Genomic DNA, 54,577 nt, shown 5'->3' on the forward strand with positions numbered 1-54,577 from the left:
GTCTGCGCGTTCGCCGGCGAACAGCCGAGCTTCCAGGCCACCAACGCCGGCACCGACCGCGCGCCCGTGGCCCCGCAGAGTTGGTCGCGATCCAGCTCGGCGACGATCTCCACGATGCGCCCATCAATCGCGTTGCGCTGACCGGCCAACTGCGCCAACTCCTCAAACAGCACCTCAACATGCCCGCTAGGACTCACCTTCACGGCGCCGGCTGATGCGTTCGAAGACACGACATCATCATCGCAGCCACCTACGACAAATCCCGGCCGCCCGATCCCCGCTCTGAATTTGGTGCACACTCCCAAGCGAGCAGGCGCAGAATTGCCTAATTTGCCGTCAAATTGGGCGATTCTGCGTCTACTGGCCGTGGAGGGCCCGCGTCAGAGCATCGCCCTGCAGCGCGAACAGCCGCTGGGAAACCGACCAATCCGGCAGCAACGAATCGAATCCGTGACAGACGCCCGCAAATACATGCAGCTCGGTGGAAACGCCGCACCGCAACAGCCGCAGCGCATATTCGACCGCTTCGTCACGAAACGGGTCGACCTCCGCGCAGGTGATCAAAGCCGGTGGCAGACCGCGTAATTCGCTTGACCTGGCCGGCACTGCAGCTGGTGACGGATCCTGACCGTTCAAATAGTGGCGCCACATCAGGTCGGCCGCCTCGCCGTCGAAGGCAGGCGTCCTCCGGAATTCCTTCCTGGATGCGGTTGGGCGGTCATCGAGCACGGGTTGATGCAGCAGCTGGAATACCAGCGGTGGCAACGAGCCGTCCGCCGTACGCTGGGCCAGGCATGCGGCCAGGGTTGCACCGGCGCTGCTACCCGCGACAGCCAGGCGCGCGGGATCGAACCCCAGTTTGGCCGCCTCGGCGGCGGTCCATTTCAGCACTGCCACGGCGTCGTCAAGCGCGGCCGGAGACGGGTGCTCGGGTGCCAGCCGATAGTCGACGGATACCACCGAGCAGCGTCCCCGGTGGGCGAGCTCCCAACACTGCCGATGGTCGGTGTCGAGATTACCCAACGCGAATCCTCCTGCGTGGCAGTAGATAACCACGGGTGACGGTGCGGTGGCAGCCCGGTAGATACGGACCGGGACTGAGCCGCCGGCGTGTAGGTGTTCGATAGTCACCGCGGCCGCGGTTTCCTGTTGGGCGGCAGTGCGGCGACGCTCATTCATCGACTGTCGGATCAGCGGGATCGCGTCTGTGGTGAAGAGGGTCCGGTCGATGGCGACTGCGCGCAGCACCGGGTCGAGTCGGTCGATTTCGTCCAATTCGGTCAGCGGATCTGCAGGCATTGTCCGCCGTCTACGACGAGTTCCGAACCGGTGATGAACGACGCTTCCGGGGAGACCAGAAACACTACAGCGTCGGCAATCTCGGTGGGCCGGCCGAGCCGTCCGAAGGTCGACGACTCGACCAGCCGCTGCTGGGTTGCGTCATCGAGCATCGGGGTCGCGATCGGCCCCGGAAATACGGCGTTGACGCGGATACCGAATGGCGCCAGCTCGGCCGCGGCGGTCTGGGTCAGGCCGCGCAGTGCCCATTTCGACGAGCCGTAGGCGCAGTGCTGCGGAAAGGGGCGGATCGCCCCGGTGCTGCAGATGTTCACGATGGCAGCGTTTTCCGCCGCACGCAGATGATCGAGCGTGGCGCGCATGCCGAGGAAGGCGCCCAGACAGTTGACCCGCCAAGCGTTTTCGAAGTCCTCGGCGGTCTCGTCGGCCAAGGACGCGCGGTGTAGTACACCGGCATTGTTGACCAGGGTGGTCAGCGATCCGAATCGGTCGACGACGGTTTCGGCGGCCGCTTCCCACTGTCGTGGCGAAGTCACGTCGAGTCCGATCCCGATCACCTCGTCGGCGCCCAGCCTGTCGACGGCGGCGAACAGCTCGTCGGAGCGCCGGTCGCAGGCAGCCACGCAATAGCCTTGGGCCTTAAGCCGTTCGGCGATCGCCCAGCCTTGGCCGCCGGCTGCTCCGGTCACCAATGCGACGCGGGTCATGGTCACGGAGCCTCGGGGTTGTCGGACAGGCCGTGCGTGGTGACGAACCGGCATCGGCGCCGCCGAAAGCGCCAGCAGCCGCCATCACGCACCAATTCGTCGTCGTACAGGGCTGGCCGCAGCTGCAGGGTCCCGGCCCGGACGAACAGTACCTGCGATCGAGCCGTCGCAGTGTCGCCGTCGACGTCGATCCGCGAGACTCCGGTCAGATGCAGCCCGCGGGGCGCCTCCCGGAACATGTCACCAATACCGTGGTGTCCTGCGAAAGACCGTCCGTAGACCAGGAATTCGGCATCGTCAGCGAACAATTCCACGCACTCGTCGATGTCGCCGGCGTCAAGGCTCAGCGCATAGCGGGCAATGAGGTCGCGGATTGCTGCGTGGTCACCGTTCATTGCGTTGTCGCCTCGCGCAGGTACTCGGCCGCGCCGCGGCGCAGCGCTTGCGATTCGGCGGCCAGGGTTACCATCCGAAAACCCAACTGGCGCATGGCACGTCCCGCCTCGCCGTCGCCCGCGTGGATGCCGGTGACCAGGCCCGCCGCCGTGGCGGTGCGATGGATGCGCACTATCGTGTCCAGCACTTCTGGCTTTTTGATTGCCCCGACGGCGTCGAAACCCATCGAGATGGCCAAATCGGCGGGGCCGACATAGATTCCGGCCAGGCCTTCGACGGCGCAGATTCGATCCAGGTCGGAGAGCGCGGCGGCCGTTTCGATCATCGCGAAGACGCCCGCGCGAGCGGCCAGGGCGGCGGCATCGAAGCCGAGGCTGGCGCGCAGCGGCCCAAAGCTGCGGATGCCCAGCGGCGGATAACGGGTGGCGGCCACCGCCGCGGCCGCCTGCTCAGCCGACTCGATCATCGCGACGACGACGGCATCGGCACCGGCGTCGAGCACCCGCCCGATCGGCGCCGGTGCGGCGTCGGGCAGTCGCACCACGGTACCGATTGGCAGGTGTTCGATGTGGCGGAGCGTCGCTGCGATTTCGGCATCGTCAAGGTACCCGTGCTGGGCGTCGAAACCGACGTAATCGTAACCGGCCCTGGCGAATTCGTCGGGACCGATCAGCGTCGGCCCGGTGATCCATCCACCCCAGAGAATAGATTTCTGGCTCAGCGCCTGCCGTAGGTTGCTGGTGAGTTTCTGAGCCATGTTCAGTCCGAGATCGCGATCTTGATGTGCTCGGGTTCCGGCCGACTGGCCAGCTCGAATGCTGCCTGCACGTCGTCGACACCGAACGTGTGCGTCAAATATGCACCGAGTAGCGCCGGATGCTGCGCGGCGAACTTCCCGGCGGCCTCCAGCACCCGCCGTCTGTCAAGTGTCACACCCGATTTCAGTGTCAAGTTGTTGCGCAGCATGGTGCGCATACTAATCGGGTAGGAATCGTCGTCGGCGACGCCGAAATAGAAGACCGTGCCGCCGGGGGCGGCCGCGGCGATGGCGTGACCCAGCGTGGCCACCTGATGGCCGACGGCTTCGATGACGATGTCCGCGCGGTCGCCGGGTGTCAGCTGGCTCACCCAGCGGTCGCTGGTTGCGCGGACCGCCTCGTCGACTCCGAATGCGGTGGACAGTTTTTCGCGGTCCACTGGATCGACCCCGGTGACACGCCTGGCCCCGGCCGCTTTGGCGACATAGGAGAACAGCAATCCGAGTGAACCTTGCCCGATTATCGCCACGTGACGGTCGGCAAGGTCCGGCAGCTGCTCACACGCGTAGAGGACGCAAGCCAGCGGTTGCAGCCCGACCGCCTGGGCCGGTGTCAGCGACGGATCGTAAGGCGCCAGCCCGTCGCCGTCGCTGATCACCCGCTCCATCAGGCCGTCGAATCCCGATGCCCAGCCCACTATCCGGTCGCCCGCGCGGTGTTGCGGATGCCGGCTCGCGATGACCTCGCCGGCAACTTCGTGGACTGGGAAGCCGTCCTTCTCCGCCGCGCTGCGGCCGTCGTCACCCGGAAGCCGGCCCCGCGCGCCGCGAAACGCGGGCAGGTCGCTACCGCACACGCCGGCCGCCAAGAACCGCAGTAGCACTTGACCATCGGCGAGGGATTCGGGGGTCTTGTCGGCGATCTGGTTCCGCTCGAACAAGTAGGGGGCGACGATCCGGTAAGACCACACGTCACACCGCCACCGGGATCTTGTTCCATCCCCATTGGAAACTGGACGGCAGCCGGGTGGCCTGCTCGGCGTGTATCGCGAAGTCCGGAACGCGGCGCAGCCATTCCTGCAGCAACACAGCAACTTCGAGCCTGGCCAAGTGGTATCCGATGCAGAAGTGCTGGCCGCGGCCGAATGCCAGGGAGCGACGGATCGGCCGGTTCCAGACGAACTCGTCGGGTTCGGGATATTCCCGCTCATCACGGTTGGCCGAGGCCAGCAGTGTGATCACCCGCTGGCCCGGCTCAATGGTGTGATCGTGAATTGCGAAGGGCTTGCGGGCCGTTCGGGCGAACCATTGCGCGGGCGCACAGTAGCGGATCATCTCCTCGCGCGCGACGGGCACATTGGCCGCCGGGTCCGAGCGCACCGCGGCCAACTGTTCGGGCCGCCGGCTGAGCTCCCACAAGCCATGGGCGACGATTTTGGGCACCGTTTCCGTCCCGCCGATGAAGATGCACAGCATCTGGGTGGCGACCTCGATGTCATCGAGGTCGCTGCCGTCGGGCAGCCGATAGCTCAGCAGTCCGTCGACTACGGGCAGCGCGCCGCCCTGGCGAGCGCGGCGCCGCTGGACCACGGGTACCAGGAATTCCAGATAGTTGGGCCGGGATTCCGCGGTATCGACGCCGACGCCGGGTTCGGCGAGGCTGCCGGCGTTGACGGCGGCCAGTACGTCGGGAGCGAGATCGGTTGGTATCCCCAGGAGTTCGCATACGATCGAGGCCACCACGACACCGCCGTAGTCCTGCGTCAGGTCGAATGAGCCTTGCGGCAACAGCAGATCGAGTCGCTGGTTCGCCAACTCGCGAATTCTCGCCTCCAGCCCGGCCACCGGCCGCGGCCGCAACGGCTGCGAATGTGCGCGACGGATCTGGCCGTACAGATCGGCGTCGAACACGGCGTGGAACGGCAGCGGATGCAGCGGCGGGTCGTCGACCGGCCCGGTGTTGTGGTCGGCCAGCACCGACGCGGCGGGCAAGGTTCCTTCGGACGCGACGAATGTCCCGTCGTTCATCTCCAGCACCCGCCAGATGTCGTCGAATCGGGACAGGGCGAAGGTGTCCCACTGCGGCATGTAGTACGCCGGATATTGGTCGCGCAGGATTTGGTAGTAGGGCAATGGGTTTGCCATTACTTCTGCGTCGAAAGGGTCGTAGCGGAAGTCCGACGGATTGTTCACTGCAGTGGTGAGGGTGGCAGGGCCTGCAGAATCGAGTCCTCCCAACCGTCGCGCAGGGCCGGAGCCACGCTCATCCAGGTGACGATTTCGGCGGGCGGGTTGTCCTTCCAGGACGGGTAGTGCTGCGCAAAACAATTCCAACCGCCGTCCAGTGCCCAGTAGTGGATGACCTCGTTGTAGCGGAACGTGGTGGTGAACGAGCCCAGCCATCGTTTGCCGGTGCGCTCAGACCATGGGACATAGAGGCGCTCCAGCTCGCGGATGTAGTCATCCTGACGACCCGGCTTGGTCTGCATGATCTCTTGAATCACAAGTGGCGCAGTGAAGTTGGCCTCGCGCAGCTGAGCCAGCGTTTTGTTGCTCGGCCCCGGGTACATGATGCGGCCCTCCCCCGACGCGCCGATGCCGGCCAGAAACGCCGACCACTTCCCGGCCGCGACCTCATGGCTGCCGCCGCGTGCCTGGGCCGCCCCGATCCGCGCGTAGTCGGCGAACCCGTCGATCTCCCAAATGATCGTCACCTGCGGCCAGTGACCGTTGTAGGGGGTGCATTCCCACATTGCGAACAGTCGTGCGCCGAGCTCGTCCATCATCGGCTGATAAATGTCGGTGAACAGCTCGGTGAATCGGTCACTTCGGCCCGACCCCAGCGCGATCGTCTCGTGCAGGTACAGCAGCGTGTGGCGGTAGTACTTCTTCATGTTGCTAGCCAAGCCGAATCAGCTCCGATTCGACCGGCAGGCAACTAGCCGCGTCACGCACCAGTGTTTCGGTGGAATCTACTGCGTCGCAGCCAATCCCGGCCGCGGCAAGGGCGTGGCTCTTGAACAACCGTGCCGCGCCGCTGAGCACGTGCTGCACCGTGGTCATCCCCCGGTTCACCTCGAGGGGCCAACCGTCACCCCAGAGGGCGACGTCGGTAGACCGGTGATTCAGCGCCTTGAGGACGCGGGCCTGAACGGTTGCATCCGCGGTGAACGCCTCGGCGCTGACCGCCAGCCCCTGGCCCGCCGAACGGGTGAACCACGACTCCAGATCCACCGCCGCCACCCCGAGAATGCGCAGGGGCCGGGTGTCCCAGCCCTGCGGCAACAGCACGGTCACCTCCCAACCAGCCGCCACCCGGTCGTACATCCACCCGCCTGCCGCGCACACCGCGTCGCGCGTGCTGACGGCCACCACGTCGAGTCGGTATCGCAGACTCTCTGCATCCGCGCGAGGTCGCCCCGCCGCACCTCGCTTTCGGTAGTCGTCTTTTCGGTAGTCGTCGATGTCGAAAGTTCCAGTGACCATCCATCCATTCCTCACCATTCCCATTGCCACGGATCGTGGTGCCGACGGCGTGGCCTGGGCGCTTGTCATGGGCTGTCACCGCCTCACCGTCTGGTCCGACCGGGTGACGCGGCTCACCGGACAGCGTGACACTTCAAGGCGATTTTGTAAAGGTCCGCGAGATGCGTCAGGGGTTGTGGCGGGCCCGAAGTTCGGCGAGCACTTCCGCGGTGTGCTGCCCGAGTTGCGGTGCGGCGGAACGCGGCGCCCACGGTGTGCCATGGAAATCCGCCGGGGTGGCGACCATCGGAATACCTGCTTCGCCGTCCGGCACGTCGACGATCCCGCCCGCCGCGTGGAACTGTTCGTCCGCCACGACGTCTTCCAGGGCGTTGACCGGTGACCAGAAGAAATCCGGTTCGTTTGCGAAGACCTCCGACCAGTCGTCAAGCGACTTCGTAGCGAAGATCTCGTCCAGGGCGGCGACGAGTTGACCGGCGTTGGCGGCCCGGGACCGCGCGTCGCCGTATCGCGGATCCGTCAGCCACTCCGGCTTGCCGACGGCGCGGCACAGCGCAGGCCAGTGCCGATCGGCCTCCAGCCCGACGATCCAGAAACGTCGACCGTCGCCGGCGGCGTAGTTGTTCATGCAGGGATTGCCCATCGACTCCCGCTGTCCGATGGCGATCGGTTGGCCGGTGAGCAGATAGGTGTTGAGGTCGAAGCTCACGGTGTAGGCGCCCTGGCGGTACAGCGACGTGGTCACCAGTTGTCCTTCGCCGGTGCGCTCGCGGGCCAGCAGCGCCGCGCACACGGCCGCGGCCAGGGTCATGCCCGCCGAATGGTCGCCCATGCCGCCACGCTGAAACGGCGGTGTGTCGCCGGGCCGGGTGAGCAGGTGGGCGACGCCGGCGCGCGACCAGAATGCCGCCACGTCGTACGCGGCGCGGTCGGCGTCGGGTCCGGTTTCGCCGTAGCCGGTGATCAGTCCGTAGACCAGCCGCGAGTTGCGATCGCGGACCGACTCGTAGTTCAGTCCGAGCCGCTGCAACGCTGCTGGACGCACATTGGTGACGAAAACATCTGCGTCGGAGAGCAATTCGAATGCGGTGTCGCGGCCGTCGGCGGTGGTGAGGTCCAGCACGATGCTGCGCTTGGAGCGGTTGTCCATCTCGAACGGCGGGTTGACCCCGAGGTCGCAGCCCAGCATCCGGCCGAACAGCCGTCCCGGATCGCCGGTCGGTGGTTCGATCTTGACGACGTCGGCGCCCCAATCCGCCAGGATGCCGCCGGTAGCCGGTCCGGCCACCCACACTCCGAGCTCGACGACTTTGATGCCTTCCACCGGTCCCGCCATGGCTTATTCCTACCGGTTCCTACCGGCGAATGTGGGGTTGTGTTACGGCGACCCCGATCTACGCGCACAATATGTCCACAGTCAGCGCGGAAGAAGGTGAGCATGAGTCTGGTCGCCGGACGCGGTCCGCTGGGCAAGGATCCCGCCGGGCGGTTTGCTCCCCCGGTACCCGCCGGCCTTGTCTATATCGAGCCACATCCGCGGCGGATACAGGCTTTTCGACAAAACCAACTGGTGATCGACACCGAACACGCGCTGATGGTGCACCGACCGGGCCGTCCACTCAGCTATGTCTTCCCGGCCGACGAGGTCGGTGAACTGCCAACCGAGCCCGAACCGGAGGCGCCCGGTTTTGTCCACGTCCCATGGGATTCCGTCGACGCTTGGCTGGAGGAGGGCCGCAAACTCGTCCACTACCCGCCGAATCCGTACCACCGGGTGGACTGCCGTCCCACGCAGCGCCGTCTGCGCGTGTCGGTGGACGACACCGTGCTGGTCGACACGCACGACACCGTCATTCTCTTCGAGACGGCGCTCGCCCCGCGGCTCTACGTGGACCCCGCGCATGTTCGCACCGACCTGCTGCGCCGGACCGCTACGACGAGCTACTGCAACTACAAGGGCGTGGCCACATATTGGTCCGCGCTAGTCAACGACACGATGATCGACGACGTCGCGTGGAGCTATCGGGATCCTCTTCCGGAAAGCCTGCCGATCAAGGGGTTTCTGAGCTTCGACGAAACCCGCGCCGACGTGCTGGCCGAGCTGCCCGGCTGACTCCGCGAAAGTGCAACTGCCAACGTATTTCCCGAGTACCGGCGTCGGCAGTTGCACTTTCGCGGCTACTGATAGCTAGGGCGCCCGAGGCCGAGCTCGTGTTGAGCGATCATATTGCGGAACACTTCGAGCGTGCCGCCGTAAATCCCCGTCGGTAACGACAGCCGGAAGAGGTATTCCGCTGCGCCGTCGCCGACGGCACCCGGAGCATCGGTCGGCAACGCCGATGCGCTGCCCAAGATGTCCATCAGATCGGGCGATATGTCGCGCATCGTCTGGGCAAGCGCGACGCGTCCGAACATGCCCGGCGTGGACAGCGCGGCTTCCATCCGCGCAAAGCTGCGGCCAAGGCGGTAGCGTACCGAATCGTCGTCCGCATCGGCACGGGCCGCGACCGCGTCCACCGCCTCGGCCATCACCATGCCGTGGCCGGACATCGCCGAAATGCTCTGCAAGCCATGGTCTTCGGGATCGACGATACCGTGCTCGGAGTCAAGTGCGGACCGCATCACCGTCCAGCCACCGTTGACTTCACCGATCCGGTACAGGTCGTCAACGCGCACGTCGCTGTAGTAGACGATGTTGGTGCGATCGCCGTCCAGCGTGCGGATGCCCTGAATCTCGATGCCCGGCGAATCCAGCGGCACCAGGAACATGGTCAGGTTCTTGTGTTTGGGCCCTTGCGGGTCGGTGTTGGTGAGCAGGAACACGTACTTGGCGTTCTGCGCGTTTGAGGTGAACATCTTCGAGCCGTTGATAACCCATTCGTCGCCGTCACGCACCGCGCGGGTCTTGCAGGTGGCGACGTCCGAGCCGCCGTCCGGCTCGGTGTAGCCCAGGCAGAGCCGGATCTGTCCAGAGAGAACCCCGGGCAACACCTGCGTGCCGAGCTCCGGCTTGCCGAACTGCTCCACCAACCGCGCGACGACGGACGTGGTTCCCCAGTGGTACCAAGGCGTGTGAGCCCTGGCGACCTCGAGTTCGAAGATCCGCCGGCGCACGGGGTCGAATCCACCTTCGGACTCGAGCTTCCAGTCCGCGGCCAGGTAACCCGCTTCACCGAGCGCCAAATGCACTTGCTCATCAAAGTTTTCGCCGAGCGCGCGATCGCGACGGCGTACCTCGTCGGTGACGTGTTCGGCCAGGAACGCCCGTGTCCTGTCGCGGAAAGCCTGGTCTTCAGCGCTGAGCGCGACCTGCGAGAAATCCATTCACATCACGTCGATGACAAGCGCCCGGAAGCGGTCGATGGTCTCCAGCGCGTGGGCCAGACTGTCACCGGGCAGGCCGACCTGCACCCAGGTAACACCCACTGCCGCAAGCTTTTCCAGACCACTCAGGTAGGCGTCGGAATGAAAATCTTCGCCGGCGGAGCTGCCACCTTCGAAGTTGGTGAAGGTGATGTCGATCGCGGACCAGTCCCGGCCGGCCGCATCGCATCGGCGCCGCAAGTCCTCGATGCCCTCGTTCAGACGCTGCACCGAGTCGATGACCGCGGTGCCTGCCGTCTGGGCCAGCTGCGCCGGTGCGGGAAATGGACACCAACCGTCACCGTACCGGGCGACTCGCTCGCGAGACGCGGCCGTGTTGCCACCGACCCATATCGGCGGCTGAGTACTCGGCCGGGGGTGCGCGGTGATGCCTCGGGCGCTGAAATGCTTTCCTTCGAAAGAAATATCGTCGCCGGACCAGACCGCCCGGATCACCTGCAGGGCTTCCTCGAACAGCTCGGCGCGCTCGTCGTAGTTCACACCCAGCGCCGCGAATTCCCGCTTGAGGTAACCCACCCCGACGGCGAGGGTGAAACGGTCCCCCGACAACAGGGCCAGCGTCGCACCGGACTTGGCCACAACGAATGGATTCCGGTACGGCAGCACCACGATATTGGGTACCAGGCGTATCCGCGTCGTCCGTGCGGCAGCGAAACCCAGTGCTACGAAAGGATCCAACGCGTCGTGTCCGCCCGCTTCCAGCCAGCGCTGGGAGGGCGCGGGGTGGTCGGTGAACCCGAATCCGTGAAACCCCGCGGCCTCGGCAGCCGCCGCCACCGCGGCAATGCTGTCGCCACTCAACAGCTCCGGGTTGTACGGATGGCTGTGCATCGGGTGAGTGATCGCGAATTGCATGGTCGTTGCAGCCGCTAGAAACGGGACCGCGAGTCGATTGCGGTGTCGGTGGTGCGCAGCGGACGGATCAGGGACTCCTGCGCGAAGGACGCCAACAGTTCGCCCTCCTCGGTGTGCACCGCGCCGCGCACGTAGGACATGCCCGCTCCGACCTGGGTGCTCTCGTGGGTGTACAACAGCCAGCCGTCCCAGTGCACCGGTTCATGGAAGGCGACCGAGATCGTCATCGGCGCGGTGGACACGGTCAGGTGTGCCTGGCTGGTTCCGATGCCCGGGTGCGCGCGCATGGTCGTGGAAATCCCCAGGTGGCCGGTGAAATATGCAAGCAGCGCTTTGGCTAGATCGTCCCGCTCCGGGATCGGGTCGTAACGCAGCCACGCATAGAGCTCCGGTGGCCCCACCTCATCCGGGCTGTTGACGTCCGTCACGTCGACCAGCCGCAGCTCGCGTCCGATCATCGGCATCTCGGAAGGGTTGGCCTCGGCAGGCCCGGCCACATCGGGCCGCGGCAAGTGGTGGCGGATGACGTCGTCAGTCGGGACGTCGGCCAGCACCGTCACGCTCATGCAGCGCCGGCCGTTCTGGTGCGCGGCGACGATCGCGGTGGCGGTGGACCGGCCCTCGGCAACCACATCGAGGACCAGTTCGACCGGCGGTCCGACCGTGACGGCACGAGAGAACACCGCGTGGGCAGAGCGCACCGATTTGTCCGGGAATCGTTTGGCCGCAGCGACAATCGCCTGGGCGAGCACCTGGGTGCCTTCCACCACCTGCCGACCGTCCTGACCTGAGAGTCCGGTGTCGCCGGTGAACCGATCGGACCCGTCCGCCGCTACGTCGAACAGATCGAGGAGGCCGCCAACCGACCACTGGGCTTGATCAGATTCTGTCGTCAACACGTTCACCTCTCGCTCCCGGAACTCACGGCTCAGCGTGACACTTTGCGCATTGCTTGTAAAGCTCGGACGCGTACCGCCCCACGTTGACAGCGACACCGTCGGTGCATGACACTTCTGCAGTGATTTGTAACGTCATGACGGAGCCCACCGCCCTGGCCCAGGGCTTTTGCTTCGGCGAAGGTCCGCGGTGGTTTGAGGGACTGCTGTGGTTCTCCGACATGCTGGGTGAGGCCGTACACACCTCGGACATGCGCGGCTCATTGACCACGCTGCCGCTGCCCGGCCACACACCGTCGGGTCTGGGTTTCCGGCCGGACGGCTCACTGCTGATCGTCTCGACCGAAGACCGGCAGGTGCTGCGCTACGACGGCGAAACCGTGGCAACCATCGCCGATCTGTCCGACGTGACGGCCGCCAACCTCGGCGACATGGTGGTCGACGACGCGGGCCGGGCGTACATCGGATCTCAGCAGCTCAGCAACGGCCTCATCGTGCGCCTCGATCCGGACGGCAGTGCCACCGTCGTTGCCGACGACCTGGACTTTCCCAACGGCATGGTCATCACACCGGACCGCACGACGCTGATTGTCGCCGAGTCGGTCGCCCGGCGACTGACCGCCTATACCATCGGCGACGGCGGCGCGCTCACCGACCGACGCCTCTTCGCCGACGGCCTCGACGGCCCGCCCGACGGCGTCGCGCTGGACGCCGAGGGCGGAGTGTGGACGTCCATGACGCTGGCGCATCAGTTCGAGCGGGTCGTCGAGGGCGGCGCCGTGACGGACCGAATCGACATGGGTGAGCGGGTAGCCATCGCCTGCGCGCTCGGCGGCCCCGAACGCCGCACGCTGTTCCTGCTGTCCAGCACCGACGCCTATCCCCAGCGCCTGGCCGGCACCCGGCTCTCTCGGCTCGACGCCGTCACGGTCGCCACGCCCGGCGCCGGTCTGCCCTGAAACCCCTGCAAAGGTGAATACATGTCCGATTCGTATTACGAGCTGATCGACGACACCGACGCTCTCGGAGAGAAGTTCAGGGCCACCGACCTGGCCCGGGGCACCTGGTCGGCGTCGATACAGCACGGCGCACCCGTGTCGGCGCTGCTGGTCCGCGCGCTGGAACGCTGCGAGCAGCGCGAGGACACCAGGCTCAGCCGGGTGGTCATAGACCTGCTCGGGCCGGTGCCGGCCGAAGGCGACCTGTGGGTCCGCCCCACGCTGGAACGCAGCGGCAAGCAGATCGAGCTCGTCGCCGCCGAGATGCTGGCCGAAGGCCCCGACGGCCCGCCGCGGCGCGTCGCCCGGGCCAGCGGCTGGCGATTGCAGCACCAGGACACCCAGGCCGTGGCGCATTCGGCAACGCCCCCTACGCGCCCGGTGAGCGAGGCGCACCCCCGCAACCTCGCGGCCCGGAAATGGGACCGCAACTACGTGCACAGCTTGGAGTGGCTCTGGTTGACCGAGCCGCTGACGCCCGGCCCGGGCGAATCCTGGATCAAGCCGACAGTCGACCTGGTCAAAGGCGAGGCCATGACCCAGTTGGAGCGATTGTTCGCGGTGGCCGACTGCGCCAACGGCATCGGCAGCAAACTCGACATCACCAAGTGGACATTCATCAACACCGATCTGGCCGTGCATGTGTTCCGGGTCCCCGACGGCGACTGGATCGGTATCCGGGCGAAAACCCATTACGGGCCGGACGGCATCGGGACCACGGTCGGCACGCTGTTCGACGGGCGGGGCGCGATCGGCGCCATTCAGCAGTCAGTATTGGTCCGCCGGCGCCCAGAGCGTCCGAGACGTCCGGAGACGGGAAAGTGACCAGTTCTCCGCCGACGCGGTTAGGGTCTCAACTATGAGCCAGGCGGCCCAGACGACGGATTTCGGCGAAACCGACACTTCTACTCGTCAACGGATTCTCGCAGCCACCGCCGAGGTACTCGGACGCAGCGGGACCACGAAGCTGAGTCTTTCCGAAGTCGCGGCCCAGGCCGGAGTATCCCGGCCCACTTTGTACCGCTGGTTCGCATCCAAACAGGAGTTGCTGTCGGCGTTTTCACGCTACGAGCGCCACAGCTTCGAAAGCGGACTGGCCAAGGCGACCGCGGGTCTGAAGGGCGTCGAAAGGCTGGACGCCGCATTGCGATTCATCGTCGAATGGCAGTACTCGTACTCCGGGGTGCGGATGGTCGACGTCGAACCCGAGCACGTCATCGGACAGGTCTCGCGGGTGATCCCGGAGATGCGCGAGGGTCTGCAAAGGCTGCTGCCCGGCCCGAACGCCGCGGTGAAGGCCGCAACGGTGATCCGGATCGCGATCTCGCACTACATAGTCCGCAGCGACGACGCCGACCAGTTCCTGGCCCAGTTGCGCCACGCCGTCGGCATCAAAAACACCAGCTAGTCCCCCCGCGAAAGTGCAACTGGGAACGCATTTCTCGAGTAGCACCGTCGGCAGTTGCACTTTCGCGGCAAAGGCGACTAGAACAACACGGCGGGATTCAGATAGCCGGTGGGATCCAACGCCACCTTGACCGTGCGCATCGCGGCGATGTCGGCGGCCTCCCGCGACATCGACAGATAGGCCCGCTTGCGGCTGCCGACACCGTGTTCGGAGCTGACGTTGCCACCGCACGCGGCAGTCAGGTCCATCATCGCGGCGAAGAGTTCGGCTTCGGCATCGACCGCGCAACGCAACACGTTGAAATGCAGGTTGCCCTCGCCGATGTGGCCGAACACGACCGGCAACGCCTCGGATACCCGTGACCTGACCAAATCGATTGCATCCCTTACAAACCCGCTGATCGACGACAACGGCAACGACACGTCGAACTTCAACGGTGGCCCGTACATGCCGAGCACCTCGGGAACAGATTCACGCACGCGCCACAAGCGTTGCTGCGCGGCGACATCCACGCCGACCGCGGGCTCACCGCACAACCGTGCGCTCTCGAGCAGGCCGGCCAGACGCTCGGTCTGGTCGTGGTCGGCGGCCAGCTCCACAAGGAGCATCCAGTCGCCGGCCACGGGTGCGCCGACCCCGAGGCGCTCACCGGTCAAAGGGGCCAGCCGGGCGTCGACCAACTCCAGCGCGGCGATGCCGTCCAGGTCCCGGAAGGTGCGGCCGGCGTCGACCAGTGCTTCGAGGTCGGCGAACCCGCAGATCGCCGTCACCCGGTGCGACGGCATCGGATGCAACCGCAGGTCCAGCCCGGTGATGACACCCAGAGTGCCTTCGGCTCCGACGAACAGCGCCGGCAGGTCGTAGCCGGTGTTGTCGCGGCGCACCCGGCTGTGGCGGCGCAGCACCGAACCGTCGGGCAGGGCGACGTCCAAACCGACGACCTGTTCGCCCATGTTGCCGTAGCGGACGGTTCGCAGCCCGCCCGCATTGGTCGACGCCATACCGCCGACCGTCGCTGTGTCCCGGGCCCCCAAGTCCACGCCGAACAGCAGCCCGGCCGCGCTCGCCGCGTGCTGCACCGCCGCCAGGGTGGCTCCGGCACCGGCCTGGATGCGTCGCTCGACAGGGTCGACATCGCTTACCGCGCAAAGTCTTTCGGTGGACAGCAGCACGTCGTCGTGCTCGGGCACGGTACCCGCCACCAGCGAGGTGCGGCCGCCCTGCACAGTGACGTAGGCACCCGCGTCGCGGCACACCCGCAGCACCTCGGCGACCTGGTCGGACGAACCGGGCCGTACCAGGGCACCGGCCCGGCCCCGATAGCGTCCGGTGTGGTCGACGCTTCGGGCGGCCAGCACGTCGGGGTCGGTGACGACGTGATTGGCACCGACCGCGCCCGCCAGGCTGCGCAGCAAGCTTGCGGTCATACCGCCATCAAAATTGTTTGTGCGGCACGTCGGTCACCAGGCCGCCGTCCATGATGAACTCGCTGCCCGTGGCGTACGACGACTCGTCGCTGGCCAGGAATACGACGAATGTCGACACTTCCCGCGACTCGGCCGGACGGCCGAGCGGGATGGTGACCATGTCGTCGGGCAGGTGAGCGGTCATCGGGGTGCGGATGAAGCCGGGGTGCAGCGAATTGACCCGAATGTTCAACGGCGCCAACTCCAAAGCCGCCGACTTCGTCACACCGCGTACCGCCCACTTGGACGCGACGTAGGGGTGCACAGCCGGGGCGCCGCGCAGTCCCTCGATCGACGAGACGTTGATGATCGAGCCGCCCCCGGCTTCCGTCATCGGGTCGACGGCTACCCGCATGCCCAGGAACGTCCCGGTGAGGTTGACGTCGATCACCTTCTGCCACTTGGCCATATCGAATTTCCGCACCTGGCCGAGCGCGACGATTCCGGCGTTGTTGACCAGCACGTCGAGCTTTCCGAATTCGCCGGTCGCGGTCGCGGCGGCGGCTTCCCACTGGTCGAGTTGCGTGACGTCGAGGTGTACATAACGTGCGGCCTCACCGATTTCGTCGGCAAGCGCCTTACCCTCCTCGTCGAGGATGTCGCCGATCACCACCTTTGCGCCTTCGTCCACCAGCATCCGTGCATGCGAAGCACCCATCCCGCGCGCACCACCGCTGATGAGCGCGACCTTGCCCGCTACCCGTCCCACGTTTCCCACAGATTGGTCCCTTCGGTTTAGTTGGTCACCAAAGCATTTGGCGTGTACAGGCCCTTACCGGTGACCAGCGGCAGGTCGAGTGTCGTCCTGATGCCCGGCGGCGCGGCGATCACCGCGGGGATGGCGTTGACGACTCGCCCGGCAGCGCCGAGGATCGCGGCGTAATTGTGGTCGCCGTTGCGACTGCTCGGCACGATGTCCACGGCATAGGACGGCTCGCCGGTGATCTCGATGCGATACGAGCCGCCGCCGGCGGCCGGTTGCCGCCAGTCGGGTCGCAGGTCGGGACGCAGTCGGGTGATGTGCTCGACGATAATTGCCGGGTGGCCGTCGACCATGCCGCGGATCTCGAACTGCAGCACGGCCTGGGTTCCCTTGGCCACGTGTCCCACCGCGATGTCGAAGTCCTCGGGTGCCGGCTCGCGCTGGTATGACTCGGTGATCTGGTCGACTCGGATGCCGAGGCCGGCTGCCAGCTGACGGATCGCGGTACCCCAGGCGATGCTGAGCACGCCCGGCTGCAGCAGCATCGGCACTTCGTCGAGTGGCCGCGCGAACCCCATGTAGTACATGACTTCCGCGCCGTCATAGCTGGCGTAGTCGTGGATTTCCATGCAGCGTACCTGCTCGATGCGCTGGCAGGTGCCGGCCAGCGCTAACGGCAACAGGTCGTTGACGAACCCCGGATCCACACCGCTGATGAAGATGCTTGAATTACCCTGCCGCGCAGCGTCTTCCACTCGGTTGATGTACTTGTCGGGCATGACACCCCAGGGGTATTGCAGCAGCCCGGGTGCGGATCCCACGACGTTGCAGCCGGCGGCCAGGATACGCATCACGTCGGCCATGGCGTCGGGCAGCCGGGTGTCGCCCATGGCGCAGTAGACGACACAGTCGGGCTCGGCCGCCAGCAGGGCGTCGAGGTCGGCGACGGCGGTGACACCCGTGTGGACATCGACGCCGGCGAGCACCCCGGCGTCACGGCCCACCTTCTCCGGCGACGACACGCACAACCCGGTCAGCTCGAACTGCGGATTGGTGATGAGCTCGGTCAATGCCATCCGGCCGACATTTCCGGTGCCGACATGGGCGACGCGGATCGCCATGAGAGTCCTTTCGTCCCCGGCCTGAACAGCCCCGAAAACTTTCTAGACAGTAGTCCACATTTTTTACGGCGCCTTACCGGGCTCGATTTATCACGCCGAGCCGTAACCGGGCACAATTGGAACCTTGATGGCACAGCGGGAGGATGTCCAGTTCACATCGGGTGGCGACCTGATCAGCGCCTGGCTGTACCGGCCCGCAGATCGCGAGGACAACGTGCCGCTGCTGGTGATGGCCCACGGCCTGGGCGCGGTGCGCACCATGCGCCTGGATGCCTACGCCGAACGCTTCAGCTCGGCCGGCTACGCCTGCCTGGTGTTCGACTACCGAAACTTCGGTGACAGCGGGGGTCGGACGCGCCAGCTGCTCGACATCGACATGCAGCTGGCGGACTGGGCTGCGGCCGTCTCGTATGCCCGCACCCTGGCCGGCGTCGACCACTCCCGGATCGGCTTGTGGGGTACGTCGTTCGTGGGCGGGCACGTGATCGCGTCGGCATCCCGGCTGCCGGGGATAGCCGCCGTTGTCGCGCAGTGCCCGTTTACCGACGGCATCGCGTCCATCCGCGCGGTGAATCCGCTGACCGCGGCTCGCATCACTGCGCGGGCGGTGCGCGACCTCGTCGCTGCGCGGCTGGGCAGACCTCCGGTCATGATCCCGACGGCGGGCGAACCCGGCGAGGTGGCATTGATGACCGCCCCCGACGCATACGCCGGCTACCTGAGGCTGGTCCCCGACGGTGTGGAGCTGCGCAACGAGGTCGCGGCGCGTATCGGCATCAAGATCCTCACATACCGCCCGGGCCGCAGCGCCAAGAAAATCGCCTGCCCGATCCTGTTCTGCGTGTGCGAAACCGATTCGGTGGCTCCGGCCGGGCCCACGCTGCGCTACGCCGCCAAGGCGCCCCGCGGCGAGGTGAAGACGTATCCCGAAGGGCACTTCGCCATCTATGTCGACGACGCGTTCGAACGAGCCGTCGCCGACCAGCTCGCCTTCCTCGACAGGCATTTGCAGCCCGCGAGCCGGTAGCCGGATCGAGTTGGGGGAAACGCCGAACTTCGCGTCAGCACCCCTTTATGCTCTGTCCGTACTTCGAGGGGTCCCGTACTTCGAGGGTCCGTACTGGGAAGGACAGGATGTCGTACGTGTTCACCGCCCCGGAGATGTTGGCGAAAACGGCTGGGGACGTAAAAGACATCGGTTCGGCGATAAGCACGGCCAGCGCGAACGCAGCGGTCCCGACCACCGCTTTAGTCCCGGCGGCCGAGGACGAAGTCTCGGCGGCTATCGCAAAGCTCTTCGGCGCGTACGGCGAGGAATACCAGGCACTCGTCGCACAGGCTGAGGCGTTCCACGCCCAGTTCACCCAGACGCTGGCCGCCGCGGGCACCGCCTATACAGAAGCGGAAGCCGGCAACGCCGCGCTGATGGCAGGGGCTTCCAGTGCCCAAACTGCCCCGAATGTCCTGAGCGCCCTCACCACGCCATTCCAGTCGCTGTTGGGGCCGACGTCCGTCGGCACCGGAGGGTCCAACGGGATCGTCGCGCTGAATTCGGTCGCCAAGGCGACGTCCGCAGACCCGCTGGTTGCGTTGATCATGGGCGGCACCTTCAACCCGACGCCCGATCCCGGTTATGTGACGAACGTTTTCAACTCGTACATTCAGCCCAACCCACTCTTCGCCGGCGCCACCCCGCAAGGCCTGTTCACGCCCGAGCAGTTCTGGCCATTTTCACCGAACCTCGGCAATCTCACATTCGGCCAGTCGGTCACCCAGGGCGTCACCCTGCTGGACGACGCGCTGAGAGGTCCCACCGGGGTGCTCACGCAAGGCAACAGCGCCGTCGTCTTCGGATACTCGCAAAGCGCCACCATCGCCACCAACGAGATCAGAGCCCTGATGGCGGCGGGCTCGCCGTATCAGGGCCAGCTGTCCTTCGTGATGATCGGCGATCCCAACAACCCCGTCGGCGGCATCCTCGAGCGTTTTCCCGGCTTCTACATCCCGTTCCTGGATGTGCCCTTCAACGGTGCCACCCCGCCGAATTCCCCGTACCCGACCAGCATTTACACGATCCAGTACGACGGCGTCGCCAACGCCCCGCAATACCCGCTCAATCCCGTGTCGGACCTCAACGCCGTCATGGGCTACTTCTATCTGCACCACACCTATCCCGATCTGACGGCCGCTCAGGTTGCCAACGCGGTGCAGTTGCCGACCTCGCCCGGTTACACCGGTAGCACCGACTACTACATGTTTCTGACGCAGGACCTGCCGCTGGTGCAGCCGATTCGTTCAATTCCCGTACTGGGCGACCCCATCGCCGACATCTTTCAGCCCGATCTGCGGGTGCTGGTCGACTTGGGCTACGGCGACTACGGGCCGGGCCTGAACTACGCCAACGTTCCGACGCCGGCCAGTTTGCTGTCGGTCCCCAACCCGTTCACTGTCCTCCCCGACCTCGCCATCGGAGCCGTGCAGGGGCCGCAAGCCGCCCTGGTCGATCTCGGGTTGTTGCCACAGTCGGCGTTGCCGACCGCGTACCCCTACCTCCCGTCGCTGGATCCGGGCCTGAACTTCTTCCTGGGCCAGCCGAGCGTGACGGGCCTATCGCTGCTCAGTGGCGCCGCAGGCGACGTATTGGAACTGATTCCGCCGATCACATGACCCGGCCTGGCGCCGATAGCGCCGGCGCCATCACATTTCAAACCGCAACATGCCCTGTTTCTCGGTACTGGAGTGGTTGGTGTGACGAGGCGCCACCGCCTTACCGCCCCAGCGGCGAATTTTTGCGGATCGACTCGTCGCGAATCAGCCCTCGCAGCAGTGCGGTGCTGAATTCGGCGGCGATTTCCTTGGCGGTGCGCCGTCCGCTCGGCCGCAGCCACCGGTAGCTGCCCAGCGTCATGCCGATGTAGCCCAGCGCTACCACATGCGAATCGCACTCGTAGAACTCGCCACTGGCGATCCCGCGGTCGATCAGGCCGTGCACGTGCTCGTAGACCTGAGCTTCCTTTTCCCGCACCTCGGCTACCTGTTCGGTGGTGAACCACTCGGTGATGTAGGGCTGTTCCTGGAAGTACACCGCGGCCCGTTCCGGATTAATGGCGATCCCGGTAAGCAGCCGGACGGTGTACTGGTAGAGCGCTTCGCGGGCCGACCAGGAGGGATCGTCGTGCACAGCGGCCAGGGTGCCCTCGGCGGCCTGCCGGTAGATGTCGAAGAGGATCAGCGACTTGCTGGCGTAGTAGTGGTAGACGGTCGCTTTGTTCAGTCCGATCACGTCGGCCACATCGTCCATCCGGGTGCCGTGATAGCCACGGGCCGCGAACAGCTTGGTGGCAACAGCCAGCAGCTCTTCGCGGCGCGTGAGCCCGTTCTCGGATGGCATCTCAACTCTCTTCGTCGCTGCCCGGGAGCGCCGGACGCAGGTCCGGTTAGGGAAAGTTATCAATCAACTGGTTGGACAGTCTAAGCAAGGCCACTATGCCTGTCGCACGGACACGCATGCGACTAGACTTCTGTCACGAGCTAGGTCGCGAGCCGATGGTGTGTGGATGCATGTGGGAGAGGTGGGGCTGAATGGATCCGAATCCGGACTACGACGTGAGCGACGAGATCGAGTTCTTCTTCAGGTACCTCACCTGGGGGCTGCGGGGGGTCGAAGACGGCAACGGATACCCGCCACCTGCGTACCCGCCCGTCTAACCAGCTGCGAGCACCCCGACCGACGCCCGACGGACGTCGGTCGGGTTTATAGCGCCTTGAGTTCCTCTGCCACCTCGGTCACCGATTTCTTGGCATCCCCGAACAGCATCGTCGTCCCGTCCGCGTAGAACAGCGGATTGTCGATGCCGGCGAATCCCGAGTTCATCGACCTTTTGAGCACGATCACCGACTTCGACTTGTCCACGTTGAGGATCGGCATGCCGTAGATCGGGCTGGACGCTTCGTTGCGGGCCGCCGGGTTGGTGACGTCGTTGGCGCCGATGACGATGGTGACGTCGGTGCGGGCGAACTCGTCGTTGATGTCGTCCATGTCCTTCATGGCGTCGTAGTCGACTTCGGCCTCGGCCAGCAGCACGTTCATGTGACCGGGCATCCGGCCGGCGACAGGGTGGATCGCGTATTTGACCGGGACGCCCTTGTCTTCCAGCAAGCCGGCCAGGTCTTTGACGGCGTGCTGGGCCTGCGCGACGGCCAAGCCGTAGCCCGGCACCACGATCACCTGGTTGGCGTAGGCCATCTGAATCGCGGCATCGGCGGCCGAGGTGGATTTGACGTGCTTGTCGCCGCCGCCATCGGCGCTGGGGGCCACGCCACCGCCGCCGAAACCGCCGGCGACGATCGCGGGGATGGACCGGTTCATCGCCTTGGCCATCAGGTTGGTCAGGATCGAACCCGACGCGCCGACGATCATGCCGGCCACGATCATCGCCGTGTTGTTCAGCGCCAGTCCCGCCGCTGCGGCCGACAACCCGGTCATCGCGTTGAGCAGCGAGATCACCACCGGCATGTCGGCACCGCCGATCGGCAGCACCACCATCAAACCCAGCACTCCGGCGGCAGCCAACAGGCCGATCATCCACCACAGTGATGCTCCGCCGCTACCGGGCTGGGCGTGCACTCCGACCACCACCGCGGCCGCGATCGCAGCGGCCAACAGGAGTAGGTTGACCGGCTGCTGTAGCTTGCCCAGGCCGATCGGCCGGCCGGAGATGATCTCCTGCAGCTTGCCGAAGGCGATGATCGATCCCCAGAACGAGATCGACCCGATGATCGCGGCGAACAACGACGCCACCACGATGTGCACCGTCGGCTCCTCGTGGTGCCGGAAGGCCGAAAACCCGTCAGTCTCCATGAATTCCGCAAGCGAGATGAGCGCGACGGTTCCACCGCCGACGCCGTTGAAGAACGCCACCAGCTGCGGCATGGCGGTCATCTTGGTCCACCGCGCCGGCGGCACGCCGAGCACGACCCCGAGCACCAGGCCGGCGATGATCAGCCACCACTGGCCGGTGTGCCGGATCTTGATCAGGGTCGCCGTCACGGCCAGGGCCATCCCCACCGCCGCGATCAAGTTGCCACGCACCGCAGTCTTGGGCCCGGTCAGGCCCATCAACCCGTAGATGAACAGCGCGAAGGAGATGACGTACAGCCCGATTACCAAGTAGTTCATTTGGCCACCGGCGCTTCCGCTTTCTCGGCCTCAACGGCCGGGGCCTTCTTTTTGCCCTTGAACATGCCCAGCATCCGGTCGGTCACTATGAACCCGCCGATCACGTTCAGGGTCCCGAACACCACCGCGACGAACAGGATGATCTGCACGGCCAGCGACGGGTGCTCCACCTCTCCGAACACCACCAGCGCCCCGAGCACGACGATGCCGTGGATGGCGTTGGTGCCCGACATCAGCGGGGTGTGCAGGGTGTTGGGGACCTTGGAGATCACCGCGAACCCGACGAACCCGGACAAGACCAGGATGGCCAGGTTGGACAGCAGTTCGTCATACATGCCGTGCATCAAGAGTCCTCTCGATCGCGCGTGACACACGATTCCGCGACGACTTCGTCGTCGAAATCGGGAGCCAGCTTGCCGTCCTTGATCAACAGGTCGAGCAGCGCGGTGATGTTCTTGCTGTAGAGCTCGCTGGCGTGCTCGGGCATCGTCGCCGGTAGGTTCAGTGGGGCGGCGATGGTTACGTCATGTTTGACGATCGTCTGCCCGGGCTCGGTGAGCTCGCAGTTGCCGCCGGTCTCGCCGGCCAGATCCACCACCACGCTGCCGGGCTTCATGGCCTGCACCGCGGCGGCGGTCACCAGCCGGGGCGCCGGGCGGCCCGGGACCAAAGCCGTGGTGATCACCACGTCGAACCCACTGATCGCTTCTTCCAGTGCCTTCTGCTGCTGCGCGCGTTCCTCGTCGGTCAGCTCACGGGCGTAGCCGCCCTCACCGGCAGCATCGATGCCGATATCCAGCCACTGTGCCCCCACCGAACGCACCTGGTCGGCCACCTCGGGGCGCACGTCGTAGCCGGTGGTTCGCGCACCCAGCCGTTTGGCCGTCGCCAGCGCCTGCAGGCCGGCGACACCGACCCCGAGCACCAGCACGGTGGCCGGCTTGACCGTGCCCGCCGCCGTGGTCAGCATCGGGAAGAACCGAGTCGACTCCGAGGCCGCGAGCAGCACGGCCTTGTATCCGGCCACGTTGGCTTGCGACGACAATGCATCCATCACCTGCGCGCGCGAAATCCGCGGGATGGCCTCGAGCGCAAATGCCTGCACACCGGCCTTCTTCAATGCACCGATCGAGTTCTCGGCGTCGCGCGGCGCCAGGAAGCCGATCAGCGTCTGACCGCTGCGCAACTTGCCGACCTCCTCGGCAGTCGGCGGCGCGACCTTCACCACCACATCGGCGCCCCACGCGTCGCCGATGCTGGCACCGGCCTGCGAGTAGAGCTCGTCGGGCAGCAGCGCGCGTTCTCCGGCGCCGGACTCGACCACCACCGCCACACCACTGTTCACCAGCGACGCGACCGCCTTTGGTACCAGCGCAACGCGCCGCTCGTCAGGTCCGGACTCGACGACCACCCCAACCTTCACGAGCCCTGTCTGCGCATCTGTCATGGCGCGTACATCTTCTTTCGTTACTCCAGCCCCGGTCTGATTGCTCAGCCACCCTACCGGGGGCGCGCTGCTGACCCGTTACCAGAGCGAGATCTCCCGGCCGTGCTCCGCTGCCCGGCGGGGCCCGAAGTATCGGCGCTCGGATTCGGCGATCAGCACGTCATTGATGCTGGCTTCTCGGCGTGACATTAACCCGGTCGGCGTGAATTCCCAAAGTTCGTTGCCGTAGCTGCGGTACCACTGATCGGCGCGGTCGTGGCACTCGTACTGGAACCGCACGGCAATTCGGTTGCCGGAAAAGCTCCACAGGCTCTTGCGTAGTGAATAGTCGAGCTCGCGCTGCCACTTGCGGGTCAAGAAGGCGACTATCTCGGCCCGGCCGACGAGGTGTTCGTCGCGGTTCCGCCACCGCGAGTCGATCGTGTAGGCCAGGCTGACCCGCTCGGGGTCGCAGGTGTTCCAGGCGTCCTCTGCGGCCTGCACCTTCTGGGTGGCGGTTTCCAGGGTGAACGGCGGGAATGGCGGGCGCGCCTCGTCAGTCATGCCCCGAAACTACGGCGAGCAGACAGAGAATCGCACAAATCGGTGCTCCCGCACGCGATTCTGCGTCTGCTCGCGGGCATTGAGCAGGCGTGTCATATCGTGGCCGTTATGGATTTCGCGATGTCGGACCAGGCCAGCGACTACCACAAGCGGTTGTCCGACTTCATGACGGAACACGTCTTTCCCGCCGAAGCCGAATACGACCGCTACCGCGAAGAGGCCGGCCCGAACGACCACACCGTGCCCCCGGTCATCGAAGAGCTGAAAGCCAAGGCCAAAGAGCGTGGCCTGTGGAACCTGTTCCTGCCGGCGGAGTCAGGCCTGACCAACCTGGACTACGCACCGCTGGCCGAGCTGACCGGCTGGAGCCTCGAGCTCGCGCCCGAAGCGCTCAACTGCGCGGCGCCCGATACCGGCAACATGGAGACACTGCATCTCTTCGCCACCGAAGAGCAGCGCACGCAGTGGCTGGAGCCGCTGCTGAACGGCGAGATCCGCAGCGCCTTCTCGATGACCGAGCCGGCGGTGGCCAGCAGCGACGCCCGCAACATCGAGACCTCCATCGTGCGCGACGGCGGCGACTACGTCATCAACGGCCGCAAGTGGTGGACGTCCGGTGCCGCCGACCCGCGCTGCAAGATCCTGATCGTCATGGGTCGCACCAATCCCGACGCGGCCAGCCACCAACAGCAGTCGATGGTGCTGGTGCCGATAGACACGCCGGGTGTGACGGTTGTCCGGTCGACGACGGTCTTCGGCTACCAGGACCAGCCCGGGCATTGCGAGATCATCTACGACAACGTCCGGGTGCCGGTCAGCAACCTGCTCGGCGAAGAGGGTGCCGGGTTCGCGATCGCTCAAGCCCGGCTGGGACCGGGCCGCATCCACCACTGCATGCGCGCGCTCGGCGGCGCGGAACGCGCGTTGGCTCTGATGGTGGACCGTGTCACCAACCGGGTCGCATTCGGGCGCCCGCTGGCCGAGCAGGGCGTGATACGAGAGGCAATTGCCAAGTCCCGCAACGAAATCGACCAGGCCAGGCTGCTGTGCCAGAAGGCGGCATGGACCATCGACCAGCACGGCAACAAGGCCGCCCATCTGCTCGTCTCGCAGATCAAGGCGGTGGCGCCGCGGGTGGCCTGCGACGTGATCGACCGTGCCATCCAGGTCCACGGCGCCGCCGGCGTAAGCGACGACACTCCGCTGGCCCGGATGTATGGCTGGCATCGCGCCATGCGAATCTTCGACGGTCCTGACGAGGTGCACATGCGATCCATCGCGCGCGCCGAAATCGGCCGGGAGAAGTCGGCGTTCGCCGCGGCGGTCACCTGACATGGCCGGGGAACTGTCGGGCGCGTGGAACTTCCGCGACGTCGCGGAAAGCACCGGGGCGCTGCGTCCGGGACGGCTGTTCCGGTCCAGCGAGCTGAGCCGTCTCGACGACGACGGCAGGGCAGAACTGCGCCGCTTGGGCATCACCGACGTCGCCGACCTGCGCGCGGCCCGGGAGGTTGCGCGCCGCGGTCCCGGGCGGGTTCCCGACAGTGTCGACATCCACCTGTTGCCGCTGCCCGATCTCGGCGACAAGGAGCCGACGGACGAGGCGGCGCCACACGAGCGGGCGTTCCAGCAACTGCTGACCGAAAGCCCCGACGACGAACCGCTCGGCGAAGCCGCCGCGCGCCACATGACCAACGAATACCGCGGATTTCCCACCCGCAACGGCGCCCAACGCGCCGTGCATCGCGTGATCACGCTGCTGGCTGACGGACGGCCGGTGCTCACGCACTGCTTTGCAGGCAAGGACCGCACCGGCTTCGTGGTTGCGACGGTGCTGGAAGCGATCGGCGTCGACCGTGCCGCGATTGCCGCCGACTACCTGCGCAGCAACGACGCCGTGCCGCAACTGCGTAGCCAGATCACCGAGATGATCCGGCAACGCTCAGACACCGAATTGACCCCCGAGGTGGTCAAGTTCACCGAGGCCCGGCTGTCCGACGAGGTCCTCGGGGTCCGCGAGGAGTACCTGCTCGCCGCACGGGAGACGATCGATCAGACCTACGGATCGCTGGACAACTACCTGCGCGACGCAGGCGTCAGCGAAGCCGACATAGACCGGCTTCGCCACGCCCTGCTCGCCTGAGCTCTACAGCTTGAAGCCCGCCTTCTCCGCTTTCGACAGGTCGGTGATCTCCGCCCAGTGCGCGGCGACGTCCGCCACCGACGGCGGCTTGTCGAAGTTCGCGCCCGGGTTCTGGAACAGCGCCACGCGCTGCACCTTGCCGCCACCTACGACGAAGACGGATCCGTTGTCGTCGGATTCCTCGGTGCACAGGTAGGCGACCACCGGCGCCACGAACTCCGGGGTCAGCTTCTCCAGCGCCTCGGGCGGAAGGATGTCCTCGGTCATCCTGGTGGCCGCGACGGGGGCGAGGGCATTGGCGTGGATGTTGTACTTGGCCCCCTCCAGCGCCAGGGTGTTGATCAGGCCGACCAGGCCGAGTTTCGCTGCGCCGTAGTTGGTTTGACCGAAGTTGCCGAACAGCCCGCTGGTGGAGGTAGCTACCACCACCCGGCCGAAACTCTGCTCCCGAAAGTGCGGCCAGGCCGCCCGGATGACGTTGTATCCGCCGTAGAGGTGCACCTTGAGCACCGCGTCCCAGTTCTCCGACGTCATCTTGTGGAAGGTGCCGTCACGCAGGATGCCGGCGTTGCTCACCACACCGTGTATCGCACCGAATTCGTCGAGCGCGGTCTTGATGATGTTGGCCGCGCCGTCTTCGGTGGCGACGTTGTCGTAGTTGGCCGCGGCACGGCCGCCCGCCTCGCGGATCTCGGACACGACGTGGTCGGCCATGGCCGAACCGGCGCCGGTGCCGTCGCGGGCCCCGCCGAGGTCGTTCACGACGACGCTGGCGCCCTCCCGGGCGAGGGTGAGGGCGTAGTCACGCCCCAGGCCCCCGCCGGCTCCGGTGACGACGACGACGCGATCCTGCACTCCGGGCATAGAGATTCCTTCCTGAATCGGGTTTGGAGAACTTGGAAAACAACCGCCTGCGCCGGCCTGAGCACAACTGGCCGGGCTGACGTCAGAACAGCCGGCGAGCCAGCTTCAGCGCGCGCTCGGTGTACGGCGGATAAAGCATGCTCGAGAAGTCGGGCCGGGTCGGTTTGGTCAGCACCGACTTGCGGTGGCTGAACTCGTCGAAGCCCCACTTGCCGTGGTAGGCGCCCATGCCCGACGGCCCGACGCCGCCGAACGGCAGCTTGGCCGTCGACACCTGGAACGCGAGATGGTTGACCAGCATGCCGCCCGCCGACACCTCTTTGATCACCCGCTCGCGGGTTTCCCGCGACTTGGTGAACACGTACGCCGACAACGGCTTTGGCCGCGCGTTGATGAAATCGATTGCCTCGTCCAGGGATTTGACGGTGAGCACCGGCAGGATCGGGCCGAAAATCTCGTTCTTCATCAGCGGACCCTCCGGGTCGGGGTCGACGACCACGGTCGGCTGGATGCGCAGACTCGACGCGTCGCACTTGCCGCCAACGGCGACCTTGCTCTTCCCGTCCTTCTCCGCCTCCGAGATATAGCTACTGAGCCGGTCGAACTGACGCTGGTTGACGATGCGCATCCCGCTCGGGTCGTCCTTGGACCGGAACTTGTTGAGCGCGGCGCCGATCTTGTCGACGAGCTCGTCGCGGATCGACGCGTCGGCCAGCACGTAGTCGGGTGCCACGCACGTCTGCCCGGCGTTCATGATTTTGATCCAGGCGATCCGCTTGGCCGCGACATCCACGTCGGCGTCGGCCGCCACGATCACCGGACTCTTGCCGCCGAGTTCGAGCGTGACTGGGGTCAGATGCGAAGCCGCGCCCTCGTAGACCTTGCGGCCGATCTCGGTGCCGCCGGTGAACATCACGCGGTCCAAGCCCTGCGCGATCAGCTCCTGGCTCACCATGCCGTCGCCCTCGACCACCGCAATGGCGTCTTTGTCGAGATAGCGGGGCACCAGCTCGGCCATCAGTCGTGACGACGCCGCGGCGATTTCGGACGGCTTGAGCACAACCGCATTTCCGGCGGCGATCGCCCCGACAGCCGGGCCCAGCGTCAGGTAGAACGGGTAATTCCAGGCGCCGATGATCAGCACGGTGCCGTAGGGCTCGTATTCGATCCAGCCACGACCGGGCAGTTGTGGCACTTCGAGCAGCAGGTACTTGCGACGCGTCCACTTGCGCAGCTTCTTGGCCGCGTACTTGGCTTCGGCAATGGTCCCGGCGACGTCGGCGATGAACGCCTCAGCCGCGTTGCGGTCCAGGTCTTCGGCGAGTGCCTTGGCGATCGCGTCCTCGTTCTCCTCCATCAGCTTCGCCAGCTGCAGCAACTGCTGCTTGCGCCACTCGATGTTGCGGGTCCGCCCGCTGGCAAAAGTCTTGCGGAGCCGAGCCACCGTTGCGGCGATCTCGCTCGTTTCAGGTGAACCGTTTGTGGCCGCAGCCTCGCCCTGGGCTTCCTGGGTCTTGGGTGTAACCGATTCGGTAGTCATCGTCGTCTTCCCTTCTCGGACCTCGCCGGAAGTGCCCGCGCTTGTTGGCGCCGTCACACATCGGTGATAACCGCGATCCTAACCATCCGGTTGGGAGTGCAGTAGGGAAGATCCGTCGCCCGCTTGCTCTCTACAAACGCTCAGCGGTGACAAAGTCAGAGAATGCGTCCTTGTCGTCGGCCAACGGGACGTTCTCGATCCAGCGGTCCAGCCGGCGCATCTCGTCCGGTGCGGGCTGCGCGTGCGCGAGCCAGCCGTGCTTGTTCAGCCAATCCGCGACGTCGGCCCGATGATCGTCTCGATACATCAGCTCCCCGACGTCGATGCTCTCCTCCAGACCGATCTCCTCGGCCACCTTCTTGAATCGCTCGCGCATCTGCTGACGCCGCTCGTCGGCGTGCATGGGTGCGGTTTCGGCCGCGACCCGGCTCCCCGCTGGACTCAGCTCGCCGATCAACGTGAACAACCGGTCCTGGGCCTCGGCGGGCAGGTACATCAACAGCCCTTCGGCCAGCCACGCGGAGCGTGCCGCCGGGTCGAAGCCAGCGGCGCGCAAGGCGGCGGGCCAGTCCTGGCGCAGGTCGATGGCGACCTCACGGCGATCGGCCTTGGGCGCCACACCGTTTTCGGCCAGCGTCGTCGATTTGTAATCAAGCACCTGAGGCTGGTCGATCTCATACACGGTGGTACCGGCCGGCCAGTCCAGGCGGTACGCGCGCGAGTCCAGGCCGGACGCCAGGATCACCACCTGCCGGATCCCGTCGGCGACGGCATCGTTGAAGAAGGTGTCGAAGAAGTTTGTCCGCACCGCCTGGTAGCCGCGCATGTGCCGGAGGTGGGCCGCGGATTCGGCGTCCAGCGCCTCAACCTTGGCCGCCACGTCCGGGTCCAGCATGGATTCCCACAGGACGCCGGCACCGGCGTTGGTGACCAGTAGCTTGGCGTAGGGATCGCGGATCAGCGCATCGGGCTGTTCGGTTTCAACCGCCCGGGCGGCGGCCACCATCACCGCCGTGGTGCCGACGCTGGTCTTGATATCCCAGGTGTCGTCATGGGTACGAAGTGAGCTCATCGGGTGCTCCAAGGGTTTGGTTTCGGCCGGCCGATACACCGCGCCGGCGATTGGCGACCATGCTACCCGAATAAGTTAGGTAAGCTATGTGCTTTAGGCAACAGTTCTCAGGTATCACGACGCCAGAGTTGGCCGGCCAGCAGCTCCTGCAGGGAGCGAGTGACGGCGTCCATCTCATGACGGGTGCGAAGAAAACCGGCATAGAACCCGACGCCGCAAAGCACCATGAGCAACGTCTCGGTCAACGTCGAGACATCGGTATCGGCAACAAGCTCGCCGCGCTCGATCGCGTCGTTCACCATCCACGTCAAAAACTCCCGGCTGATTCCCACCGGATCATTTCCGTCGCGGGTCAACTCCGGATGCCGTTGCGACTCCATTACGGAGGTGACCAAGAACGCCGACGTGGCCGGGAGTTTGGCTTCCGCGTGCAGGGTTTCGGAAAGAAACGCGGAAAGCCGGCCCATCATGGTGTTCGCATCACGTGCACGGTCGATTCCGGCCTTGACGACGAGTTCGTTCGTTTGGTTCACGACTTCTCGGTAGAGCACCCGCTTGCTGGAGAAGTAGTGGTTGATCGCCGGCCGGGTCAGGTCGGCACGCACCGCAATCGCCTGGAAGGTGGCGCCGTCGTAGCCGTGCTCGCTGAATACCTGGCGAGCCGCGTTCACAATGCGCTTTCGCGTCTCGTCCGCCTTGGCTGCGGGAGGACGACCGGGTCGGCGACTAGCCGTAGGCGGCATCAGTGACTACCCGCCGAAGGCGGCATTACCGACTCCTTGCCGGAGCCATCACTGACTTTTCGCCGGACGCGGCAACAACTGACTTCTCGCCGAAGGCGGCAACAACTGACTTTTCGCCGAAGGCGGCAACAACTGACTTCTCGCCGAAGGCGGCAACAACTGACTTTTCGCCGAAGGCGGCATTACTGAATTGTGCCACCGCCACGGTGCGGCATCAGGGCATTCGGCGGGACATGACCGAATTTGCCGGCTTGGTAGTCCTCGAGCGCCTCGATCACTTCGGTCCGGGAATTCATCACGAAAGGCCCGTAGTGGAATACCGGCTCCCGAATCGGCTGGCCACCGAGGATCAGCACATCGATGGCACTCGTGCGATAAGAATCCTGGGTCGGCTCGGCGGATACGGTAATCCGGTCCCCGGGGCCCAGAACAACCAACTGGCCCTGGTTGATCGGGTGCCCAACCGGGCCGACATGGCCGCGCCCGGACAAGACGTAAACCAGTGCGTTGAAGTCGCGGCGCCACGGAATGTTCAGCCGCGCCCCGTTTTGAATCGTGGCGTGCGCCAACGTGATCGGCGTGTGGGTGATCCCGGGTCCGCGATGGCCGTCGAGTTCACCGGCGATGATGCGTATCAGGGCGCCGCCGTCATCGGAGGAGAGCAGCTTGACGTCATTGCCTTCGATCGCCTGATACCGCGGGCTCGCGAACTTGTCCGCCTTGGGCAGGTTCACCCAGAGCTGGATGCCGTGGAAGACACCGCCGCTTTCGACCAGTTCGGCGGGCGGGGTCTCGATGTGCAGGATGCCCGACCCGGCCGTCATCCACTGCGTTGCGCCGTCGGTGATCAAGCCGCCGCCGCCGTGAGAGTCCTGGTGGGCGAACTTCCCGTCGATCATGTATGTCACGGTTTCGAAGCCACGGTGTGGATGCCAGTCCGTGCCCCGCGGCTCCCCCGGCTCGTACTCCACCTCACCCATCTGGTCCATGTGCACAAACGGGTCCAGTGCAGCCGTGCTGACTCCGGCGAATGCCCGGACGACCGGGAAGCCCTCGCCCTCGTAGCCACGTGGGCCGGTAGTCACAGATCGCACCGGTCGCTCGGTGTCGGCCGGGCCGGCCGCGCCGACCTTCGGCAATGTCAGGGTGTCCGCGGTAACTGCAGGCATTTCAATCTCCCGTTCCTAGAGTTACCGGTATAACCGGACCGCAGTCCGATTATTCCCGGCCTCTGGGGGTGCCTGCTGCGCCCCAGGTCAGGGCTCGACTAGCGAAGCTTGGTGGTTTACTTCGGGCCCAGCACTCGACGAATCCGGTGCCAATCCATCGAGTGTGAAGCCTGGGCTCTGGTTGTGAAGCCTGGGTTGAGCCCACGCGCGGATTCACGCCGCAGACTCACACCCAAAGCCCACAGTTCACACTGGACGCCGTCAGTTCACTTGGGATTCGGCAACAGCCCGGTGCAACCGGGATCGAGGCATGACGGCAACGAAATACGCCGACAGCCGGCTATGACCTGCGTCGCGCGGTTTTCGCGGTCTTCGCCGCACTGCGCTCGGTGGACTTGCCCGCATGGGCCAACTTTCCACCGGCACTCTCCAGATGCGCCCGGACGAACCATTGGAACTGCTCCAGATGCCCGGCGTGGTCGATCAGGATGTCCTGAGTGACCGGATCGAGTTCCTCGGTCTCCTCGATGGCCTTGCGGATGTCTTCGATGACGCCGGTGTAGACGAGGTCCAGCGCGGCCAGATGAGCCTCCACTGTGTCACGGCCGACGGAATAGTCGTCCCAGGCACGATCCTTGATGATCGCGCCGGGGGTGCCCTGTGGCGACGCACCCAGCGCAGCTATCCGCTCGGCGACCTCGTCGGCATACCCACGCACGGCTTCGACTTGCGGGTCGATCATCTCGTGCACTCCGATGAAGTTCGGACCCACCACGTTCCAGTGGATGTGCTTCAGCGTGAGATGCAGATCGTTGTATGTGCTCAGCTGCTTCTGCAACAGTTCGGCTAGCCGCGCTCCCTGCTTGTCGGTCAATCCCGGAATGGTGAACTGCGCCATCGATTCTCCTGAATTCGGATACGGTCACGTCTCCCGACGGGTTACCCGATGGACGAAACCAGAAACAACGACCGGCATTACAGGGAGTGGATGTGCTGCACCGGTAATCGGGCGCCACGGCGCGGTTCGTAGGCCAGACCACTGACTTCGAGCAACCGCACCACCCGGTGGCGATGCGGTCGCATCGGCTCCAGCAGCTCGAGCATGACGCCGTCGTCAACCGGACGGCCCAGCAGCGTCCAGCCGATCATCTTCGGAATGTGGTAGTCGCCCACCGACACAGCGTCGGCGTCGCCGAACGCCCGTTGCGCGGTCTCGGCCGCCGTCCACACCCCGACGCCCGGGAGTGACTGCAACGCGGCACGAGCTTGCTCGGCCGGCTGTGACACCAGCCGTTCCAGCGATGCCCCGCGACGCGCGCAGCTCACCACCGTCTGTGCCCGTCTGGGGTCGACATTGGCGCGATGGAACTCCCACGACGGAATGGTTCGCCAGACGTCGGCCGACGGTGGGACCCGCATCCCGTCCGGCGCCGGTCCGGGGGCGGGCGTCCCGTATTTGGTCACCAGCACCCGCCACGACCGGAACGCGTCGGCGCCCGGCACCCGCTGCTCGATGACGGCCGGGATAAGGGCTTCGAGCACCCGCCCGGTGCGGCCCAGCCGCAGGTGCGGAACCCGCCGGTGCGCGGCCGCGATCGTCGGCTCCCGCGGCACGAAATCCGAGGCGTCATCGTCGGCGCCCAGCAGCGCGGGCACCGTCTCCATGAATTCCTCGGCCCCGCCGCCCCACGCCTCGCAGTGGGCGGCGTTGGGGGCCGCGCGGCTGATCCGCGCGGCGACGGGCCCGCTGGGCAGCAAACTGGTTCGCCAGATTGTGCCGTCGCCGGGCAGCCGAAAGCACGGATCCCGGGGACCACGGCGCAGCGGCGCCAACGTATGACCGAAGCTGGCCACTCCCGGGAACGTGACGGTGCGCGTGCTCTGCACTCCAATGGCTCCCGTCCCGTTTGACCAGCAATAGCCACCCACGACAATATTGCGGTGTGACGACACCGTTCGATGACCCGCGGGCCGAGCTGGCCTGGATGTTCTTGCAGAGCTTATGCGAGGGCGGCGATCTCGACGAAGGCTTCGCGCTGCTCAGCGAGGACTTCACCTACTGGAGCATCGTCACCCGGGTTTGCTACGACAAGGTGACTTTGCGACGCGGGATCGCGAAACAACAGGAGACTCTTCTGGCGAAGATCGAGCTGGTGCGCTGCATCAACGCGGGCGAGACCGTGGTCGTCGAAGGGCTGGGTGAAGGAACAAGCACCGACGGCGTTTACTGGGAGAGCCCATTCGTCTATATCTTCGAGATCCGAGCCGGCCTGATCGTGTCGATGCGCGAATACACCGATCCCCGATCAATCGTCAAAGTGTTTCCCGAGCTGGGTTAGTCTGCGACGACGCTGATTTCGGCTTTGTCGGGGTAGAAAGCGACATGCCCGGCAATCGCCGCCACCGCTGGATACGGCTGCTCGTAAGTCCAGATGACGTCGTCGACGGTCTCGCCGCCCGAGGTGGTCACACTGTAATAGCTGGCCTCGCCCTTGAAGGGACAGTAGGTGCTGGTGTCGGTGCGGGCCAGCCGGTCTTGCACCACGTCGGCGAACGGAATGTATTGCACCGCAGGCAAAGTGGCTTCTCGTAGCACCAGCGCCGCGCTGCTGTCGGCAACCAGCTCTCCGTTGACACGAACCTGGACCCGACCGTTGGCCGGCTCGATGATGATCGGACGGCCGGCGCTGGGCACTTTGATCTCCGGATGGCTCATGGTTCACCTCTCTCTTTGACTAGGTCCGATTGTCCGGCTCCTCCTCGGGCCCAAAGCGCCCGCATCGTCGCCAGACTAGGTTCAACGCGACCAAACGATCGGCATTCCCATCAGAACGCATAACGGTGATACTGCGCCATCATCCGCAGAGCCGGCGCCACCGCCATCGCCCTGCCCAACCACCGAACCGCCGGAGACACCAGATCGAACGTGTCGCTGTCGAACACCGATTCCCACGCCAACAGCCGTACACCGGCAACGGCGTCGAGGATGTCGGCAGGTCGGTCAATCCCCCAGTGCAGCGTCGAACCCGAGCGCCGCACCACGCTGTTGATCACCTGCGTGCGAATCCCCAACGTGTTGAACGAGTCGAATTGCAGTTCCCCGGAAGGGAATCGGTCAACCACTCGGTGAAACAGCGCGAGCCCGTCGCCCTTGGTCAGGTACATCGTCAGGCCCTCGGCGAGAAACAGGGTAGGGCGATCGGCCGGTATCTCGGCCAGCCAGGACGGGTCTGTGACCGATGCGGGCAACATTTGATAGTCACGCCGCTCGGGATAGACCCGCTGACGCAGCCCGATGACGTCGGGGTAGTCGATGTCATACCACCGCACACCCGGACCTGGGTTCAGCCGATACACGCGAGCGTCCAGCCCGCAACCGACGTGCAGCACGACCGCTTCTTCGTGCACGGCCAGGAACTGGCGCGTCCAGTTGTCGAAATGGGCGGTTCGGACCGCGACCGAGGGCGCCCGCCGCGGCGTGATCGTCGTCTTGGACCAGTCGTAATCGATCTGTGCCACAGCGCTTTTCGCGTACTCGTCGGCCAGAATGGGCTTTTTCGCGTCGGCGTCGAGCGCCTTGGCGTACAGCGTCGCGAGCATGGTTTGGGGCGGTCCCTGGAGGGCAACCTGAACGCGTTCCACTGACGCGAGCCTAGGCACGATCAGTTGGCTTTGAAAAGATCGCGCGCCGCTTCCGGCTTGCGCATCGCGGCCCAGAATCGTGCCGCGGCACGTATCGACTCCTCCACCGGACTCGGTTGCCAGCCCAACTCCTGCACCGCTTTGGTGTGGTCGACGGGAGCCTCGGCGCGCATCATTCGCACCGACTCCAGGCTGAGTTCGGCGTCCTTGCCGGTGAGCCGCGCCCGCAGGCTGCCCAGCGCGCCCAGGGCGTAAAGCACGGGAATCGGGATCGAGCGTCGCGGCGGCGGCACACCCGCCTCCGCGGCCGCGATCCGCACGACCTCCTTGAGCGAGATCATGCGTTCTGAGATGAGGTAGCGCTCGCCGTTCCGGCCACGTTCGGCGGCCAGGATCATCGCCCTGGCGGCGTCGTCGACGCCGACCGCTTCCAGTTGGATGCCGTTCATCTGGAACGGGAGCTTGCCGAACACCGCGCCGGCGATGAAGGCACCGTGCGGGGTCCGGCCCCAGTCGCCGTCCCCATAGGTGGTCGAGACGCACATCGCGACGGCGGGCAGGCCGTGCTCCGCGACATACCGCAGCACCAAATCCTCGGCCTGCACCCGGGATTCGACGTACGGGGTGATTCGACGGTCACCGATCCGGTCTTCTTCGGTAGCAACGCGCCCATGGCGGCGCCTTACCGTCACATAGCTGCTGGTGAAGACGAACCTATGCAGGTCGGCATCTTTCGCGACGTCCAGAACGTTGCGCAGCCCTTCGACGTTGGTACGGAACAGCGGCGCGGGGTCCCGCAGCCAGGCGCGGGTGTCGACGACGCAGTAGTACAGGTCGTCGCAGCCGTCCATCGCCTCGCGCACGGTGTCGGTGTCGAAGACGTCGCCCTCGAATCGGGTGACGTGCAGGTCGTCGATGCTGCGGGTGTTGGCGGTGGGCCGCACCATCACCCGCACCTCGCCGTTCCGCAATTCGCCGTTCTCGACGAGCTGCCGGGTCACATGTGAGCCCAGGAAGCCGTTGGCGCCGATGACCAGTTTGGGTTTCCCTCGCGCGGTTTTCGCCATCAGGGGGTGCCGCCGTTCTGACGCAGCCAGCGCGCGGCGTCGTCGTCGAGGGTGCCCAGCTCCTGTGCCTTGAGGCACCATTTCAGCCCCGCCTTCAAGAAGCGCAGCGGGTTGTAGATGTCCTCCTGACGGCGCCAGAGATTGTCGCCGGCATAGGTGATGATCGAGATGTTCGTGGCGCTGATCACGCTGCCGTCGCCCGGGTCGCGCATCGGGTTGTCCAGCTCGAGGATGATCCGCCCGGTGGCATCGTCGATGACCGACCACAACGTCGGGAACGCGGTCATGTGGCTGCCCGGAAAGGTCGTCATCGAGCGCTGAATCCAGTCGCGGACCTGCTCGCGTCCGCGCATGGTGCCGGCCGCGTGTTCGATGTAGAGGACGTCGGTTGTGTACTGCTCCACCCAGGCGTCCCAGTCGCGGGTTTCGGCAGCCCGGGTGACCGTCTGCTCGAATTTGTCGAAGGCTGCCGCCAGTTCGCTGCGGGGGAATTCCGGGCTGCTCACAGGCGGTTACACCTCACCGCCGGAGTGTAGCCTGGGGCGTTATCGGATCCCGGCTCGGCTCAGGAGGACGACAATGACAAGCGCTCAGAAAGCCATCCTTGCCGGCGGCTGCTTCTGGGGGATGCAGGACTTGATTCGGAAGCAGCCCGGGGTGATCACCACCCGCGTCGGCTACAGCGGCGGAGACGTCCCCAACGCGACCTACCGCAATCACGGCACGCATGCCGAGGCGGTCGAGATCATCTTCGACCCGTCGGTCACCGACTACCGCGCGTTGCTTGAATTCTTCTTCCAGATCCACGATCCGACCACGAAGAACCGGCAGGGCAACGACCTGGGCCCCAGCTACCGGTCGGCGATCTTCTACCTCGACGAGGAGCAGAAGCGCATCGCGCTGGACACCATTGCCGACGTCGAGGCGTCGGGCTTGTGGCCGGGCAAAGTGGTGACCGAGGTGAGCCCGGCCGGGGACTTCTGGGAGGCCGAGCCCGAGCACCAGGACTACCTGCAGCGCTACCCCAACGGCTACACCTGCCACTATGTGCGGCCCGGCTGGAAGCTGCCGCGGCGGGCCCCCGTCAATTAAGCCGCTGAGCATTGCGGCCGAGCCTGCGCTGAGGGCTGGCGTTTCGCGTCGGCCACAGCCCTCACCGCAGGTTCGCCGCCGTCACCGCAGACTCGGTCGCCCGGCGAAAGCCGTTGCGGCTCAACGTCGGTGGACCACGACCTGTCCACCATCCTTCGGAGTGTAGGCAACGCCGCGGCAGTGCCATCGTTCCGCGGGGGCAGTAGTCGTCTCAAGGGTGAAGTGCCGCAACACTGTTCGAAGCACCACGTCCATTTCCATGTTGGCGAAGGCGGCTCCCACGCAACGGCGGGCGCCACCGCCGAACGGCAGCCACGCGAACGTGGCCGGCTTGCTTTCGATGTACCGCTGCGGGTCGAACCGCTCCGGGTCCGGGAAGACGTCGGGGTCCTCGTGGATCTGCGAGATGCTGATCAGGATCGAATCGCCGCGTGGCAGAACCCATTCGCCGAGTTGATAGACCGCTGGATACACATGGCGTCCGGCGAAATCGATGACGGTCCTGGCCCGCTGGACTTCCAGGATCGTCGCCTGCCGCAGCTGGGAGCCGTCGCTGTCGGCCTCCTCGACCAGCGCCGTCAACAGGTCCGGGTGGCGGGTTATCCGCTCGAATGCCCAGGCCAGCGTGGCCGCGGTGGTTTCATGCCCGGCGGCCAGCAGGGTGAGCAACTCGTCGCCAATGTCCTTGCGCGACATGACCGAACCGTCGTCGTAGGTACTGCGCAGCATCAGCGCCAGCACGTCCGTGCGCTCGGCGAAGTTCGGGTCCGACCGCTCGGCGTCGATCAGCCTGTCGACCAACAGGTCGTACTGCCGTCGATATTCGGCCAGCCGGCCCCAGGGGCTGAACCGGCCGTAGTTCCGTTCAGGTTTCGGCAATCCTGCCAGCCGCGAGCCCAGGGTGACCCAGGGCGGGATGATGCGGCGCAGTTCCTCGAGCTCGGCACCGTCGGCCCCGAAAATCGCGCGCAGGATGGCGTTGAGCGTGATCCGCATGGTCGACGGCAGCGTTGCGACCTGCCGGCCCTCCGGCCAGTTCGCGGTCTCCCGCAGGGTCTCTTCTTCGATGATGGTTTCGTATTGCTTCATGCTCTTGCCGTGGAACGGCGGAGCCAACAACCGCCGCCGGCGCCGGTGGTCGTCTCCGTCGAGGGCGAACACCGAGCCGGAACCGAACAACCGGCTCAAGTTGGGCTGAATGTTGCCGAGTTCCTCTGGGCTGGTGGTGAAGATCTGCTTGGCCAGCTGCGGGTCGGCGACCACGGTGACCCGACCGAAAATCGGGACGTTCAGCATGAAGACGTTGCCGTAGCGGCGTGCCAGCCACCGGAACATCCGTCGCCGCGACATCGAAAAGATGACGCCCTGGACGATCTTGGGCAGCCGGGTCGCGGGTGGCAACCGGACTGCGGGGGAAACCGATGGGGCGGTGACTACTTCGGTCATGACGCTGTTGCTCCCAATTGTCCGGTTGGTACGACGGTGTACCGCGAGCCTTTCCCGGTACGGTACTCTGTAGTACCAAACCTGACAAGCCTGAAAGGGCGCGGTCGATGACATCAGTGGCACCAGCGGCCGGCAGCGCCGATTTGAAGGCCGACGTGGCGGATCCCGTTGCCCCGTTTCGGCTTCGGCTGCTCGACGGCCTCGCCGCTTCCATCCGCGAGCGCGGGTATCGCGCCACCACCGTCGCCGACATCGTCCGCCACGCACGCACCTCGAAACGCACCTTCTACGACCACTTCGCCGGCAAGGAGCAATGCTTTCTGCAACTGCTCCAGGCAGAGATCGAGATCATGGCCGAAGACATCCGGGTGGCCGTCGATCCCGAGGCGGACTGGCATCTGCAGATTCGTCAGGCCGTGGAAGGCTACGTCGGCAACATCGAGTCGCGGCCGGCCATCACGCTGAGCTGGATTCGCGTGCTGCCCTCCCTGGGTGACGTGGCCCGGCCCTTCCAGCGTCATGGCTTGGAGTTGCTGACCAATCTGCTGATCGGCCTGAGCAGCAGCCCGGGTTTTCGGCGCGCCAACCTGCCACCACTGACGCCTCCGCTGGCGGTGATCCTGGTGGGCGGGCTGCGCGAACTCGTCGCACAGGCTGTCGAGGACGGACGATCCGTCCGCGAGATCGTCGAACCGGCGGTGGACGCATCTATCGCTCTGCTCGGCCCTCGACAGTAGGCTCGGTCTGCCGACCGTCGACCACTGGAGGACGCACGATGCGCCTATCAACCCGCAACCAGCTCAAGGGCACCATCACCGAGGTGGACCTGGGCAATGTCATGGCAATCGTCAAGGTTCAGCTCGACGGGGGCGATCAGGTCGTCACGTCCTCGCTCACCAAGGACGCCGCCCTGGACCTCGGCCTGGAGGTCGGCCAGCCCGCGACGGTGTTCATCAAATCGACCGAGGTGACCGTCGGCGTCGAGTAGCACGCCGGTCGCACGTCGTTGATGTGATGAAGGGGTGCGCCGGCACCGCATCAATGTCTTTGCCGCTCGGCACCAACTTCGCGGACCAGTTCGACGGCGCGGCCCAGGGTCCGCAGTTTGGTGTCAACGGTGTCGCCCGCGGGATACAGCCGCACGGTGTTCACGCCGGCGTCGCGCCACACCGCGAGCCGCGCGCGGACCATCTCCTCGGTCCCGATGAGCGTCGTGGCCAGCACCATGTCGTCGGTCACCAGCCCGGCCGCGCCGCCACGGTCACCACTTTGCCAGCGCTCCCGCACCTCGGCGGCGACGTCGGCCCAGCCCTGCCGGCTGTAGGCCTGGTTGTAGTAGTTCGTGTTCGCCGAGCCCATCCCGCCCAGGCTGAACGCGAGCTCCATTTTGCGGCCGGCGACCATGTCGCTCAGCTCGTCTTCGTCGGACGCGAACGCGACCTCGGCGCCCTGACAGATGTCGATGTCGGCGCGACGGCGACCGGCGGCGGCCAGCCCCTCGTCGAGGTGAGTGAAGTACGCGCGCTCGGCGCCTTCCGGAACGAAGCTGGTGCCCAGCCAGCCGTCGGCGACCTGCCCCGTCAACCGCAGCATCGCCGGCGAGAGCGCGGCCAGGTAGATCGGGATGGCGTGCTCTGGCCGCGTCGACAGCCGCATGGGCACCGCTTCGCCGCCCGGGCGAGGGATCTGAAACTCGTTGCCGGAGTAGGAGATTTTGTCGCCGGTGAACACTTGTCGCACGATGTCGACGGTCTCGCGGATCCGGGCCAGCGGACGCCTGAAGGGCACGCCGTGCAGACCCTCGATCACCTGCGGACCAGACGCACCCAAGCCGAGCAGGAAACGGCCGGACGACAGGTTGGACAGCGTGATCGCGGTCTGGGCCACCACTACCGGCGACCGGGTACCGACCTGCAGCACACCGGAGCCGAGCAGCATGCACTGCGTCCGGGCGGCGATATAGCCCAGCGCCGACGGTGCATCCGTGCCCCATGCCTCGGCGACCCAGCAGGCGTCCAGACCCAGCTTCTCGGCCTCGACGACGAACTCGACCACATCCTTGCCGGAACCGGAGAGTTCGACCGTCGTGGCGGTGCGCATCACCGCACCCCGTGTTCGGCCAGCCGCTTGATCGCCGCCAGCGTCTTGTCGATCGCGGCCTCGAACTCCCGCAACCGCACGAACACGATCTTCTGTTCCTTGTCCGGCATCGCGTCGATGGACACCGACAACCCGGAGCGGCCGGGTCCCATCTGCGCCTGGTAGCTCAGCCTCGTACCGCCGTCCCGGGGCGCCAGCCGGAACCGCCAAGTCGCCGAAGGATTGTCTGAATCACCGACGGCCCAGGCGAATTCGCGGGGCTCGTCGCAGACGACGATGTGCGAGGTGGTGCTCCATCGTCCGAACGCCTGGTGTTCGTTGTGGCCGATGAAGCGCGCGCCCACGCGCGGCCGGTCGGCGCCATCGGCCCACTCCACCGCCTGCAGCTCGCTGCTGAGGGTGGGCATCAACTCGATATCGGAGACCAGGCTCCAGACCCTGGCGGGGTCGGCGTCGATCCAGGTCGAGACCTCCACCGTCGGGTTGTCCGCATAACGCGCGCCGGTCCACTCCACGGCGCCCATTGTGCTCCCGTCGGGCCGATAAAGCGCCTCCGGCGTGGCTCGAGACTGCGGCACCAGGGTGCCCCCGTGAACTCATGTCGAGGAGACACACCCTGGACGCAGTCTCGGCGCCGTCAGTGCAGGCTCGGTGAGGCTAGGCCGCCACCAGTTCCTTTGCCGCCGGCACTGCGGCTTTCCGCCCCGACCCCAATTTCCAGGAGTCCGGGAAGGTGAGCCGGACGATCTTGCGGACGACGGTGCCGAACTGCTGCAGCAGCGGTCCCTTGTTGTAGGGGATGCCGTAGCGTTCGCAGATTTCCTGCACTTCGGGCGCGATCTCGGCGTACCGCCGGGCCGGCATGTCCGGGAACAGGTGGTGCTCGATCTGGTGCGACAGGTTGCCGGACAGCAGGTGAAAGACCTTGCCGCCGGTGAGGTTTGCCGACCCGAGCACCTGACGGAAGTACCACTGGCCGCGGGATTCGCCCTTGGTTTCCTCGACGCTGAATTCCTGAGTCCCGTCCGGGAAGTGGCCGCAGAAGATGATCATGTACGACCACACGTTGCGCATCAGGTTGGCCGTGAGGTTGCCGGTGAACACGAACGGCGCGAACGGTCCGGCCAGCAGCGGAAAGGCGACATAGTCCTTCAGCGTCTGCCGGCGGGTCTTCTTCCAGATCTCCCGCAGCGTCTCGCGCTTGTCGCGCAGCTTGATCTCACCGGAGCGGATCCGCTCGGTTTCCAGTTCGTGCAGTGCGACGCCGTACTGGAACAGCACCATCAGCAGGAACGCGTAGACCGGGTTGCCCAGGAAGTACGGTTCCCAGGGCTGGTCTTCGCTCATCCGGATGATGCCGTAGCCGATGTCGCGGTCCATCCCGACGATGTTGGTGTGGGTGTGGTGCATGTAGTTGTGCGAGTGGCGCCACTGGTCGGCCGGGCAGGCCGTGTCCCACTCGAATTCGCGGCCGGAGATCGTCGGGTCACGCATCCAGTCGTACTGGCCGTGCATGATGTTGTGCCCGATCTCCATGTTGTCCAGGATCTTCGCGACGCCCAGCATCGCGGTGCCCAGCAGCCAGGCCGGCGGCAGGAACAACAGCGCGCGGCCACCGACTTCCAGGGCCCGCTGCGTCTTGATGACCCGGCGGATGTATTCGGCGTCCTCTTCGCCGAGATCTGCCATCACGCGTTCCTTGATGGCGTCGAGCTCACGGCCGAAAGCATCGGCCTGCTCTTTGGTGAGGGTGATCTTGTTTGACATGGCTTTTCTCCTTTTGGGGCTTTCGTGGCGACGGGCTAAAGGGCGATATCGACGTCGCCGACGGGGACGGTCACGCAGATCTGCACGTCTTCGTCGGGTCCGGTCGAGACGGCACCGGTGGTCAGATTGCGCACCGCACCCGAGACCTTGCGCCGAGTGCAGGTGTGGCAGATGCCCATCCGGCATCCGTTTTGCGGTTTGAGGCCGGCCGATTCGGCTTGCTCCAGCAGCGAGCGTCCGTCGTCGACGATGTCAACCCCGCTGTCCGCGAAGGTGATTCGGCCGCCCGATGGATTCGCCGGCGGCTCGAACACCGGGGGCACGAAGCTCTCGGTGTACACGTTCTCGCAGTGTTCTTTGACCGCCTCGACCAAAGGCGTTGGCCCGCAGACGAACACCGCGTCGGGCGACGGCATCGCGGCAGCCAGATGCTCCGCTCCGAAGCGGCCGGCCAGGTCTCCGGCGTCCGATCGGGTGTACCCGTGCAACACCCGAACCCCGGCCAACGTGGCCAGCTCATCGCGGTAGCAGGCTTCCTGAGCCGCTCGGGCGTAGTGCACGAAGGCGATCTCGCTGCCCTCGTTCTTCAAATGGCCCTCGGCGACCAGCGTGCGAAGCATCGCCATGACGGGAGTGATGCCACTGCCGCCGGAGACGAACAGGATCCGCCGCGGACGTTGCTCTGGCAACACGAAGTCGCCGCCGACACCGTACAGGCCCACCACCATGCCGCGCCGGGCGCGCTCGTACAGGTAGTTCGACACCAGCCCGCCGTCGTGGTGGCCGATCGTCAGCTCGAGCTGCCCGCTGCCTTCCACGTTGGCCGGCGAGTAGCAGCGCGAGTGCATGCGGCCGTCGATCTCGACGGTCACGTTGACGAACTGGCCCGCCTTGACAGTGTTGCGGTCAGTGAACGCGGCGTTCGGAGCCAGCGTCAGGGTGACGCTGCGCGGGGTGGTGCGCCGCACGTCGATCACCTTGGCGCGGGCTTCCCCCGACGTCCACGTCGGCGTCACAAGCTCGGTGTACCGGTCGACGCCGTGTGGGCCGGTGAGCAGATCAACAAGGTCAGAACTCAGGACTCGCCGGGCGATCGTCCGAGTGAAAGTTTGAGTGAACATGTGTACACCGTGACACCGTCCTGCGCAGGTGGTCAAGGGTTTCGGCAGCTCTGTGTTACGGTTCACATAGTGAACAGTCGTACTCCTAGCTCACACACCCGACGCTCCGGCAGCGACAAGGCCCGGGACAGGGCTCTTGAGAAGGGCCGGGACAGCCGTTCCCGCGAGGAGCGCAAAGAGGCCACGCGGCGCGCCATCATCTCCGCAGCGCTCAAGTTGCTCAACGACCGCAGCTTCAGCAACCTCAGCTTGCGCGAGGTCACCCGGGAGGCCGGCATCGTGCCCGCGGCCTTCTACCGTCACTTCGAATCGATGGAGGCCCTCGGACTCGTCCTGATCGACGAGTCGTTTCGCAGCCTGCGTGACACACTGCGCGGAGCGCGCACCGGCAAGCTCGACCCCAGCCGCGTCATCGAGTCGTCCGTCGAGATCCTGGTCGGCAGCGTGGCCGAACAGCGTGAACACTGGCGCTTCATCGCACGGGAACGCTCGACCGGCGTTTCGGTGCTTCGCTATGCGATTCGCACCGAGATCCGGCTGATCACCTCGGAGCTGGCCACCGACCTGGCGCGCTTCCCGCGGTTGAACGAATGGAGCACAGAAGATCTCAACGTGCTGGCAAGCCTCTTCGTCAACGCCATGATCGTCACCGCCGAGGCCATCGAGGACGCCCAGAGCGCCGAAGCGCTGAACGAGATTCACCGGATCGCCGTAAAGCAGCTGCGCATGATCGCCATCGGCGTGGCCGGCTGGCGCAGCACCCCCTGAGCGAGGCGGCCGTTACCGCGGTTCGCGCCACATCGGCCAGATCGGCGGGCCACCATGGGGCAGCCTGATCTCACCGGTGACCGTGAAGCCGAAACGCTCGTAGTACGGCACATTTTCGGGCTTGGAGGACTCCAGGTACGCCGGGCAGTATTCGGCGTCGCAGCGCTGCAGCCGAGACCGCATCAACACCTGACCGTAGCCCTGGCCGCGCACTGTCGGGTCGCTGCCGATGACGGCGAGGTACCAGTGCGGCTCTTCGGGATGCGCGCGCTTCATCACTTCCTGCACGGCACTTCCTATTGCCACCCGGCGGCCGAACACCCGCACGAATGTCGGCACCATCGCAAGCTTCCCGCGACGCGTTTCCTCCCACTGCTGCGGTGGATCCCACAATGCGGCCGCGCCGATGCCGGACTCGGCGCAGGCAACCTCGACGCCGCCGCGAGACAAGTGGTGATGGCGCGTCATCGTCGCGAACAACCGGCGCAGATGGGCAATCCGGGACTTGTCGTCGGGAAGCAGCCACAACATGACCGGGTCGTCATAGAAGGCGCGGGCCAGCGTTTGTGCCAGCATGCGCACATCGGTTTTCAGTGCCGGCCGTGCCTGCGGGGTCACCCAAGTCAGGGTAGCCGCAGGTGTGGCCGGTGTGCCGAGGGGTATTCCGCAGCGATGACCGGGTTCTCAAGACGGACGTTCGGTGCGATAGCGGCCGGGATGGGCGTAGTCGGTGCCGGCGGGTTAGCCGGCGCCTGTGCCACCAACCGCAAGACACCGGCGGCGCCGTCGTCCTCACCTGCACCGGCACCGCCCGCGCCACCAAGCAAGAACGTGGGAGTTGTGTTGTCGCACGAGCAATTTCGCACCGATCAACTGGTGGCACAAGCCCAAGCCGCCGAACGGGCCGGCTTTCAGCACGTGTGGGCCAGCGACCACCTTCAGCCGTGGCAGGACAACGAGGGGCACTCGATGTTTCCGTGGCTGACGCTGGCGCTGGTGGCGAACAGCACCAGCCGCATCTCATTTGGCACCGGAGTGACATGTCCGACCTACCGCTACCATCCGGCGATTGTGGCCCAGGCATTCGCCTCGCTGGCCATTCTCAGCCCCGGACGGGTGTTCCTCGGGCTGGGCACCGGAGAGCGGCTCAACGAACAGGCCGCCACCAACACGTTCGGCCGCTATGCCGAGCGTCATGACCGGCTGATCGAGGCGATCGAGCTGATCCGCCAGCTGTGGAGCGGTGAGCGAATCTCGTTCAGTGGCCGGTATTTCCAGACCAACTCGTTGAAGCTCTACGATCTGCCATCCACGCCGCCGCCGATCTTCGTCGCGGCCAGCGGGCCGAAGAGCGCTCGGTTGGCCGGCCAGTACGGCGACGGCTGGATCACCCAGGTTCGCGAGCTGGAGAGCCCGAAGCTGCTCGACGCGTTCAGCGCGGGCGCGCGAACCGCCGGGCACGATCCGGCCAAAATGGGCAAACGCGCCGAACTCTTTGCCGTGGTCGGAGACCAGAGCACGGCCGCCCAGGCCGCCGCATTGTGGCGGTTCACCGCCGGAGCCGTCGACCAGCCCAATCCCGTCGAGATCCAGCGGGCTGCCGAATCCCACCCCACCGAGAAGGTGCTGGCGAACTGGACTGTCGGCACCGACCCCGCCATTCACATCCGCGCGGTGCAAGCGGTTCTCGACGTCGGAGCCGTTCCCTTTCTGCACTTCCCCCAGCAGGATCCCATAGCCGCCATCGACTTCTACCGCACCAACGTGCTACCCAAACTGCACTGAGCTGTGCGCGGCACGCGTAGTCTCGGGGACTTTGCGTGTGAATCCTTGGCTTTGGGAGTGCAGCCTGGGCGGACAATTCACGCGGATTCCCGCCCTAGACGCACGCTGAAAGCCCTACGTACACAATGAAAGCCGTCAGTACACATTGAATTCGCTGGTTTGAGCAATACGCGCCATCCATGGCTTCGAGTGACAAGTGGGCGATGCAGCGCTTAGTTCTTCGCCGACGAGTTCGCGCATCGATCGAGCTACTGGCTAGTGGTGACCAGAAGAAGGTTGCGCCGTAGTACTACCCCCATGTCGAGACAAGGTAGTCCGCATCGAACGGCAACCGTGTAGCGTCCCAGGCCATGCCATCCCAGGAAGCCATCGCACAAACCGTCAAGCGCTACCTCGAACTCGTCGCCACGGGCACGGCTGACAATGTCGTGGCTCTTTACGCCGGCGACGCCACCCTCGAGGACCCGATCGGATCCGATCTCCGGCGCGGCCATGACGCGATCCACGAATTCTACGCGAACGTCCAGGACCTCAAGAAGGAGACCGAACTCGTCGAGCTTCGGGTGTGCGGCCATGAAGTCGCCTTCCTCTGGCACCTCACACTCCATGCGGGCGACAATCGCAGCCGAATGTCGCCCATCTCGCTGATGACGTTCGACGAGGACGCCAAGATCACCTCGATGCGCGCCTTCTGGTCACCGTCGGACATTCGGCCGGTATAGCACCCCGTCGGATCGGCTTTACGATGATCAAGGCCCGGTGCGACATGCACGGGACAAATTCACACAGAGCCGGTGCGACGCTGCACTGGGGAATGGTTGCCGACGGTGTGGGACTTCGAAACGGACCCGGAATACCAGGCGAAGCTGGACTGGGTCGAAAAATTCATGGTCGACGAACTCGAGCCGCTCGATCTGGTCGCCCTCGACCCGTACGACAAGAAGAACCCGGAGACGATGGCGATCCTGCGGCCGCTGCAGCAGCAGGTGAAGGAACAGGGGCTGTGGGCCGCGCATCTACGGCCCGAGCTGGGCGGTCAGGGATTCGGTCAGGTGAAGCTCGCGCTGCTCAACGAGATACTCGGGAGGTCGCGCTGGGCGCCGTCGGTATTCGGCTGTCAGGCACCGGATTCCGGCAACGCCGAGATTCTCGCGCTGTTCGGCACCGACCAGCAGAAGGCCCGCTATCTGCAGCCGCTGCTCGACGGCGAGATCACCTCCTGCTATTCGATGACCGAACCGCAAGGCGGTTCCGATCCCGGGATGTTCGTCACGGCCGCGACGCGCGACGGTGACGACTGGATCATCAACGGGGAGAAGTGGTTTTCCACCAACGCCAAGCACGCGTCGTTCTTCATCGTCATGGCCGTCACGAATCCCGAGTCACGCACCTACGACAAGATGTCGCTGTTCATCGTGCCGGCCGAGACACCCGGCATCGAGATCGTGCGCAATGTGGGTGTGGGCGCTGAGTCGGCGAAGCACGCCAGCCACGCCTACGTCCGCTACAACAATGTCCGGGTTCCCGCCGACCACGTGCTCGGCGGTGAGGGCAAGGCCTTCATGATCGCGCAGACGCGGCTCGGCGGTGGTCGCATCCATCACGCGATGCGCACAATCGCGCTGGCCCGCAAGGCTTTTGACATGATGTGCGAACGCGCGGTGTCGCGGCAGACCCGGCACGGGCGGTTGGCCGATCTCCAGATGACCCAGGAGAAGATCGCCGACAGCTGGATCCAGATCGAGCAGTTCCGGCTCCTGGTGTTGCGCACCGCCTGGCTGATCGACAAGCACGACGATTACCAGAAGGTCCGTCGTGACATCGCGGCGGTGAAGGTCGCGATGCCCCAAGTGCTGCACGATGTGGCGCAACGGGCGATGCACCTGCATGGCGCGCTCGGCGTGTCCGACGAGATGCCGTTCGTGAAGATGCTGATCGGTGCTGAGTCACTGGGCATCGCCGACGGCGCCACCGAGCTGCATAAGATGACCGTGGCCCGTCGCACCCTGCGCGAATATCAGCCGGTGACAACGCCATTCCCGTCGCAGCACATCCCGACCCGGCGCGCCGAAGCCCAGGCCCGGCTGGCCGAACGCCTGGAACACGCCATTGCCGAATACTGAGTGCTGCGGCCGCTACGTGACGTAGCGGACGACGCTTTCGGCCACGCAAGCAGGCTTGGCCGATCCGTCGATCTCCACAGTCGTCGACACCGTCGCCTGCACCGCACCGTTGCCGACATCGTCGGCACTGACCAGCGAGCTCGTCGCGCGCACCCGGGAGCCGACCGGCACCGGCGCGGGGAACCGAACCTTGTTGAGGCCGTAGTTGATTGCCAGCTTGATGCCGTTGACGGTGTACATCTGATGCTGCAGCCGCGGCAACAGTGACAGCGTCATGAAGCCGTGCGCGATGGTCGTGCCGAAGGGGCCCTTGGCCGCTCGCTCCGGATCGACGTGGATCCACTGGTGATCACCTGTCGCGTCGGCGAACTTGTTGACGTCTTCTTGCGTGATGGTCACCCAGTCGCTCTGCCCGATGGTCTCGCCCGCAGCGGCGGCCAGGTCGGCGACTGACTCGAAGGTGCGCATGGGTCTCTCCTCTGCTTGGGTGATCAACATCGTGCCATTCGGCAGCCGCGACCCTGGCGCGGGAGCCTGCAACCGACTACAAAGGACAGGCTATGAGAACAACGCAGGCCTTCTTGGCGGCAGCGGTGTGGCTGACAGTCACCGCGACGGCGCTGGGCCCCGCGGGTGCCGCCCATGCCGACCCGGAGATCGCGCCGTGTGACATCCAGCAGCTCTCGGTAGCCGCGGCCCCGCAGCAGGCTGGGGTGGGTCACCGCGCCGTCCAGCTGAATTTCACGGTGCAACCGGACGTCAGCGCCTGTCAGCTGTCGGGCTATCCGGCGGTCGTCGCCCTGGTACCGGCCGGAACCCAAATCCAGGCCAAGCCGACACCGCAGGGATACCTGGGCGGCGGGACGCCCGGCACGACGGCGACCCTGGTGCCCGGCCACGGCGCACATGCGATGGTCGAATGGGTCGCAACAGGCACACCGCAAGACCCGGACTGCCGCACCTATGGGTCGGCCCCCATTTCCGTACCCCTACAGGTGATACCGCCGGGAACGTGGCAGACGTTTGACATCCCCGTCTCGATCGGACCCAACGAGGGTCTGTGCAATCTGCAGGTCCACCTGCTGACCGCCGACTGAACGTCAACCCCGCGGTTTCACGGTGAGCCTCGGGGAATGTGCCCGATGACGGCATCGACGCCGGCGAAGCGGGCAGCCAGCAGAGTTAGCGACCGTAACGACGGCGCAAGATGACAGGGTGAGGCTGCTCCTGATCGCTGACACGCACGTTCCGCGACGCGCGCGCAACCTGCCGGCACAGGTATGGGACGAGGTCGAGAAAGGAGACGTCGTGTTCCACGCCGGGGATTGGGTGGTGCCGGAACTGCTCGACGAGCTGGAATCCAGGGCAGCCCGGCTGGTCGCATGCTGGGGAAACAACGACGGCCCCGGCTTGCGGGCCCGGCTGCCCGAACGCGCCGATGTGACGCTGGCGGGTCTGCGTTTCACCGTCGTGCATGAGACCGGCGCCGCGTCCGGGCGTGAAACCCGCATGGCGCGGCTGTATCCCGACAGCGACGTCCTGGTGTTCGGGCACAGCCACATCCCCTGGGATACGACGACGGAAACGGGCCTGCGCCTGCTGAATCCCGGCTCTCCGACCGATCGCCGCCGCCAGCCGTTTTGCAGCTACATGACTGCCGAGGCGCGAAACGGGTCACTTGACAATGTGGTACTGCACCGAGTCGAGAAGTAGCTAGACGAGCATCCGCCGAAGCGGGCGTTCGGTGTGAATTGACGGCGTTGCGCGTGAGCGTGGGGCGGAAACCGGCACGCATTTCCGCCCAGGTTGCACACCCGAAGCCCACGATTCACACGCAAAACCCCAGCCCATACACAGCGGGCACATATAGATAGCTCGTATACAGAGGTATTATCGAAACAGTGAAGTCTCAAACCGACCTGGTCGCCGACGTGTTCGGCGTCGTGGGCAGATTCCGTCGGCAGCTGCGCCGGTCGGCCGGTCGCGGGTTCGACTCCACCCGCCTGTCCGAGTCACAGTCGGAGCTGTTGTGGCTCGTCGGCCGCCGGCCCGGGATCTCGGTCAGCGCCGCCGCCGCCGAACTCGGCTTGGTCCCCAACACCGCCTCGACACTCGTCTCCAAGCTGGTGGCCAACGGCTTGTTGGTACGGACCGTCGGCGAAGCCGACCGTCGCATCTGCCAGTTGCGGCTCGCCGAGCCCGCCCAGCAGATCGTCGACGCGTCCCGCGCCGCGCGGCGAGGCGTGCTGTCCGAGATGCTAGGCGACCTTGACGACGACCAAATCGAAGCCCTGACAAAGGGATTGGAGGTCCTTGACACGATGACCCGACGATTGCAGGAGCGACATTCATGACCGGATCACTGCCGATGGCGATCGACTGCCGGCACTTGACCTTTCGCTATGGCCGGTTCGCCGCCGTCGACGACCTGACGCTGCAGGTACGGCCGGGCGAAACGATGGGCCTGCTGGGACCCAACGGCGCCGGAAAGACGACGTTGGTGAAGATGCTGACCACGTTGACCCCGGTGCAGCAGGGCGAATTGCGCATCTTCGGAATGGACGCCCGCCATCAGACCATGGACATTCGAAGCAACATCGGCTATGTGCCCCAACAGCTTTCGATCGAACCGGCGCTGACCGGCCGGCAGAACGTGCAGTGGTTCGCGCGGTTGTACGGAGTGCAGCGCGCCGATCGGACCGAACGGGTGAATCAGGCGCTGGAGGCGATGGACCTACTCGATGTGGGAGACCGGCTGGCAGCGACGTACTCGGGTGGCATGATCCGCCGCCTGGAAGTGGCCCAGGCGCTGGTGAACCGGCCCTCGCTGCTGGTGCTCGACGAGCCGACCGTGGGCCTGGATCCGATCGCACGTGACCGGGTATGGGCTCAAGTGCAGAACATGCAGCGGCGGTTCGGCATGACGGTGCTGCTCACCACCCATTACATGGAAGAGGCCGACGCATTGTGTGATCGGGTCGCGCTGATGCATAAAGGCGTGTTAAGGGCCGTGGGAACTCCCGCCAAGTTGAAGACCCAGATACCCAACGGCTCGGCGCAAGCCACGCTCGAGGATGTGTTTCGCCACTACGCGGCTTCCGGGTTGGGCGACGTGGCCGAGGAATCACCCGGCATGCGCGAAATCCGTTCCAGCAGAAAGGTTGCCCGCCGTGCAGGTTGACCCCGCCGTCACAGACAACGTTCCTGCGGTGACTCTCGTCGGTGCCCCGCACGGTTGGCAACGGGTCGCGGCTACGTTGAGCCGCATCAGCACGTTCGCAATCGTGGAACTGCAGAAGCTGCAACACGACCGCACCGAGCTCGTCACCCGGATGGTGCAACCGGCGCTGTGGCTGTTGATCTTCGGGACCACCTTCAGCCACTTGCGCGTCATCAACACCGGGCCGGTCTCCTACCTGGCGTTCCTGGCGCCGGGGATCATCGCGCAATCGGCACTGTTCATCTCGATTTTCTATGGGATACAGATCATTTGGGATCGCGACGCCGGCATTCTGGCCAAGATCATGGTGACCCCGGCGCCGCCGTCGGCACTGATCACCGGCAAGGCATTCGCAGCCGGCGTGCGATCGGTCGCCCAGGTCGTCGGCGTGCTGGCGCTGGCCTATCTGATGAACGTCGGCCTGACCGTCAATCCGCTGCGGATCCTGGCGGCGATGGGCACGGTGATGCTCGGTGCCGGGTTCTTCGCATGCCTGTCGATGACACTGGCGGGACTGGTTCGCAATCGCGATCGCCTGATGGGTATCGGACAAGCGATCACCATGCCGTTGTTCTTCGCCTCCAACGCCCTTTACCCGGTCGACGTGATGCCGGCCTGGCTACACATGCTGAGCCGGGTCAACCCGCTGAGCTACGAGGTCGACGCACTGCGCGCACTGCTGATCGGCACACCGTTCAACCCGCTGGACATCGTGGTGCTGCTGGTGGCGGCGGTGCTTGGCATCGTCACAGCGTCAACGCTGTTGCGCCGCTTGGTCGCCTAGCTCCGGCGAGCAGACGCAAAAGCACCTCATTTCGGCACGAAATGGGTGATTTTGCGTCTGCTCGTGCTCAGCGATGTGGCATGTTCGAGTCCGTGCCGACGCCCAATCGTTAGCCAACCGCGACGTCGTACCCCGGCCGTGACACCCGAACTACGCAGTCTCCCTGTGTTTGACTCGCCCAGAGCAAGTTTCACCGCAGCGCGCGGCAGACAAGTCGAGATGGGTAGGGAGCTATGTCGTTCTTCGAAGAGATGCGAAAGTTACGCGGCGCCACGGCAACTTGGCCGCGCCGGCTGGCTATCGCAGCTGTAGGCGCTGCCCTGTTATCCGGTCTGGTCGCCTTCGTCGGTGGCACCGGGACCGCGGGGGCGTTCTCCAAGCCGGGCCTGCCAGTGGAATACCTGCAAGTGCCATCAGCATCGATGGGCCGCAACATCAAAGTCCAGTTCCAAGGCGGCGGTCAACACGCGATCTACTTGCTCGACGGCCTTCGGGCACAAGACGATTACAACGGCTGGGACATCAACACCCCCGCCTTCGAGGAGTTCTACCAGTCCGGCCTGTCGGTCGTCATGCCGGTCGGCGGCCAGTCCAGCTTCTACAGCAACTGGTACCAGCCGTCGCAGGGCAACGGCCAGAACTACACCTACAAGTGGGAGACGTTCCTGACTCAGGAGATGCCCGCCTGGCTGCAGGCCAACAAGCAGGTGTCGCCGGCTGGCAATGCGGCAGTGGGCCTTTCGATGTCGGGCGGCGCGGCGCTGATCCTGGCGGCTTACTACCCACAGCAGTTCCCCTACGCCGCTTCCCTGTCGGGCTTCCTCAACCCGTCCGAGGGCTGGTGGCCGACACTGATCGGTCTGGCGATGAACGACGCCGGCGGCTACAACGCCAACAGCATGTGGGGACCGTCCACCGACCCGGCCTGGAAGCGCAACGACCCGATGGTCCAGATTCCCCGGCTGGTCGCCAACAACACCCGGATCTGGGTCTACTGCGGCAACGGCACACCGAGCGACCTCGGCGGCGACAACATGCCGGCGAAGTTCCTGGAAGGCCTCACGCTGCGCACCAACCAGGCCTTCCAGAGCACATACGCGGCGTCGGGCGGACACAACGGCGTGTTCAATTTCCCCACCAACGGGACGCACTCGTGGCCGTACTGGAACCAGCAGCTGATGGCCATGAAGCCGGACATCCTGCAGGTGCTCAACGCGGGCGGTAACGCCGCGTAGCGGCCGCCCAAAATATCTCAAGCCGGCATCGGCAGCAGTGCAACGGCCAGCGCTGCTGCCGATGCTTTTTGCCGCTACTCCACCTTTTCCTGTTCTTGGCTGCTCTCCAGCAGAGCGCGGCGGTCCTGGTGAAAGTAGGTGTAAGCAGTCGTCAACGCGCACACGATCGCGGCCATCCCGAGCATCTGGGTTCCGCTGACGAACATGCTGATCACACCCCCGACCGTGGCCCCGAGAACGAAGCTGCTCAA

64 protein-coding genes (1 of these 64 cut by a window edge) are annotated in these 54,577 nt (G+C 65.6%); 23 read left to right on the plus strand and 41 right to left on the minus strand.

Annotation, left to right across the window (positions count from 1 at the left end):
• From A5791_RS26185 to A5791_RS22435, 10 genes are all read right to left on the minus strand, one after another.
• On the minus strand, positions 1-230 hold a 230-nt coding region (locus A5791_RS26185), incomplete at its 3' end, for a DUF222 domain-containing protein (RefSeq protein ID WP_156661550.1).
• Positions 231-357: 127 nt separating this feature from the next.
• Positions 358-1,284, minus strand: a complete 927-nt coding sequence (locus A5791_RS22395; RefSeq protein ID WP_067241784.1) for an alpha/beta hydrolase — start codon at positions 1,282-1,284, stop codon at positions 358-360.
• On the minus strand, positions 1,281-2,006 hold the full coding sequence (locus tag A5791_RS22400) for an SDR family NAD(P)-dependent oxidoreductase (protein WP_067241585.1): 726 nt from the start codon (positions 2,004-2,006) through the stop codon (positions 1,281-1,283). The genes A5791_RS22395 and A5791_RS22400 overlap by 4 nt, the downstream gene beginning before the upstream one ends.
• Before the next feature lie 2 nt (positions 2,007-2,008).
• Positions 2,009-2,401, minus strand: coding sequence for a nuclear transport factor 2 family protein (locus A5791_RS22405; protein WP_067241588.1), 393 nt, complete (start codon positions 2,399-2,401; stop codon positions 2,009-2,011).
• A complete protein-coding gene (locus tag A5791_RS22410; protein ID WP_067241590.1) occupies positions 2,398-3,159 on the minus strand; it encodes an HpcH/HpaI aldolase/citrate lyase family protein in 762 nt (253 codons plus the stop codon). The genes A5791_RS22405 and A5791_RS22410 overlap by 4 nt, the downstream gene beginning before the upstream one ends.
• 2 nt (positions 3,160-3,161) lie before the next feature.
• Positions 3,162-4,130, minus strand: a complete 969-nt coding sequence (locus tag A5791_RS22415) for a zinc-binding dehydrogenase (RefSeq protein WP_067241592.1) — start codon at positions 4,128-4,130, stop codon at positions 3,162-3,164.
• A 1-nt stretch (position 4,131) separates the two neighbouring features.
• Positions 4,132-5,304: a cytochrome P450 gene (locus A5791_RS22420; protein ID WP_067241786.1), complete on the minus strand. Its 1,173-nt coding sequence runs from the start codon at positions 5,302-5,304 to the stop codon at positions 4,132-4,134.
• A gap of 44 nt (positions 5,305-5,348) precedes the next feature.
• The gene (locus A5791_RS22425) at positions 5,349-6,053 is read right to left on the minus strand and encodes an NIPSNAP family protein (RefSeq protein ID WP_067241596.1); all 705 of its coding nucleotides are present in this window, start codon (positions 6,051-6,053) and stop codon (positions 5,349-5,351) included.
• 4 nt (positions 6,054-6,057) lie between these two features.
• Positions 6,058-6,645: a hypothetical protein gene (locus A5791_RS22430; RefSeq protein WP_067241788.1), complete on the minus strand. Its 588-nt coding sequence runs from the start codon at positions 6,643-6,645 to the stop codon at positions 6,058-6,060.
• A 166-nt stretch (positions 6,646-6,811) separates the two neighbouring features.
• Positions 6,812-7,981 carry a CaiB/BaiF CoA-transferase family protein gene (locus A5791_RS22435; protein ID WP_067241598.1) on the minus strand — a complete coding sequence of 390 codons (1,170 nt, stop codon included), beginning with the start codon at positions 7,979-7,981 and terminating at the stop codon, positions 6,812-6,814.
• A gap of 102 nt (positions 7,982-8,083) precedes the next feature.
• Here A5791_RS22435 and A5791_RS22440 point away from each other — a divergent pair, with 102 nt between their 5' ends.
• Complete coding sequence (locus A5791_RS22440; protein ID WP_067241600.1) at positions 8,084-8,758, plus strand: DUF427 domain-containing protein; 675 nt, start codon at positions 8,084-8,086, stop codon at positions 8,756-8,758.
• 65 nt (positions 8,759-8,823) lie between these two features.
• Here the strand turns inward: A5791_RS22440 and A5791_RS22445 are convergent, their stop codons facing one another.
• From A5791_RS22445 to A5791_RS22455, 3 genes are read right to left on the minus strand one after another with little or no spacing between them, the layout of a single operon-like run.
• Complete coding sequence (locus A5791_RS22445; protein WP_067241602.1) at positions 8,824-9,969, minus strand: acyl-CoA dehydrogenase family protein; 1,146 nt, start codon at positions 9,967-9,969, stop codon at positions 8,824-8,826.
• Positions 9,970-10,884, minus strand: a complete 915-nt coding sequence (locus A5791_RS22450) for an LLM class F420-dependent oxidoreductase (RefSeq protein ID WP_067241604.1) — start codon at positions 10,882-10,884, stop codon at positions 9,970-9,972.
• A 14-nt stretch (positions 10,885-10,898) separates the two neighbouring features.
• A complete protein-coding gene (locus tag A5791_RS22455; protein WP_156661551.1) occupies positions 10,899-11,789 on the minus strand; it encodes an acyl-CoA thioesterase II in 891 nt (296 codons plus the stop codon).
• 128 nt (positions 11,790-11,917) lie between these two features.
• On the opposite strand from A5791_RS22455, the gene A5791_RS22460 reads away from it, so the two are divergent.
• From A5791_RS22460 to A5791_RS22470, 3 genes are read left to right on the plus strand one after another with little or no spacing between them, the layout of a single operon-like run.
• On the plus strand, positions 11,918-12,739 hold the full coding sequence (locus A5791_RS22460) for an SMP-30/gluconolactonase/LRE family protein (RefSeq protein WP_067241606.1): 822 nt from the start codon (positions 11,918-11,920) through the stop codon (positions 12,737-12,739).
• A 21-nt stretch (positions 12,740-12,760) separates the two neighbouring features.
• The gene (locus A5791_RS22465) at positions 12,761-13,603 is read left to right on the plus strand and encodes a thioesterase family protein (protein ID WP_067241608.1); all 843 of its coding nucleotides are present in this window, start codon (positions 12,761-12,763) and stop codon (positions 13,601-13,603) included.
• A 34-nt stretch (positions 13,604-13,637) separates the two neighbouring features.
• Positions 13,638-14,186 carry a TetR/AcrR family transcriptional regulator gene (locus A5791_RS22470; RefSeq protein WP_067241610.1) on the plus strand — a complete coding sequence of 183 codons (549 nt, stop codon included), beginning with the start codon at positions 13,638-13,640 and terminating at the stop codon, positions 14,184-14,186.
• A gap of 77 nt (positions 14,187-14,263) precedes the next feature.
• Here the strand turns inward: A5791_RS22470 and A5791_RS22475 are convergent, their stop codons facing one another.
• From A5791_RS22475 to A5791_RS22485, 3 genes are read right to left on the minus strand one after another with little or no spacing between them, the layout of a single operon-like run.
• On the minus strand, positions 14,264-15,601 hold the full coding sequence (locus A5791_RS22475; protein WP_067241791.1) for an FAD-binding oxidoreductase: 1,338 nt from the start codon (positions 15,599-15,601) through the stop codon (positions 14,264-14,266).
• 19 nt (positions 15,602-15,620) lie between these two features.
• Positions 15,621-16,361, minus strand: coding sequence for a glucose 1-dehydrogenase (locus A5791_RS22480; protein ID WP_067241793.1), 741 nt, complete (start codon positions 16,359-16,361; stop codon positions 15,621-15,623).
• Positions 16,362-16,387: 26 nt separating this feature from the next.
• Positions 16,388-17,476: a diacylglycerol kinase gene (locus A5791_RS22485; protein ID WP_067241612.1), complete on the minus strand. Its 1,089-nt coding sequence runs from the start codon at positions 17,474-17,476 to the stop codon at positions 16,388-16,390.
• A 127-nt stretch (positions 17,477-17,603) separates the two neighbouring features.
• On the opposite strand from A5791_RS22485, the gene A5791_RS22490 reads away from it, so the two are divergent.
• Together A5791_RS22490 and A5791_RS22495 are read left to right on the plus strand one after the other, a co-directional pair.
• Positions 17,604-18,503 (plus strand): alpha/beta hydrolase, encoded by a 900-nt coding sequence (locus A5791_RS22490; RefSeq protein WP_067241614.1) that lies wholly within the window; start codon positions 17,604-17,606, stop codon positions 18,501-18,503.
• Positions 18,504-18,610: 107 nt separating this feature from the next.
• Complete coding sequence (locus tag A5791_RS22495; protein WP_067241616.1) at positions 18,611-20,143, plus strand: PE-PPE domain-containing protein; 1,533 nt, start codon at positions 18,611-18,613, stop codon at positions 20,141-20,143.
• A 100-nt stretch (positions 20,144-20,243) separates the two neighbouring features.
• Here A5791_RS22495 and A5791_RS22500 read toward each other — a convergent pair whose 3' ends face one another.
• Complete coding sequence (locus A5791_RS22500) at positions 20,244-20,867, minus strand: TetR/AcrR family transcriptional regulator (RefSeq protein WP_067241618.1); 624 nt, start codon at positions 20,865-20,867, stop codon at positions 20,244-20,246.
• A gap of 191 nt (positions 20,868-21,058) precedes the next feature.
• On the opposite strand from A5791_RS22500, the gene A5791_RS26600 reads away from it, so the two are divergent.
• Entirely contained in the window at positions 21,059-21,184 is a 126-nt protein-coding gene (locus A5791_RS26600) for a hypothetical protein (protein WP_156661552.1), read from the plus strand.
• A 46-nt stretch (positions 21,185-21,230) separates the two neighbouring features.
• Here the strand turns inward: A5791_RS26600 and A5791_RS22505 are convergent, their stop codons facing one another.
• The 4 genes from A5791_RS22505 to A5791_RS22520 form a co-directional block, all read right to left on the minus strand.
• Positions 21,231-22,655, minus strand: coding sequence for an NAD(P)(+) transhydrogenase (Re/Si-specific) subunit beta (locus tag A5791_RS22505; RefSeq protein WP_067241620.1), 1,425 nt, complete (start codon positions 22,653-22,655; stop codon positions 21,231-21,233).
• Positions 22,652-22,990 carry an NAD(P) transhydrogenase subunit alpha gene (locus A5791_RS22510; protein ID WP_067241795.1) on the minus strand — a complete coding sequence of 113 codons (339 nt, stop codon included), beginning with the start codon at positions 22,988-22,990 and terminating at the stop codon, positions 22,652-22,654. Before A5791_RS22510 ends, A5791_RS22505 begins: the two co-directional genes overlap by 4 nt.
• 8 nt (positions 22,991-22,998) lie before the next feature.
• The gene (locus A5791_RS22515) at positions 22,999-24,102 is read right to left on the minus strand and encodes a Re/Si-specific NAD(P)(+) transhydrogenase subunit alpha (protein WP_067241622.1); all 1,104 of its coding nucleotides are present in this window, start codon (positions 24,100-24,102) and stop codon (positions 22,999-23,001) included.
• Between the two features lie 78 nt (positions 24,103-24,180).
• Positions 24,181-24,645, minus strand: coding sequence for a nuclear transport factor 2 family protein (locus tag A5791_RS22520; protein ID WP_067241624.1), 465 nt, complete (start codon positions 24,643-24,645; stop codon positions 24,181-24,183).
• A gap of 120 nt (positions 24,646-24,765) precedes the next feature.
• On the opposite strand from A5791_RS22520, the gene A5791_RS22525 reads away from it, so the two are divergent.
• Both A5791_RS22525 and A5791_RS22530 read left to right on the plus strand, forming a co-directional pair.
• On the plus strand, positions 24,766-25,977 hold the full coding sequence (locus A5791_RS22525; protein WP_197504760.1) for an acyl-CoA dehydrogenase family protein: 1,212 nt from the start codon (positions 24,766-24,768) through the stop codon (positions 25,975-25,977).
• A gap of 1 nt (position 25,978) precedes the next feature.
• Positions 25,979-26,788, plus strand: a complete 810-nt coding sequence (locus tag A5791_RS22530) for a tyrosine-protein phosphatase (protein ID WP_067241628.1) — start codon at positions 25,979-25,981, stop codon at positions 26,786-26,788.
• 3 nt (positions 26,789-26,791) lie between these two features.
• On the opposite strand, the gene A5791_RS22535 is transcribed toward A5791_RS22530, so the two are convergent.
• The 8 genes from A5791_RS22535 to A5791_RS22565 form a co-directional block, all read right to left on the minus strand.
• The gene (locus A5791_RS22535) at positions 26,792-27,652 is read right to left on the minus strand and encodes an SDR family NAD(P)-dependent oxidoreductase (RefSeq protein ID WP_067241630.1); all 861 of its coding nucleotides are present in this window, start codon (positions 27,650-27,652) and stop codon (positions 26,792-26,794) included.
• Positions 27,653-27,734: 82 nt separating this feature from the next.
• The gene (locus A5791_RS22540) at positions 27,735-29,192 is read right to left on the minus strand and encodes an aldehyde dehydrogenase family protein (RefSeq protein WP_067241633.1); all 1,458 of its coding nucleotides are present in this window, start codon (positions 29,190-29,192) and stop codon (positions 27,735-27,737) included.
• A gap of 130 nt (positions 29,193-29,322) precedes the next feature.
• The gene (locus A5791_RS22545) at positions 29,323-30,264 is read right to left on the minus strand and encodes a class I SAM-dependent methyltransferase (protein WP_067241798.1); all 942 of its coding nucleotides are present in this window, start codon (positions 30,262-30,264) and stop codon (positions 29,323-29,325) included.
• Positions 30,265-30,371: 107 nt separating this feature from the next.
• A complete protein-coding gene (locus A5791_RS22550) occupies positions 30,372-31,007 on the minus strand; it encodes a TetR/AcrR family transcriptional regulator (RefSeq protein WP_067241635.1) in 636 nt (211 codons plus the stop codon).
• 25 nt (positions 31,008-31,032) lie between these two features.
• A complete protein-coding gene (locus A5791_RS26605; RefSeq protein WP_156661553.1) occupies positions 31,033-31,212 on the minus strand; it encodes a hypothetical protein in 180 nt (59 codons plus the stop codon).
• The gene (locus A5791_RS22555) at positions 31,190-32,176 is read right to left on the minus strand and encodes a pirin family protein (protein WP_067241637.1); all 987 of its coding nucleotides are present in this window, start codon (positions 32,174-32,176) and stop codon (positions 31,190-31,192) included. Before A5791_RS22555 ends, A5791_RS26605 begins: the two co-directional genes overlap by 23 nt.
• Before the next feature lie 340 nt (positions 32,177-32,516).
• On the minus strand, positions 32,517-33,074 hold the full coding sequence (locus tag A5791_RS22560; RefSeq protein ID WP_067241640.1) for a Dps family protein: 558 nt from the start codon (positions 33,072-33,074) through the stop codon (positions 32,517-32,519).
• A gap of 77 nt (positions 33,075-33,151) precedes the next feature.
• Positions 33,152-34,063, minus strand: coding sequence for a DNA-3-methyladenine glycosylase (locus tag A5791_RS22565; protein ID WP_067241642.1), 912 nt, complete (start codon positions 34,061-34,063; stop codon positions 33,152-33,154).
• 98 nt (positions 34,064-34,161) lie between these two features.
• On the opposite strand from A5791_RS22565, the gene A5791_RS22570 reads away from it, so the two are divergent.
• Positions 34,162-34,515, plus strand: coding sequence for a nuclear transport factor 2 family protein (locus tag A5791_RS22570; protein WP_156661559.1), 354 nt, complete (start codon positions 34,162-34,164; stop codon positions 34,513-34,515).
• Here the strand turns inward: A5791_RS22570 and A5791_RS22575 are convergent.
• From A5791_RS22575 to A5791_RS22590, 4 genes are all read right to left on the minus strand, one after another.
• Entirely contained in the window at positions 34,512-34,892 is a 381-nt protein-coding gene (locus A5791_RS22575; protein WP_067241647.1) for a DUF427 domain-containing protein, read from the minus strand. The genes A5791_RS22570 and A5791_RS22575 overlap by 4 nt on opposite strands.
• A 110-nt stretch (positions 34,893-35,002) precedes the next feature.
• Complete coding sequence (locus A5791_RS22580) at positions 35,003-35,776, minus strand: class I SAM-dependent methyltransferase (protein WP_067241649.1); 774 nt, start codon at positions 35,774-35,776, stop codon at positions 35,003-35,005.
• A 62-nt stretch (positions 35,777-35,838) separates the two neighbouring features.
• The gene (locus tag A5791_RS22585; RefSeq protein ID WP_067241651.1) at positions 35,839-36,885 is read right to left on the minus strand and encodes an NAD-dependent epimerase/dehydratase family protein; all 1,047 of its coding nucleotides are present in this window, start codon (positions 36,883-36,885) and stop codon (positions 35,839-35,841) included.
• The gene (locus A5791_RS22590) at positions 36,885-37,391 is read right to left on the minus strand and encodes a nuclear transport factor 2 family protein (RefSeq protein WP_067241654.1); all 507 of its coding nucleotides are present in this window, start codon (positions 37,389-37,391) and stop codon (positions 36,885-36,887) included. The genes A5791_RS22585 and A5791_RS22590 overlap by 1 nt, the downstream gene beginning before the upstream one ends.
• Before the next feature lie 73 nt (positions 37,392-37,464).
• On the opposite strand from A5791_RS22590, the gene msrA reads away from it, so the two are divergent.
• Positions 37,465-37,977 carry a peptide-methionine (S)-S-oxide reductase MsrA gene (msrA, locus tag A5791_RS22595; RefSeq protein WP_067241657.1) on the plus strand — a complete coding sequence of 171 codons (513 nt, stop codon included), beginning with the start codon at positions 37,465-37,467 and terminating at the stop codon, positions 37,975-37,977.
• A gap of 120 nt (positions 37,978-38,097) precedes the next feature.
• Here msrA and A5791_RS22600 read toward each other — a convergent pair whose 3' ends face one another.
• Entirely contained in the window at positions 38,098-39,423 is a 1,326-nt protein-coding gene (locus A5791_RS22600) for a cytochrome P450 (protein ID WP_067241659.1), read from the minus strand.
• A gap of 107 nt (positions 39,424-39,530) precedes the next feature.
• On the opposite strand from A5791_RS22600, the gene A5791_RS22605 reads away from it, so the two are divergent.
• Positions 39,531-40,160, plus strand: coding sequence for a TetR/AcrR family transcriptional regulator (locus tag A5791_RS22605; protein WP_067241661.1), 630 nt, complete (start codon positions 39,531-39,533; stop codon positions 40,158-40,160).
• Between the two features lie 38 nt (positions 40,161-40,198).
• Positions 40,199-40,411, plus strand: coding sequence for a molybdopterin-binding protein (locus tag A5791_RS22610; protein ID WP_067241664.1), 213 nt, complete (start codon positions 40,199-40,201; stop codon positions 40,409-40,411).
• A gap of 50 nt (positions 40,412-40,461) precedes the next feature.
• Here the strand turns inward: A5791_RS22610 and A5791_RS22615 are convergent, their stop codons facing one another.
• From A5791_RS22615 to A5791_RS22630, 4 genes are all read right to left on the minus strand, one after another.
• Positions 40,462-41,523, minus strand: coding sequence for an LLM class flavin-dependent oxidoreductase (locus A5791_RS22615; protein ID WP_067241666.1), 1,062 nt, complete (start codon positions 41,521-41,523; stop codon positions 40,462-40,464).
• Positions 41,523-42,047, minus strand: a complete 525-nt coding sequence (locus A5791_RS22620; RefSeq protein WP_197504758.1) for an SRPBCC family protein — start codon at positions 42,045-42,047, stop codon at positions 41,523-41,525. Before A5791_RS22620 ends, A5791_RS22615 begins: the two co-directional genes overlap by 1 nt.
• A 133-nt stretch (positions 42,048-42,180) precedes the next feature.
• A complete protein-coding gene (locus A5791_RS22625) occupies positions 42,181-43,290 on the minus strand; it encodes an acyl-CoA desaturase (protein ID WP_067241669.1) in 1,110 nt (369 codons plus the stop codon).
• Between the two features lie 35 nt (positions 43,291-43,325).
• On the minus strand, positions 43,326-44,411 hold the full coding sequence (locus tag A5791_RS22630; RefSeq protein ID WP_067241671.1) for a ferredoxin reductase: 1,086 nt from the start codon (positions 44,409-44,411) through the stop codon (positions 43,326-43,328).
• A 69-nt stretch (positions 44,412-44,480) separates the two neighbouring features.
• On the opposite strand from A5791_RS22630, the gene A5791_RS22635 reads away from it, so the two are divergent.
• Positions 44,481-45,179 (plus strand): TetR family transcriptional regulator, encoded by a 699-nt coding sequence (locus tag A5791_RS22635; RefSeq protein WP_067241674.1) that lies wholly within the window; start codon positions 44,481-44,483, stop codon positions 45,177-45,179.
• A 12-nt stretch (positions 45,180-45,191) separates the two neighbouring features.
• On the opposite strand, the gene A5791_RS22640 is transcribed toward A5791_RS22635, so the two are convergent.
• A complete protein-coding gene (locus A5791_RS22640; protein WP_067241676.1) occupies positions 45,192-45,797 on the minus strand; it encodes a GNAT family N-acetyltransferase in 606 nt (201 codons plus the stop codon).
• 54 nt (positions 45,798-45,851) lie between these two features.
• Between A5791_RS22640 and A5791_RS22645 the strand changes: the two genes are divergently transcribed.
• The 3 genes from A5791_RS22645 (at position 45,852) to A5791_RS22655 (ending at position 49,087) form a co-directional block, all read left to right on the plus strand.
• The gene (locus A5791_RS22645; protein WP_067241679.1) at positions 45,852-46,964 is read left to right on the plus strand and encodes a F420-dependent hydroxymycolic acid dehydrogenase; all 1,113 of its coding nucleotides are present in this window, start codon (positions 45,852-45,854) and stop codon (positions 46,962-46,964) included.
• Positions 46,965-47,314: 350 nt separating this feature from the next.
• Positions 47,315-47,686, plus strand: coding sequence for a nuclear transport factor 2 family protein (locus tag A5791_RS22650; protein WP_067241681.1), 372 nt, complete (start codon positions 47,315-47,317; stop codon positions 47,684-47,686).
• Positions 47,687-47,791: 105 nt separating this feature from the next.
• Positions 47,792-49,087 (plus strand): acyl-CoA dehydrogenase family protein, encoded by a 1,296-nt coding sequence (locus A5791_RS22655; protein ID WP_067241683.1) that lies wholly within the window; start codon positions 47,792-47,794, stop codon positions 49,085-49,087.
• A 12-nt stretch (positions 49,088-49,099) separates the two neighbouring features.
• On the opposite strand, the gene A5791_RS22660 is transcribed toward A5791_RS22655, so the two are convergent.
• Positions 49,100-49,555 (minus strand): MaoC family dehydratase, encoded by a 456-nt coding sequence (locus A5791_RS22660; RefSeq protein ID WP_067241685.1) that lies wholly within the window; start codon positions 49,553-49,555, stop codon positions 49,100-49,102.
• 92 nt (positions 49,556-49,647) lie between these two features.
• On the opposite strand from A5791_RS22660, the gene A5791_RS22665 reads away from it, so the two are divergent.
• The 6 genes from A5791_RS22665 (at position 49,648) to ag85C (ending at position 54,326) form a co-directional block, all read left to right on the plus strand.
• Positions 49,648-50,184, plus strand: coding sequence for a DUF4232 domain-containing protein (locus A5791_RS22665; protein WP_067241688.1), 537 nt, complete (start codon positions 49,648-49,650; stop codon positions 50,182-50,184).
• Positions 50,185-50,302: 118 nt separating this feature from the next.
• Positions 50,303-50,800 carry a metallophosphoesterase gene (locus A5791_RS22670; protein ID WP_067241691.1) on the plus strand — a complete coding sequence of 166 codons (498 nt, stop codon included), beginning with the start codon at positions 50,303-50,305 and terminating at the stop codon, positions 50,798-50,800.
• 179 nt (positions 50,801-50,979) lie between these two features.
• Positions 50,980-51,441, plus strand: coding sequence for a MarR family winged helix-turn-helix transcriptional regulator (locus A5791_RS22675; protein WP_156661555.1), 462 nt, complete (start codon positions 50,980-50,982; stop codon positions 51,439-51,441).
• Entirely contained in the window at positions 51,438-52,268 is an 831-nt protein-coding gene (locus A5791_RS22680) for an ATP-binding cassette domain-containing protein (protein ID WP_067241696.1), read from the plus strand. Before A5791_RS22675 ends, A5791_RS22680 begins: the two co-directional genes overlap by 4 nt.
• A complete protein-coding gene (locus A5791_RS22685) occupies positions 52,258-53,091 on the plus strand; it encodes an ABC transporter permease (RefSeq protein WP_067241698.1) in 834 nt (277 codons plus the stop codon). Before A5791_RS22680 ends, A5791_RS22685 begins: the two co-directional genes overlap by 11 nt.
• A gap of 233 nt (positions 53,092-53,324) precedes the next feature.
• Complete coding sequence (ag85C, locus tag A5791_RS22690; RefSeq protein WP_067241701.1) at positions 53,325-54,326, plus strand: diacylglycerol acyltransferase/mycolyltransferase Ag85C; 1,002 nt, start codon at positions 53,325-53,327, stop codon at positions 54,324-54,326.
• 74 nt (positions 54,327-54,400) lie between these two features.
• On the opposite strand, the gene A5791_RS22695 is transcribed toward ag85C, so the two are convergent.
• A protein-coding gene (locus tag A5791_RS22695) for a YoaK family protein (RefSeq protein ID WP_067241703.1) crosses the window boundary here: on the minus strand, positions 54,401-54,577 show its 3' end. 531 nt of this gene lie beyond the right edge of the window; 177 of the gene's 708 nt are visible here — the last part of the coding sequence; the start codon falls outside the window, past its right edge; its stop codon occupies positions 54,401-54,403.

It is taken from the genome of Mycobacterium sp. 852002-51163_SCH5372311, assembly GCF_001667115.1.
GTDB lineage: Bacteria > Actinomycetota > Actinomycetes > Mycobacteriales > Mycobacteriaceae > Mycobacterium.

Excerpts from the sequence above, each read along its gene's own strand:
- A5791_RS22400 (WP_067241585.1), bottom strand. The coding sequence starts at position 2,006 with ATGACCCGCGTCGCATTGGTGACCGGAGCAGCCGGCGGCCAAGGCTGG.
- A5791_RS22405 (WP_067241588.1), bottom strand. The coding sequence starts at position 2,401 with ATGAACGGTGACCACGCAGCAATCCGCGACCTCATTGCCCGCTATGCG.
- A5791_RS22410 (WP_067241590.1), bottom strand. The coding sequence starts at position 3,159 with ATGGCTCAGAAACTCACCAGCAACCTACGGCAGGCGCTGAGCCAGAAA.
- A5791_RS22420 (WP_067241786.1), bottom strand. The coding sequence starts at position 5,304 with ATGGCAAACCCATTGCCCTACTACCAAATCCTGCGCGACCAATATCCG.
- A5791_RS22425 (WP_067241596.1), bottom strand. The coding sequence starts at position 6,053 with ATGAAGAAGTACTACCGCCACACGCTGCTGTACCTGCACGAGACGATC.
- A5791_RS22430 (WP_067241788.1), bottom strand. The coding sequence starts at position 6,645 with ATGGTCACTGGAACTTTCGACATCGACGACTACCGAAAAGACGACTAC.
- A5791_RS22435 (WP_067241598.1), bottom strand. The coding sequence starts at position 7,981 with ATGGCGGGACCGGTGGAAGGCATCAAAGTCGTCGAGCTCGGAGTGTGG.
- A5791_RS22440 (WP_067241600.1), top strand. The coding sequence starts at position 8,084 with ATGAGTCTGGTCGCCGGACGCGGTCCGCTGGGCAAGGATCCCGCCGGG.
- A5791_RS22445 (WP_067241602.1), bottom strand. The coding sequence starts at position 9,969 with ATGGATTTCTCGCAGGTCGCGCTCAGCGCTGAAGACCAGGCTTTCCGC.
- A5791_RS22450 (WP_067241604.1), bottom strand. The coding sequence starts at position 10,884 with ATGCAATTCGCGATCACTCACCCGATGCACAGCCATCCGTACAACCCG.
- A5791_RS22460 (WP_067241606.1), top strand. The coding sequence starts at position 11,918 with ATGACGGAGCCCACCGCCCTGGCCCAGGGCTTTTGCTTCGGCGAAGGT.
- A5791_RS22465 (WP_067241608.1), top strand. The coding sequence starts at position 12,761 with ATGTCCGATTCGTATTACGAGCTGATCGACGACACCGACGCTCTCGGA.
- A5791_RS22470 (WP_067241610.1), top strand. The coding sequence starts at position 13,638 with ATGAGCCAGGCGGCCCAGACGACGGATTTCGGCGAAACCGACACTTCT.
- A5791_RS22485 (WP_067241612.1), bottom strand. The coding sequence starts at position 17,476 with ATGGCGATCCGCGTCGCCCATGTCGGCACCGGAAATGTCGGCCGGATG.
- A5791_RS22490 (WP_067241614.1), top strand. The coding sequence starts at position 17,604 with ATGGCACAGCGGGAGGATGTCCAGTTCACATCGGGTGGCGACCTGATC.
- A5791_RS22495 (WP_067241616.1), top strand. The coding sequence starts at position 18,611 with ATGTCGTACGTGTTCACCGCCCCGGAGATGTTGGCGAAAACGGCTGGG.
- A5791_RS22500 (WP_067241618.1), bottom strand. The coding sequence starts at position 20,867 with ATGCCATCCGAGAACGGGCTCACGCGCCGCGAAGAGCTGCTGGCTGTT.
- A5791_RS26600 (WP_156661552.1), top strand. The coding sequence starts at position 21,059 with ATGGATCCGAATCCGGACTACGACGTGAGCGACGAGATCGAGTTCTTC.
- A5791_RS22505 (WP_067241620.1), bottom strand. The coding sequence starts at position 22,655 with ATGAACTACTTGGTAATCGGGCTGTACGTCATCTCCTTCGCGCTGTTC.
- A5791_RS22510 (WP_067241795.1), bottom strand. The coding sequence starts at position 22,990 with ATGTATGACGAACTGCTGTCCAACCTGGCCATCCTGGTCTTGTCCGGG.
- A5791_RS22515 (WP_067241622.1), bottom strand. The coding sequence starts at position 24,102 with ATGACAGATGCGCAGACAGGGCTCGTGAAGGTTGGGGTGGTCGTCGAG.
- A5791_RS22520 (WP_067241624.1), bottom strand. The coding sequence starts at position 24,645 with ATGACTGACGAGGCGCGCCCGCCATTCCCGCCGTTCACCCTGGAAACC.
- A5791_RS22525 (WP_197504760.1), top strand. The coding sequence starts at position 24,766 with ATGTCGGACCAGGCCAGCGACTACCACAAGCGGTTGTCCGACTTCATG.
- A5791_RS22530 (WP_067241628.1), top strand. The coding sequence starts at position 25,979 with ATGGCCGGGGAACTGTCGGGCGCGTGGAACTTCCGCGACGTCGCGGAA.
- A5791_RS22535 (WP_067241630.1), bottom strand. The coding sequence starts at position 27,652 with ATGCCCGGAGTGCAGGATCGCGTCGTCGTCGTCACCGGAGCCGGCGGG.
- A5791_RS22540 (WP_067241633.1), bottom strand. The coding sequence starts at position 29,192 with ATGACTACCGAATCGGTTACACCCAAGACCCAGGAAGCCCAGGGCGAG.
- A5791_RS22545 (WP_067241798.1), bottom strand. The coding sequence starts at position 30,264 with ATGAGCTCACTTCGTACCCATGACGACACCTGGGATATCAAGACCAGC.
- A5791_RS22550 (WP_067241635.1), bottom strand. The coding sequence starts at position 31,007 with ATGCCGCCTACGGCTAGTCGCCGACCCGGTCGTCCTCCCGCAGCCAAG.
- A5791_RS22555 (WP_067241637.1), bottom strand. The coding sequence starts at position 32,176 with ATGCCTGCAGTTACCGCGGACACCCTGACATTGCCGAAGGTCGGCGCG.
- A5791_RS22560 (WP_067241640.1), bottom strand. The coding sequence starts at position 33,074 with ATGGCGCAGTTCACCATTCCGGGATTGACCGACAAGCAGGGAGCGCGG.
- A5791_RS22570 (WP_156661559.1), top strand. The coding sequence starts at position 34,162 with ATGTTCTTGCAGAGCTTATGCGAGGGCGGCGATCTCGACGAAGGCTTC.
- A5791_RS22575 (WP_067241647.1), bottom strand. The coding sequence starts at position 34,892 with ATGAGCCATCCGGAGATCAAAGTGCCCAGCGCCGGCCGTCCGATCATC.
- A5791_RS22580 (WP_067241649.1), bottom strand. The coding sequence starts at position 35,776 with ATGCTCGCGACGCTGTACGCCAAGGCGCTCGACGCCGACGCGAAAAAG.
- A5791_RS22585 (WP_067241651.1), bottom strand. The coding sequence starts at position 36,885 with ATGGCGAAAACCGCGCGAGGGAAACCCAAACTGGTCATCGGCGCCAAC.
- msrA (WP_067241657.1), top strand. The coding sequence starts at position 37,465 with ATGACAAGCGCTCAGAAAGCCATCCTTGCCGGCGGCTGCTTCTGGGGG.
- A5791_RS22600 (WP_067241659.1), bottom strand. The coding sequence starts at position 39,423 with ATGACCGAAGTAGTCACCGCCCCATCGGTTTCCCCCGCAGTCCGGTTG.
- A5791_RS22605 (WP_067241661.1), top strand. The coding sequence starts at position 39,531 with ATGACATCAGTGGCACCAGCGGCCGGCAGCGCCGATTTGAAGGCCGAC.
- A5791_RS22610 (WP_067241664.1), top strand. The coding sequence starts at position 40,199 with ATGCGCCTATCAACCCGCAACCAGCTCAAGGGCACCATCACCGAGGTG.
- A5791_RS22615 (WP_067241666.1), bottom strand. The coding sequence starts at position 41,523 with ATGCGCACCGCCACGACGGTCGAACTCTCCGGTTCCGGCAAGGATGTG.
- A5791_RS22620 (WP_197504758.1), bottom strand. The coding sequence starts at position 42,047 with ATGGGCGCCGTGGAGTGGACCGGCGCGCGTTATGCGGACAACCCGACG.
- A5791_RS22625 (WP_067241669.1), bottom strand. The coding sequence starts at position 43,290 with ATGTCAAACAAGATCACCCTCACCAAAGAGCAGGCCGATGCTTTCGGC.
- A5791_RS22630 (WP_067241671.1), bottom strand. The coding sequence starts at position 44,411 with ATGTTCACTCAAACTTTCACTCGGACGATCGCCCGGCGAGTCCTGAGT.
- A5791_RS22645 (WP_067241679.1), top strand. The coding sequence starts at position 45,852 with ATGACCGGGTTCTCAAGACGGACGTTCGGTGCGATAGCGGCCGGGATG.
- A5791_RS22650 (WP_067241681.1), top strand. The coding sequence starts at position 47,315 with ATGCCATCCCAGGAAGCCATCGCACAAACCGTCAAGCGCTACCTCGAA.
- A5791_RS22660 (WP_067241685.1), bottom strand. The coding sequence starts at position 49,555 with ATGCGCACCTTCGAGTCAGTCGCCGACCTGGCCGCCGCTGCGGGCGAG.
- A5791_RS22665 (WP_067241688.1), top strand. The coding sequence starts at position 49,648 with ATGAGAACAACGCAGGCCTTCTTGGCGGCAGCGGTGTGGCTGACAGTC.
- A5791_RS22680 (WP_067241696.1), top strand. The coding sequence starts at position 51,438 with ATGACCGGATCACTGCCGATGGCGATCGACTGCCGGCACTTGACCTTT.
- ag85C (WP_067241701.1), top strand. The coding sequence starts at position 53,325 with ATGTCGTTCTTCGAAGAGATGCGAAAGTTACGCGGCGCCACGGCAACT.